Genomic DNA, 54,971 nt, shown 5'->3' on the forward strand with positions numbered 1-54,971 from the left:
GCACCACGGTCCTGCTCACCACGCACTACCTGGAAGAAGCCGAGCGGCTTGCGCACCGCTTGGCGATCATGCACGAGGGGCGGTTCGCGGTCGCCGGGAACCTCGCCGATGTGCTGGAAACCGAGCTTGCCCAGCTGGGCTTCGACCTGGGGGATGGCGTTCGGGTTGCCGAGTTGCCGGCACTGTTCGGTGAGCTGGACGAGCTAGCGCTGGCCGAAGGGCGTGTGCAGATCCGCACCGCGCGGTTGCAGGACGACCTGCAAGCGGTGCTCGGCTGGGCTGCCGCGCGCGGGGTAGCGCTGCGCAGGCTGCGCGCGCACCACGCCTCGCTCGATGACGTGTTCCACCGGGTCGCGGGCGGCGCCCGGGCCGAGATTTCCACGGAGGTGACGGTCCGATGATCGCAGCGGTGCAGTCGATCATGCGCGCCGAGCTGAAACTGCTTGCGCGCAATACCACCGTGGCGCTGACCGCGACCCTGCTGCCACTCGCGTTCGCTGGGGTGATGCTCGCTATGGATCAGGGTGCCGCGCATCCGATTGGCTGGGCTTACCCGATCGCCATGCAGTTGCTGGTCGTTTTCGGTGCCAGCACATATCTCACCTCGACAGCCGCACTGTGCCATCGCCGGGAGGAGTTGTATCTGAAACGGCTGCGCAGTGGCCCAGCCTCGGATGTGACGGTGCTGGTTGGCGTGTTGTCGCCAGTGGTAGTGCTTTCGCTGCTGCAGGCGGGCTTGGTGTTGCTGATTACCGGAACATTCGCCCCTGCGGCGCCGACGAATCCGTTGTTGCTTGTGCTGGTGGTGCTACTGGGCACGGTTATGTGCCTCTCGCTCGGTATGGCGACCAGCGGGTACGCGGCGACCGGCGAGCAGGCGCAGATCGTCACCATGCCGTTCTTCCTGTTGCTGGTTGGCAGTGCGGTCTGGGCTTCGCTGGATATCGCGACCGGCCTGAGCCAGCTACAGATGGTGCTACCGGGTGGGGCGGTCACCGAACTCACCCGGTTGGCCTACGGCGACGGCAGCTTCACGGCGCAGCTGACCGAGGCACTGCCGCCAATCGGCGTGCTGGTCGCCTGGACGATCATGGGCGTGGCGGTAGCGACCAAGGCGTTTCGCTGGGAGCCACGCGGCTAGCCAGCGGGATGGGGCGAGGGTTAGATGCGGCGGAATTCCTCGGCCGCGTCTTCCTCGCCCTGTTGCATGTCTTGCAACGCGGCCGCGAGCTTTTCGATGTAGCTGTCGACCTGCTGGAGCAGCGCGTCGTTATGCCGCTGCAGTTCACCGAGCGACTGCTTGGTGGCCTGCGCGTGCAACACGCTCATCGAATCTTGCGCTGGCGGCGCGGCCAGACCCACGGCTCGCGCCAGCTCACGGCCGTCTGCGAGAATCTCTTCTCGTTCGGTGCGCCATTTGCGCAGCACCGCGTGCAGCTCTGCAAGGTCGGCCGAGGAGCGTCCGGCGTCTGCCGGGACGGCGCCCGGTTCACCCGCCTCGGACATACCGCCTCCCTGGAACCGCCATTCGCACGTGCATCCGTACGTGCAATTGCATCAATCGACTAAGTTAATCCGGTCCGCCGCGATCGGCAACGCTGCGGTACTCACCCGAACGAGTTGCGTTCAGCAATCTGCTTCACTCAGTGCGTGCACAAACATCGTGGTTTGCGTATGACGCATCGGCGGCTCGGGTTAGGCCTGCTTGGTTGTCTCGCCCTGGTCGCCTGCGGCCCGTCGAGCGAGCCGGCCGAGCCGGCTCCGGCAACAACTCAGCCGCCCAGTTCCTCGGCGAAGGCGCCAGAACCGCCGGCCGAACCGGCACCGGCCGCGGATGGGCCGTGCCCGTACCTGAGCGCCGACCAGGCAGCCCAGTTGAACGGTCAGCTTGTCGGCAGTGTGCGGATCTCCGCGGGTAAGCCCCCTGCTTGCTTCTTTTACCGGGAAGACGGTGAACTACAGCTGACCAGCTGGGTATACGAAGGAAGGCAGCGGGTGGCACAGGCGCTGATCGACAAGGTCGTGCCGGTGCGGACCTCCACCCGGGCGAGCGAGCCGCCCGGGTGGGAAGGTGGCTATCTGCAACTCGAGGACGGCGCGCGCTACGCGGTCACCCGCGGTACGACCGCGGTGGTGGTGACCACCAACGAGCAGCAGTCGCTGAAGGCGCGGGAAGCCGCCAAGCAGGTGATCGCGGCCATCGCGGACTAGCGATCAGCCGCCGAGCCGGTCCCGATCGGCGAGCAGCGCGCGAGCCAGCGAGCTGTCGCAGATCAGCACGTCCACCGCGGAGCTGCGCAGCGCGCCGAGTACCCCGCGGGTCTTCTCCGGGCCAGCCGCGATGCCGACAACCATGGGGATCTGCCGCAGATCGGCGAGCGAGATCGCGAGCACCCGGTCCTCCGCCGGCCCGATGATCGCGGACCCGTTCCCGTCGAAGTAGCGCGCGCAGAGGTCGCCAGCCGGTTTGGCCGCTTCGAACTCCGCTCGCTCGTCGGTGCCGAGATTCAGCGTCTCCACGATCGCCGCCGAGGAACCCGTACCGAAGCTGCCGATACCGACCAGCGCCACGCTGACCTCGCGGGCCGACTCGAGCGCGCTGGCGATACTCGGCTCGGCGAGCAGTACGTCCCGCCCCGCGCGGGAGGTGAGCACGGCCGGCGCGTGCAGTCGCTGGAACCGTCCGCCGAGCCGACCGGCCAGATCGCGCACCAGCTCCTCGCCGGTGATCTCGGAGTCCACAGAGGATAGTCCGCCGACCAGTGGTACCACTTCGACATCCAGCCCGCCGGAATCCGGTACATGCTGCACCACGGCCTGCAGGCTGCGCCCCCAGGAAACCCCGATCCGTTGCCCGGACCGCAGGTTCTCCTGCAGCCAGCGTCCGCCGAGATCGCCGACCTTGGGCAGCGGGTGCTCGCTGCCGTGGGCGTCGGCCACCCGGCAGTCGCGTAGCCCGAACACCTCGGAAAGTTCGCGCTCCAGGTCCAACTCACGGCCGCTTGGATCGTTGATCCGGATCTCCACGATGCCACGCTCCCGCGCGGCGGTGAGCATTCTGGACACATTGGACCTGCTCACTGAGAGCGCTTCGGCGATCTCCTGCTGTGACTGGTTTTCCTGGTAGTACAGCCGAGCAGTCCGGACGAGCAGGTCCTGATCACGTGGCGGCGGCATTATGATGCGGCCGGCTCTTCGTGCGTGAGCAGGTCGGACAGTGCGGTCAGGGCATTCTCCGCGCCCTCGCCTTCGGTGCGCAGCACGATCTCCTCGTTGTGGCCAATGGCGAGACCAAGCACGGCTAGGATGCTGGTCGCGTCGACCAGTTCGCCGTCTGGCCGGCCGATGGACACCCCGCAGCCCTGCTGTGCGGCGGATTTCACGAAAACCGCCGCTGGCCGAGCGTGTAGCCCTACCTCGGAGGCAATCTTGACGCGGGCTTCGGGCATCGGGCGGCTCCCTTCAAAACGGACTCTTGCTTCCGGACGAATCGCCATGTTACACACATCACTGGCAAACGTGAAGAGTATACGCACATTAGTGCTTATGCCCGGGTGAGGTTCACCCACTCGCCATTGGCGGCGAGAGAACGGAGTAAAGCATGGACGTGCTGGCCGCATGGCTTCCGGCAGCACAGCCGACGGCACAGGAATCCGGAGCGGACGGCAGCGGCGGGGTGCTTGGCGTCTTCGAGTGGTTGGGTACGCACTTCATCGGGCTTTTCGAAGCCGCGGGTGAGCAGTTCGTTGGCCTCATCACGGGCATTCTGCCGACCTTGGTTGCGCTGCTCACTTTTATGTACGCGCTCACCCAGTTCATCGGTGAGGAGCGGGTGACGCGGGCGATCCGCTGGTCGGCGCGCTGGTGGATCACCAGGTACACGATCATGCCGATGCTCGCGGTGTTGATGCTCACCAACCCGATCGCGTTCTCCTTCGGTCGGTTCCTGCCGGAGCGGTACAAGCCGGCCTTCTATGACTCCGCGGTGTCCTTTGTGCACCCGGTGACGACGTTCTTCCCCTATGCCAACGCGGGCGAGCTGTTCGTCTGGCTCGGCGTGGCGAACGGGGTGCGGGAACTCGGCCAGTCCGAGATTCCGCTCGCGTTGCGGTACTTCCTGGTTGGCATCTTGATCATCTTTATTCGCGGGATCATCACCGAGCGGATCACCGCGTTCATGATCAAGCGCACCGGGCGCACCGAGTTGTTCCAGAACTTTGACAACGAGTTCCGCAACGAATCGACTGCCACGTCGACCGAGGGGAAGTGACGAGATGACTTCACGTGACACGCGCGCGGTCTTCGTCCGCCCCGGTTCCGGTGGTTGGGGTCGTGGCCTGCACATCGAGCCGAGCGAGCAGCGCAGGAAAGTGCTCTCGGTCACCGGCGGTGGAATCCATCCCGTCGCCGAACGGATCGCCGAGCTGACCGGCTGCGAGGCGGTTGACGGCTTCAAGACCAGCGTGCCGGACGAGGAAGTGCTCTGCGCGGTGATCAACTGCGGTGGCACTGCCCGGATCGGCGTCTATCCCCGCAAGCGCATCCCGACGGTGGACGTGTTCGCCGGTGGCCCCGGTGGACCGCTGGCCAAGTTCATCACCGAGGACATCTTCGTGTCCGCGGTCGGCGTAGCCGAGATCGAACCAGCCGAGGCCGGTGAGATCAGCGAGGGAACCGAGGCGCCGGTTGCCGCTTCGGCTGGCGCTGCCACCGGCACGGCGGAAGCCGAAGGTGGCTCGGCGAGCGGCGGTGGAGGCGGTACGGCTACGGCTACCGCGACGGCGCCCGCGGAACCAGAGAACACCGGCTGGTTCCACCGCATCTCCGGCGTCTTCGTGTCCTTCGGAACGGCCGTCGGGTCGTTCGTGAACACGTTCCTGTCCGCCGGGCGGCAGACGGTCGAGCTCACCCTGCACACGATCCTGCCGTTTATGGCCTACGTGAGCCTGCTGCTCGGGTTCGTGCACTACACCGGCGTCGCCGAGGCAATCGGCAGGGTGCTGTCGCCGATCGCCACGAACCCGTTCGGGTTGGTCGCGATTGGACTTGTCACCGCGCTGCCGTTCCTTTCCCCGATCCTCGGGCCGGGCGCGGCGATCGCGCAGGTCATCGGCACGCTGATGGGTAGCCAGATCGCGATCGGCGCCCTGCCGGTGCAGTACGCGCTGCCTACGCTGTTCGCGATCAACGGGCAGGTCGGCTGTGACTTCGTGCCGGTTGGGTTGGCGCTCGGTGAAGCGAAACCGGAAACCGTATCGGTGGGTACCCCGGCCGTGCTGATCAGCCGCATGATCACCTCGCCGCTTGCGGTGATCATCGCCTGGGCCGCCAGCTTCGGGCTTTAGACCAGTCGAAAGGAGTCGGGATAATGACGAGCGTGGGTATTGACGTGTACTACGAGAGCTCAGTGTTGCGGGTCGGCGCGGAAGCCGCGGACATGGTGGAAGGCGGCGTCTGGATCCTGTACGCCGACCCGATCCCGGACGCGCTGGAAGAGGTCAGCATCGTGCACGCGCCGACCGGCGAGCTGACCAGGGAGATGCGGGCCGGCGATCGACTCTGGCTTGGCGAGGACTCGGTTGAACTGACCGCTGTCGGCGAGCGGGCGAACGAGAACCTGCGCACGATCGGGCATGTGGTGATCTACCTCGATCAGGAGGACACTCAGTTGCTGCCGGGCGCCGTGCATGCCAAGGGCAGCCTCCCGGCGCCGGTCGCCGGGACGTCGCTCCGGCTGACCGCGCCATGAGCTGGCAGGCGGTCGTCCTACTGGTCGGCGGGTTCGTGGTGGCCGGCATTTTCAGCTGGCTACAGCACTACGCCTACCAGCGCACGGTGAACCAGGTGGCGACCGAGGAGAACCGCTCCGGCGTGGTGCTCGTCACCGGACGGGGCAAGGGCAAGCTGCGCGGCGCCGTGGTGCTGCTGGTAATCGACCGGCGCGGCAAGGAGGTTCGGCGGGCCCTCGCGATGCGTGGTGCCTCGGTTTTCGCGCGGTTCCAGGAACGTCCGGAGCTGTGCGGCCCGCTTGATGGCTTGGCTGATCGGGAGCAGAGCAAGATGCTGCGCAAGGCGATCGAGGACGCCGTGGCGAACTTCAAACGCGTGACCGCGGGTGCCCGTCCCGCGGTGAAGGCATAACCTGATCGGGTGAGTGAGCGGGGTTCTGGCTTGAGGAGTAGCGACTGATGAGTGAACGGGTGCTGCACGGCATCGGAGTCAGCCCTGGACGGGCGTACGGGCCGGTCGTGCCGCTCGCGACGGGGTCGGTCGCGGAGCCGGGGACCGAGCCGGCCGCCGAACCGGACGCCGAGGTGGCCAGGCTGGCACCCGCCATCGATCGGGTAGTCGCGGAACTGGAGCGCAGGGCCGAAGCCGCCAGCGGGAGCGCCGCCGAGGTGCTCAGCATGACGGCGATGATGGCCGGCGACCCGACGCTGCTCAAGCATGCGACCGAACGGGTGCGGGGTGCGGGGCGCGGCGCCGAGCGCGCCATCTGGGAGGCCGCCGAAGGGTTCGCGGAAAGCCTCAAGGCAAGTGGCGGGTACTTCGCGGAACGCGCGGCGGACCTGTATGACGTGCGTAACCGGGTCGTCGCGGAACTGCGCGGCGTCCCGCAGCCGGGCATCCCGACGCTGACCGAACCGGCCGTACTCACCGCGCACGATCTGGCGCCCGCGGATACCGCGACGCTGGATGCCAGCAAGGTACTCGCGCTGGTCACCGCGGAGGGTGGACCGACAAGCCATACCGCGATTCTGGCGCGCTCGCTTGGCATCCCCGCCGTGGTGGCCTGTGCCGGGATCACCGAGGTCGCCGCCGGTGAGCGGCTGCTCGTCGACGGCGAGACGGGCGAGGCGCGCACCGGGGTAGCGGCCGAAGACGTGCCGAACACCACCCAGCTGTCCACTGTGGAGTTCAGTGGCGCGCTGGTGGGTACCGTCTCGCTCGCCGCGAACGTCGGTGAGCCGACCGGCGCGCGGACCGCGGGCGAGGTGGGCGCACGCAACGTGGGCCTGCTGCGCACCGAGTTCCTTTTCGAGGGCAGGCAGACCGCGCCGACCGAGGACGAGCAGGCGGCGGCCTACGACGAGGTGCTGAGCGTGTTTCCGGACGGCCGGGTGGTGATCCGCACGCTGGACGTCGGTGCGGACAAGCCGCTCGCGTTCGTGCCGCTCGATCCGAGCCCGAACCCCGCGCTCGGCGTGCGTGGCCTGCGGATCGCGCTAGCCGATCCGGAACTGCTCGATGTGCAGCTCGCCGCGATCGCCAGGGTTGCCGCTGGGTATTCCGGTGAACTGTGGACGATGGCGCCAATGGTGGCCACACCCGAGGAAGCGCGCTGGTTCGCGGAACGGGCACGCGGGCATGGGCTGCGCAACGTCGGCGTGATGATCGAGGTGCCCGCGGCAGCGCTGCACGCGGAGCGGATTCTGGCCGAGGTGGACTTCGTGAGCATCGGCACGAACGACCTCGCGCAGTACACCTTCGCGGCGGACCGGCAGAGTGCTGGCGTGGCCGCGCTCAATGATCCGTGGCAGCCCGCGCTGCTCTCGCTGATCAGCACGGTTGGTGCGGCCGGGCGGACCACCGGCAAACCGGTAGGGGTGTGTGGCGAGGCCGCGGCTGATCCACTGCTCGCGGCGGTGCTTGTCGGGCTCGGCGTGACCAGTCTTTCGATGACCCCGCGCGCGCTGCCCGCAGTGGGCGCAAAACTGTCCGAACTGGACGAGCCGGCCTGCGCGCGGATCGCCGCTGCCGCGCTGGCCGCCGGTACCGCGGAAGGCGCGCGCACCGCCGCTCGCGGCGCCTGAGCTCGCTAACCTTAAAGAACGCGGTCACGGAGTGTGCCCGCGTCACGTTTAGCCGTCTCGGACCGCGCTAGTCACCCAGGAGCACGCCGCGCCGCGCGCGGCGTGCTCTCTCGTTATCGCCAAAAAGCCGGCCGCGCGCCACACCTGGCTCTTGTGCCAGCGGTAATCCTCGTGCTACCAAGTAAAGCACTAAGGTGAGTACCGATGCACAGACGTGCGGATGGGATCGGCAGATGGGATACATCGATCGGTTGCGCGGTCGCGAGCACGAGCTCGGCCGTCCGGTGCGGATCGGACTGGTCGGCGCCGGCCAGATGGGGCTGGGTTTTGTCGCGCAGGTCGGCCGGATCGCGGGGATGGAAATCTCGGCGATTGCCGATATCGCACCGGAGCGCGGTGTGCACGCCTACCAGAGCGCGGGCCGGTCCGATGTGCTCAGCGACGCGCCCCGTGCGCAGAGCGCCGCGGCGGTGGAAGCCGGTCGCCCTGTGGTCGTCGCGGATGCGGTTGAGCTGACCAAACTGCCGGTCGACATCATCGTGGACGCGAGCGGCGTGCCCGACGTCGGCGCATCGGTTGCCTTCAACGCGCTGCTCGCCGGTAAGGACGTCGCGCTGCTCACCGTGGAAACCGACGTCACGGTTGGTCTGTTGCTCAGCGCGCTGGCCCGGTCGATGGGGCGGGTGTACACCGTCTGCCGCGGCGACGAGCCGGCGGAATGCCGGGTACTCGTGGACTACGTCAAGGACATCGGCTTCGAGGTGGTCTGCGCGGGCAAGGGCAAGAACAACCCGCTCGACCCCGCGGCCACTCCGGACTCGCTCGCCGAGCGGGCGGCGGCCAAGAAGATGAACCCGAAGATGCTGACCAGCTTCGTGGACGGCTCGAAGACGATGATCGAGATGGCCGCGCTTGCCAACGCCGCCGATCTCAAGGTCGGCAAGCGCGGTATGGCGGGGCCACACTCCACGGTGGAAGATCTGGCGCACGTGTTCCGGCCGGAGCCCGATGGCGGGGTGCTGCCCGGCAAGGGTTTCGTTGACTACTGCACCGGTCCGGTCGCGCCAGGGGTGTTCGTGATCGGCTACTGCGACGACCCGACCGTGGTCGAGGAGATGGCCTACCTGGGTATGGGGGATGGGCCCTACTACTCGTTCTACCGTCCCTACCACCTGGCCAGCGTCGAAGCGCCGCTTTCCGTGGCCGAGGCGGTGCTGGACGGTAACCCGAGCCTGGCGCCCACGGCCTGGAACGCCGAGGTGGTGGCCACCGCGAAGCGCGATCTGCACAAGGGGGAGCGGATCGACGGGATCGGTGGCGAAACGGTGTACGGGACCACGGACAGCGCCCAGGTCGCCAGGGCGGAGGAACTGCTGCCGCTCGGTCTGGTCGCTGGCGGCACCGTGCTGCGTGATGTACCGGCCGGCACCTTGCTTTCCTCGGCGGATGTCCAGGTGGACGAGGGCAGCACCATCGCGACGCTGCGCAGGTTGCAGGACCGCATGCTCGCGGGCGAAGACGTTCTCGGGTAGGAGGAGACAGCCATGGATCTGGTCAAGGACGCGGAAACCGCAACATCCGCGCTGACGACAATGTGGACTATCCGGCGCTTCGAGGAAGCCGTCGACGACCTGTTCGCCCGCGGTCTGATGCACGGCACGATGCACCTGTCCATCGGGCAGGAAGCGGTGCCTACCGGGGCCTGTCTCGCGCTGCGCGAAGGCGACTACATCACCTCCACACATCGCGGGCACGGTCACTGCATCGCCAAGGGGGCGCAGCTGGACCGGATGATGGCCGAGCTGCTTGCCAAGGAGACCGGCTACTGTCGGGGGCGCGGCGGTTCGATGCATATCGCCGATGTGGCCACCGGCAACCTGGGCGCGAACGGGATCGTCGCCGGTGGCGTGCCGATCGCCGCTGGCGCGGGACTCGCCGTGAAGATGCGCGGCCAGTCGCATGCCGTGCTCAGCTTCTTCGGCGACGGCGCGGTGAACGAGGGCGCCTGGCACGAGGGCGTGAACCTGGCCGCGATCTGGGACCTGCCAGTGGTCTTCGTCTGCGAGAACAACAAGTACGGCATGTCCATGTCGGTCAACCGGGCATCCAAAGTGGACAACCTCGCGGACAGGGCAGCGGCCTACGGGATCCCCGGGGTGACCGTGGACGGCAATGACCCGCAGGAAGTGCATGACGCGGTGGACGAGGCGGTGGAGCGTGCCCGCGCGGGTAACGGGCCATCGCTGATCGAAGCGGTCACCTACCGGTGGAAGGGGCACTCGAAGAGCGACAAGAACCTCTACCGCAGCCGCGAGGAGATCGACAGCTGGCGCGAGCAGGACCCGATCACGCGGTTCGAAACCGCGGTGTTGCACCAGCAGACGCTCACCGAAAGCGAGCTGGCCGCTTGCCGGGATGCCGCACGGGACGCGGTACGCGCCGCGATCCGTACCGCGAACGCGGCGCCGGATGCCAGTGCGGACGAACTGCTCAGCGCGGTGTACTCGGGAGGGAAACAGTGACGGCCACAACGGACACCCGCGAGATCACCTACGCGGAAGCCGTCCGCGAAGCGCTCGGCCAGGCCATGGAGTCCGACGACCGGGTCTTTCTGTTCGGCGAGGACGTCGGTACCTACGGTGGTGCCTTCGGTGTCACCGGCGACCTTGTGCACCGCTTCGGCGAGGACCGGGTGCGCGATACGCCGATCAGCGAGCTGGGCATCGTGGGCGCGGCGGTCGGCGCGGCGCTGGCCGGGATGCGGCCGATCGTGGAGATCCAGTTCTCCGACTTCACCGCGCAGGCGATGGACCAGATCGTCAACCAGGCGGCAAAGATCCACTTCATGCTGGGTGGCGCTGCCGAGGTGCCGATGGTGCTGCGTGCCCCTGGTGGCTCCGGAACCGGTGCGGCCGCACAGCATTCGCAGAGCCTCGAGGCATGGTTCGCGCATATCCCCGGGCTCAAGGTGGTGATGCCGGCGACCGTGGCGGATGCCAAGGGGCTGCTGCTCGCCGCGATCGACGATCCGAACCCGGTCGTGGTGCTTGAGCACAAGCTGCTGTACAAGCAGAGTGGTCCGGCGCCGCAGGAGGCGACCCGCACGCCGCTCGGCAAGGCAGCGGTGCGGCGCACCGGCACTGACCTGACCATCGTGGCCACCGGGGTGATGGTCTCGCGCGCGCTGGAAGCCGCCGAGCAGCTTGCCGCTGAAGGGATCACCGCGACGGTCGTCGACCCGCGCACGCTCAAGCCGCTCGACGAGCAGACCATTGTGGACACGGTAACGGCGACCGGCAGGGCGCTACTGGTGCAGGAAGCACCACGCAGCGGCGGTTTTATGTCCGAGGTCTCCGCGATGTTGTGTGATTCGCCCGCCTTCGGCTACCTGCGCGCGCCGGTGCGCCGGCTGTGCGGTCTTGACGTGCCGATCCCGTACGCGCCACAGCTGGAGCGCGCGGCGGTGCCACAGGTGCCGGACATCGTCGCGGAAGCCACGAAACTCGTGCGGGAGTGGTAATGCGCGAACAACCGCTGGTGATGCCCAAGATGTCCATGACCATGGAGGAGGGCACGCTCGTCGTCTGGCACAAGTCGCCGGGCGACGAGATCCGCTCCGGCGATGTGGTCTGCGAAGTGACCACCGACAAGGTGGACATGGAGGTGGAGTCGCCGCTGGCCGGAACGCTGGCGCGGATCGTCGCGCAGCCGGAGGATGTGGTCCCGGTTGGCGAGCCGATCGCGTTTATCGCCAGCGATGCGGACGATCTTCTCGACGGGTTGCTGGACGGCCCTTCGGGAAATGGTTCTGCGGGAAGTGGTTCTTCGGGGGATGGTTCTGCGGGGGACGACCCTGCCAAGTCCGAACCCGCCACGGCCAGCCCGACCCCAGTTTCCGCGAACGATTCGGCAGCGTCGGCGCAGGGGAGCGTCGCGGCCGTGCCCTACGCCCGTACGCGGGCCGCGGAGCTGGGCGTCGAGCTGGCCACGGTCCAGCCGACCGGACCACACGGCACCATTCGGGTGGCCGATGTGGAGGGACAGGCCGGTCAGCCTGCCCCGGCGGTTCAACCGGCACCGGCGCCCGCACCGGCAGTACCCGCGCCTGCGGCGCCGGCGCGCGGCAAACGGGGACCGCGTGCGCTGATCGCCGACCGGATGAGCGCCAGCGCGCAGATCCCGCAGTTCACCGTGTATCGCGAGCTGAACCTGGACACCGCGCGCCGCGCGGGTGCCAGCTGGACCGCCGTGCTCACGCACGCCTTCGCGCATGCGTTGCGGGCCTTCCCCGCGTTGAACGCGGTGTGGACCGGCGACGATGTGCAACGGCTGGACGTGGTCGGGGTCGCGCTTGCGGTGGATACCCCCAAGGGGTTGATCGCCCCAGTGCTGCGCGATCCGGATCTGGTGACGCTGCCGGTACTTGATCGCCAGTTGCGCGAGCTGGTCGGCAGGGCGCGGGACGGCAAGCTCGGCCTCGCCGATCTGGATGGCGCCAGCACTACGGTGTCGAACCTTGGCTCCTGGCAGGTGGAGTCCTTCAACGCACTGCTCACCCCACCGCAGGCGACCGCGCTGTCGCTCGGTGCCGTTGGTCCGCAGGTGGTACCGGTCGAGGACGGTATCGGCGTGCGCACACGCTGTCGCGTTGGGCTTACGCTGGACCACCGGGTTGGTGATGGCGCGGATGGCGCCCGCCTGCTCGCCACCATGCAGCAGTTGCTGGAGCACGGTTAACCGTATTATCGGTGGTGTGGTGCAGCAGGGATCCGTCGCGGCGGGTGTAGTGCTCGCCGGCGGTTCCGGTACCCGCGTCGGCAGCGAACTCAACAAGGTCTACCTACCGTTGGCCGGACGACGGTTGGTTTCCTGGTCGATCGCTGCCTTCGAGCGGGTGCCGGAGATCGGCGTGTTGGTGCTCGTGGTCCGGCCGCAGGACGGCGATCTCGTTGAATGGGTGCTGGACAGGGAGATCATCAGGGAGGACATCGAGGTCGTGCACGGTGGGGACACCCGGCAGACCTCGGAGCTGGCTGCCCTGCGGCACCTTTCCGGACGGATCGACTCCGGAGCGGTGGACACCGTGCTCATTCACGATGCGGCGCGCCCGCTGATCAGCTCGGCCCTGGTGTCCGGCGTGCTGCATGCGGCGCGGGAGCATGGCGGGGCGATTCCCGGGCTGCCGAACGACGAGCTCGGCACGGTGAGCGCGGATGGCGGGGAACTGCTCGGCGCCGCGCCGGACAGCTTGATCAGCGTGCAGACTCCGCAGGGGTTCCGGGCGGAGCCGCTGCTCGCCGCCTACGAGCAGGCGGCACGGTTGGAGTTCAGCGGGACGGACACCGCGTCCTGTATGGAACGGTTCGCCGCGACGCCGGTGCGCTGGGTGCACGGGGAACAGCGCAACTTCAAGATCACGTATCCGCATGATCTTGTGCTCGCCGAGCACATCCTCGCATCGTCGGACTACCAGGTGCGTTAGCGCGGGAGGTATCAGTGGTGGGAACGATCGAGCACGCAACGTTGGTTTGCCAGCGGTGTGGGTTGAGCACCACACACGAGCTCGCCTACGCCGGCCGGTTACTCGTGTCCAGTACCTGTCAGGAGTGCGGCCACACCATCGAGCGGGATGTGCGGGACCAGTACGTGGCCGATCTGCGGCACCGGATGGCAAGTAAGCCACGCCGGATGCTGCGCCGGTTTCGGCGCAGGCCGTGGTCGTATGCCTGGTCGCTACCGAAGGCGGCGGCCGCAAAACCACTAGGCGTGCTACGGGAACTGCGGTTGGTAGCCCGTGCCGCTTCGGATGTGCAGCGCCGCGAGGAACCGAACCGGAAAGACGACGAAGAAAGCTGAGTTGTTGTCGGTGTTCGGGTGTAGCTTCGTTGACTATGACGGAGACCACACTCTTGGCCATTGGCACCAAGAAGGGCTTATGGCTGGCGACGAGTAAAGACGGGCGGCGTAGCTGGGACGTTTCCGGTCCGCACCACCCGATGCACGCGGTGTATGCGGTGGCGATCGATACCCGCCATCCGGGGCCGCGGTTGTTCGTGGACACTTCGAGCGAGTGGTTCGGGCCAAGCCTGCACACCAGTGATGATCTTGGGGCGAGCTGGCAGGAACAGCAGGCGATCAAGTTCCCCGAGGATACCGATGGCGCGTTGACCAGGGTCTGGCAGTTCGCGCCAGGGCCGCCGGACGACCCGGATCTGGTTTACGCGGGTACCGAGCCGTCCGCGGTGTTCAAATCCACCGATGGCGGTAAGTCGTTCGAACTGCTCCGCGGGCTCTGGGATCACCCGCACCGGGAGAACTGGTTCCCCGGTTTCGGCGGCCAGGCGGTGCATACGTTGTTGCCGCATCCGACCGACAAGCAGCGGGTCATGGTGGCGATGTCCACCGGCGGGGTTTATGTCACCGAGGACGGTGGGGAGACCTGGAATCCCAGCAACAAGGGAATCCGGGCGGATTTCATGCCGGAGGACGAGCAGTTCCCGGAGTACGGCCAGTGCGTGCACAAGGTTGCCTGGCACCCGGCCAAACCGGACCGGTTGTTCGCACAGAACCACGGCACGGTCTATCGCAGTGAGGATTCTGGGGCCAGTTGGCAGTCCATTGGTGATGGGTTGCCCACCGAGTTCGGGTTCCCGATCGTGGTGCACCCGCACCGGCCCGAGGTGATCTACTGCTTCCCGGTGTCCACCGAGCTGCGTTGCCCGCCGAACGGGGAATGCGCGGTGTATCGCAGTAGCGATGCGGGCAACACCTGGGAGGCGCTGCGTACCGGGCTGCCGGATGACTTCTGGGCCGCGGTGATGCGGGATGCGATGTGTACCGACGGGGCGAGTCCGGCCGGCGTGTATTTCGGTGCGCGCAACGGTGCGGTGTACGCGAGCGCGGATGACGGGGACAGCTGGCAGCAGATCGCGGCGCATCTGCCCGATGTGCTGTGCGTTCGCGCCGCAGTGGTGTAGGCCATGTGGGTGACAGTGTTGCTCCCGGGACAACTGCGTCCCTCGGCTGGCGGAGAGGCCAGCTTGCGAATGCGGCTCGCCGAGGCGGCGACGCTGGGCGATGTGCTGGACGAGATCGAGGGTCAGTACCCGGAGCTGGGCAAGCGCCTGCGGGACGAGCAGGCGGTACTGCGTCGGTACGTCAACTTCTATGTGGATGGGGAGGAGTGCCGCCGACTGGGCGGAGCCCAGACCCCCTTGGTCGAAGGAGCGGAGGTGCAGATCATCCCATCCGTAGCCGGCGGCTAGCCCGAAGCCAGCGCGCTCAGTAACCGCGTTCTTTAAGGATCTTGCGGTCACTGAGCGCAGCCACGGCGCGCTCGACACAGTTTTCCCAGGATCACGCCGGCCCAGCCAGGGTTGCAACCCCTTGCAACCCTGGCGCATCGGCTCCGCGCGCGGTGCACTGGTATGTGACACGCGGCACATCCAGTGTGGGAGGAGCCGTTCGTGGTGCTTGCCAATGCGGACGCCAAGGCGACGGTCGGGGTGCTGGCCAACCCCGCCTCCGGCCGGGACATCCGCCGCCTGGTCGCCCAGGCATCGGTGTTTCCCACCGCCGAAAAGGCGAACATGGTGCAGCGCATCTGCGGTGCCCTCGGCACACTCGGCATCGCGCGGGTACTGATGTCCACCGACCTCGGCGGTATCTCGGCGGCAGTGCTGCGCGCCACCCGAAACCGTCGGGCGAGTCAATCGCCCTGGCCCGATCTGGAGTTCTGCGAACTCGACAGGTTCACCGAGACCGCCGAGGACACCGTCACCCAGGTTCGGCGGATGATCGACGCCGGCGCGCGAGTGATCATCTGCCTCGGCGGGGACGGCACCGCCCGGGCGGTGGCCAGCGCCTGCGGTGACGTCCCACTGCTGCCCCTGTCCACCGGTACGAACAACGCGTTCCCGCAGCTGCGCGAAGCGACCGTGGCAGGTCTGGCCGCCGGCCTGGTCGCGGCCGGCGTTATCGACCCGGCCACCGCCACCCAACAGACCAGCGTGCTCGAAGTGCGCGCGGGCGATCGAGTCGAACTCGCGCTGGTGGACGTCTGCGTCTCCACCGCCACCCATATCGGCTCGCGTGCCCTCTGGGACCCGGCCGCGCTCACCGAGCTGTACTGCACCTTCGCCGAACCCGATGGCATCGGGCTGTCCAGCGTGCCAGGTCAGCTCTGCCCGAGCCCGCGCACCGAACCGACCGGCGTCGTCCTGCGCCTCTGCGCGCCGGAAGTCGCCCGGCACGTGGTGCACGCACCGATCGCGCCCGGCCTGGTCCTTCCGGTCGGCGTGCGGAGCTGGCGGCCGCTGCGTCCCGGCGAGGAACTACCGGTTTCCGCGGATCACGGCGTTGTCGCGGTGGACGGCGAGCGCGAGATCGAACTACGCCGCGGCGAGCCGGCAACCGTGCGCCTGCGCGCCGACGGACCGCGCTGCGTTGACGTCACCCGCGTACTCGGCATCGCGGCCCGCGAAGGCTGGCTGCGCGATAGCCAACAGCACCAGTAGAGGAGTCAATGATGACCGAAACACTGTCCACACCGGCCGCGGGCGAACTGAACGCCGAAGGGTTACTGGACGCCTACCGCACGATGCGCACCATCAGGGTCTTCGAAGAACGCGTGCACGACGAGTTCGCCACCGGCGAGATCCCCGGGTTCGTGCATCTGTACGCGGGCGAGGAGGCCTCCGCGACCGGGGTATGCAGCCATCTGGACGCAAGGGACTCCATCGCGAGCACCCATCGCGGCCACGGGCACTGCATAGCCAAGGGCGTGGACCCAGTCGAGATGATGGCCGAGATCTACGGCAAGAGAACCGGCTCCTGCCACGGCAAGGGCGGCTCGATGCATATCGCCGACCTGTCCAAGGGCATGCTCGGCGCGAACGGCATCGTCGGTGGTGGCCCGCCGCTGATCTGCGGCACCGCCCTGGCCGCGAAACAACAGAACAACGGCGGCGTAGGCGTGGCGTTCTTTGGCGATGGCGCGAGCAACCAGGGCACCACCCTCGAATCGCTGAACCTCGCCTCGGTGTGGAACCTGCCGGCGATTTTCGTGGCGGAGAACAACGGTTACGCCGAAGCCACCGCGAGCACCTGGTCGGTGGCCGCGGACAACATCGCCGATCGCGCCGCCGGGTTCGGTATGCCGGGCGTGATCGTGGACGGCTTCGACTTCTTCGCGGTGCACGAAGCGGCCGGCGAGGCGATCAGCCGGGCACGGGAAGGCGGCGGCCCCACGCTCATCGAGGTCAAGTTCACCAGGTACTTCGGCCACTTCGAAGGTGATCAGCAGGCCTATCGTGCCGATGAAGTGGCCAATGCGCGGGACAAACTGGACTGCCTGAAGCGGTTCCGCGCCAGGGTGACGGAAAGCGGCCAGCTCGAATCGTCCGCTTTGGACACTGTGGACAGCGAGGTTGCCGCGCTGATCGAGTCCGCGGTGACCGAGGCGAAAGCCGCGCCGAAACCAACCGGCGTTGACCTGGAAACCGACGTCTACGTCTCGTACTGAGGAGGAAAACCATGGCACGCACCATTTCCTACCGGGAAGCCCTGAACGAGGCGTTGCGCCAGGAGATGCACCGGGATTCATCGGTAATCGTGATGGGCGAGGACAACGCCGGTGGCGCCGGCGCGCCAGGCGCGGACGACGCCTGGGGCGGCGTACTCGGCGTAACCAAGGGGCTCTATCACGAGTTTCCCGGCAGGGTGCTGGATACCCCGATCTCCGAATCGGCCTTCGTTGGCGCCGCGATCGGCGCGGCCACCCGTGGTATGCGACCGGTCGCCGAGCTGATGTTCATCGACTTCATGGGCGTCTGCTTCGACCAGATCTTCAACCAGGCAGCCAAGTTCCGGTACATGTTCGGCGGCAAGGCGGTCACCCCGGTGGTGATCCGCACGATGTACGGGGCCGGGCTGCGCGCGGCCGCGCAGCATTCCCAGTCGCTCTATCCGATCTTCACCACCGTTCCCGGGCTGAAGGTTGTGGTGCCGTCCAGCCCGTACGAGGCGAAAGGGTTGCTCGCCCAAGCGATCAGGGACGACGATCCAGTGATCTTCTGCGAGCACAAGGCAATGTATGACGCGGTAGGCGAGGTGCCCGAGGAGAGCTACACCATCCCGTTCGGTGAGGCCAATATCGTCCGGGAAGGCGAGGACGTCACCATCGTCGCCTTTGGTCGGATGGTCTCGGTTGCCGCGCAGGCAGCGGACGAGCTCGCCGCCTCCGGAGTGCAGGCCGATGTGCTCGACCCACGGACAACCAGCCCGCTGGATACCGAGTCGATCCTGGAAAGCGTGGAAAACACCGGCCGCTTGGTGGTCGTGGACGAGGCCACCCCGCGCTGCAACCTCGCCACCGATGTCGCCGCGCTGGTGGCCAAGGAGGCCTTTGGCGCGCTGCGCGCGCCCATCGAGATGGTGACCGCGCCGCATACGCCGGTGCCGTTCTCGGACGCGCTGGAGGACCTGTACATCCCGGACGCCCAGCGGGTCGTGAACGCGACGAAATCCGTTGTCCAGTGGCAGCGCTGAACCGGGGGTAGCGATGACCGACGAACGGATCGAGCGGGTCACCATGCCCAAATGGGGCCTTTCCATGCAGACCGGCAAGCTCACCGAATGGCTCGTCGCCGAAGGTGATGTGATCACCAGCGGGGACGATCTCGCGGAGATCGATACCGACAAGATCGCCGGCACGCTGGAATCGAGCTGGGCGGGCGTGCTGCGCAAGTTTGTCGCGGAAGTCGGCGATGACGTGCCGGTCGGTGGCACGATCGCGGTGATCGCGCCACCCGAAGTGCCCGATGCGGAGATCGACACCCTGGTCGAGCAGGCCAGGGAGGAGATCGCCAGCGGGGCCATCGAAGATGCCGGTGGTCCGGTGGCCGGAAGCGTCGAGGTCGGCGGCCGGAACATCCGGTACACCAGCCTCGGGAGCGTGTCGCCGGCAGAGGCGGATCCGGTGGTGCTGGTGCACGGCTACGGCGGCGACGGCGATTCCTGGCTGTTCGTACAGGAACCGCTGTCCGCCGAGCGCACCGCTTACACCATCGACCTACCAGGGCATGGCGCGTCCACAAAGGAGGTGGGGGACGGTTCGCTGCGGATGCTCGCGGACACCGTGCTCGGCTTCCTGGACGCGCTGGAGCTGGAGAGGGCCCACCTGGTCGGGCATTCCCTTGGTGGCGCGATTGTCACCGCGGTTGCCGCGGCCGCCCCGGAGCGGGTCGCCTCATTGTCGCTGATCGCACCAGCTGGTTTCGGCGACCAGATCAACGCCGACTACCTGCGTGGCTTCGCCTCGGCTGGTTCACGGCGTGAGCTGAAGCCGCACCTGACCGCGCTGTTCGCCGATCCGGCGCAGGCCACCCGCAAACTCGCGGATGACCTGATGAAGTTCAAACGGTTGGACGGGGTGGATAAGGCACTGTCCACATTGTTGGGAACATTGTTGGCGGGTGATGCGCCCGGGATCGACGCGGCCACGTTGCTCGAGCAGGTAACCGCGCCACTCGCGGTCGTCTGGGGCCGGGCCGACCAGGTGTTGCCGGTAGCCAACGCCGAGGCCCTCGCCGGCCGCGTCGAGGTGCGCGTGTTGGAGGCCGCAGGCCATATGGCCCATATGGAACAGCCAGCCGAGGTCGTCGCCGAAGTGCGCAGGGCGATTGGTGGTGGCTGAACATGCGAGCGGTGGTCTATCACGACCGGGAACGGGTCGCGATCGAGGACGTGGCCGAACCGGCGTGCGGGCAAGATCAGGTCAAGATCGCGGTGGCGCACAACGGGATCTGCGGCACGGATCTACATGAGTACTTCGCCGGTCCGATCTTCATCCCCACCGAACCACACGTACTCACCGGGCAACGGTTGCCGATGGTGCTCGGGCACGAGTTCGCCGGCACTGTCACCGAGGTTGGCGCCGATGTGCGGGCGGTCGCGCCGGGGGATCGGGTCGCCGTCGAACCGGTGTATCGCTGCGGCAGCTGCCCGCCCTGCCGGAGCGGTCACTACAACATCTGTCAGCACATCGGCTTCCATGGCCTGATGGCCGCCGGCGGGATGAGCGAGTTCACCGTGGTTCCCGAATACATGGTGCATCCGCTGCCGGAAGGAGTTTCGCTCGAACTGGGTGCGCTCGTCGAACCGATGTCCGTGGCGTACCACGCGGCAAGACTGGGCGAGGTTGGTGCCGGTGATACCGCCGTGGTTTTCGGCGCAGGGCCGATCGGTATCGGCACCTGGTTCGCGCTGCGCGGGCTGGGCGTCGCCGATGTCCTCGTCTTCGAGCCAGCGGCCGAACGGCGCGCCGCGCTCGCCCAGCTCGGCGCGACCGTACTCGATCCGACCGAAGTAGACCCGGGTGCGTACGTGCGGGAACACACTGCCGGCCGGGGCGCGCATGCGGTATACGACGCGGCCGGTGTGCGGGCCAGCGTCGAATCCGGGTTGGACTGTCTGGCCGCCCGCCGGAACCTGGTCGCGGTGGCGATCTACGAGCAGCCGTTCGAGGTGACCCTGCTCAAGCTGGTGATGAACGAATCAGGGGTACGCGGCTCGTTGTGCTACACCTCGGATGACTACCGCGCTGTGCTCGAGCTGATGGCAAGAGGGCACTACGACACGAGTGGCTGGGTGACGCATATCGGGCTGGACAGCGTGGTGTCGGACGGCTTCGAAGCGCTGCACGCGGGGCGGCGGATGAAGGTGCTGGTCGACCCGTGACCAGCTAGTGGCGGCTGGGTTGGTGCACGCTGACGGCGTAGCCGCCACCGTCGTATGGCGCACCGTCCCAGGTGCCGAAGCGCTCGCTCAGCCGCAGGCCGGCGGCCGCGCACCAGCGGTCGTAATCGGCGAGGGTAGTGCTCGCGCTGGACAGCGGTAGATGGGCCGCGTCCAGTCCGAACCCGGCGATCAGCAGGCCGTCCGGGCGCAGCATGCTCGCGAGGTTGCGCACCACCGCTGGCTCGGTGCCGGCCGCGACCAGCGGGATGATGTTGCCCGCCGCCACCACGATGTCGAAGCCCTCGGCGCGGTCGATCCGGTCGAGGCTGAGTTCGGCAAGGTCGACCGCGAACCAGGGCAACTCCGGCGCTTCGCGCCGGGCGACGGCAAGCATCGAAGGGTCGATATCCACCCCGACACAGTCGTAGCCCTGCGCGGCTAGCCAGATCGCCACCCGGCCGGTGCCGCAACCGGCGTCCAGCACGCTCGCGCCCGGTTCACGCAGTGCCGCGCAGAACCGTGCCTCGCCGTGCACATCCTTACCTGATTCGGCGAGCTCCGCGAACCGCGCCGCGTACTGCTCACCGGATCGCCCGCCAGTTAGCTCCGCCCACCTGCTCATTGCCGCCAGCATAACCAACGGTTAGCCCGCGAAACGCGAGCTGAATACGACGGTCAGCCCGCGAAACGCGGTTGGCGGTATCGCTCGAGGTGTGTCGCACGGCACACTCGAGGTGATGCGCCAGCATCTCGAGGCAGCGGTGCCGGTGGGGGAAGACCCCCGCCAGCACGCGCGCGCCCTGGCGCGGATGCACGAGGCCGCGGTGCGCGGAACCCGGCCACTGCCCGGCCGGCCGCGCCCGGTGATTGGCGCGTCCTGGTCCCGTATGCGCAGCCTGGGCGTGGATCCGGAACACGGCGCGGGCAACAGCCTGCTCGAACCCGCGCGGTTGGAGCAGCGCCGGCAGGCGAGTGGGCTCGCCGATGCGCTGCCGACCCTGCGCGACGGCCTGCTCGGGGTGGCCGAGGACGCCGCGCAGATCATGGTCGTTGTGGACGCCGAAGGCACGGTGCTCTGGCGGGACGGCAGCATTCCAGTGCGCCAGCGGGCCGATTCGCTCGGCTTCGTGGAGGGCATGTCCTGGCAGGAGCGCACCGTAGGGACGAACGCGATCGGTACCGCGCTGGTCGCGCGCAAACCGCTCCAGGTGTACTCCGCCGAACACTACGTACGCTCCCACCACGCCTGGACCTGCGCGGCGGCTCCGCTGCACGATCCGCGGGACGGCAAGCTGCTCGGCGTCGTCGATCTTTCCGGTCCGGCCGCCACGGTGCACGCGAGCACGCTCGCCCTGGTGGTCACGGTAGCCAGGCTCGCCGAAGCGCAGCTGCGCAATGCGCACTTCGCGAAGCTGTCCCGGCTGCGGTCGGTCGCGGTTCCACTGCTTTCCAGGGTGGCCGGGCCCGCGGTGGTGATCGACCCGCATGGCTGGACCGCCGCGACCTCGGAGATGCCGCAGCTCGATCGGCTGCTGCTACCGGATCGCTTCGCCGCCGGTCAGCAATGGCTACCCGCCTACGGCGCGTGCACGGTCGAGCCGCTGCCGGGCGGCTGGCTGCTCCGCCCGGCAACGGGTGCCCTGGAAGCCGGCGTCGCGGAGCATGCCAGCACCACGGCCGAGCTGGACGTCCGGCAGTCGCACAGCTGGTCGTTGACGGTGACCTCAGCCAGTGGCACCTGGACCCACGCGTTGAGCCCCCGGCACGCCGAGATCCTGTACGTGCTCGCCCGTCATCGGCAGGGGCGCAGTGCCGCGCAACTATCCGCCGACCTGTTCGGCACACCGGAGCGGGCCGTCACGGTGCGTGCCGAGCTTTCCCGGCTACGGCGACACCTTGGCGGGCTGATCGTCGGCCGGCCATACCGATTCGCCGACGAGGTCGAAATCCGGGTGCGGCAACCGGCAGATGGCAGCCGGCTGCTGCCGTTCTCCCTCGCTCCCGCCGTACGCGCCCGCTGAGGGTTTACCCATTGGGTGCCCGCCCCTGCCGGATCGGCGCGGGGGCGGGCACCCAGCGAGGGTGAGCTACTTCTGCTCGCCGCTCGTCGGCTTCGCGCTGGACTGCTTGTCGCTGGACTGGCCGTTCGCGGCGTGCTTTGCCGCCTCCGCCGGCTTGGCCTGCGGCGACTCCGTGTCCTTGGCCTGCGGCGTCTCCTTGGCCGGCGCGGCGGCATCAGCCGGCTTACGCGGCGGCAGAGGTTCCGGCATGGCCGGCTCCTGGCGCTTGTTCAGCGCGTACGCCGCGCCAGCGACGACCGCGCCGATCCCGATGACCCACGGCCACCGGCGGCGCTTCTTGCCGTCCTTGTTCTTCTTCTCCGCCTTCAGCTCCTTGGCGAACTCCTTGGCAGCGAGCTTCGCCTCCTTCTTGGACTGCTTGGCGAGCTTCTTGCCGCCAGCGACGGCCTTCTCGGCCTTGCGTGCCGGTTTGCTCTTTTTGGCCGCTTTACGGGCCTTCTTAGCGGTCTGGGTCATATCGTTCTGCGCCTTCTTGGCTCGTTTTGCCAGTTTCTTGCGGGCCCGTCGGGAGGTCTTGCCGACTTCTTTCCGGACGATATCGGCGCCCTCGCTTAACGCCTCGACCAGCTGGCCCTGCTCGATACCACGCTCGGCGAGTTTGTGTTCCGCGGCGTCGACCGCGCGGGAAGTTGCCACCGCACCTGCCTTTCCTGCCCGCCGCATGGCATCAAAGCCGGTGTCGACGGCAGTTCTGCCCGCTTCCTTGAGCGAGTGGGCTTGCGCCATCTCCTTGGCCCGAGTCATGGGCTTCACCTCGTTCACGTCCTTACCGCGCCGAGGGGTGGTCGGTCGACTCCGCCAACCCCGATCTGCGGTTACCCCAACCGGCGCATTCTGGGTTGTTCACGCCCGTGGCATGGCTACAAGCCGCAGACGATCACCTTCTATCTTGCCCCTTACTAGTCAATATTGCCGAAGATGGCACGATGTCGGGGTGACGGAAAGCAACGGATCCCTCGTCGGGGCTAAAGTGACCGCAACTTTGCACACTTCGCAAGGTGACATTCGGCTGAATCTTTTTCCGGACTACGCACCGAAGACCGTGGCGAACTTTGTTGGCCTCGCCCAGGGTACGAAGGAATACACCAAGCCGAACGCGCGTGGAGAGAATTCCGGACCGTTCTATGACGGCGTCATCTTTCACCGGGTGATCGATGGCTTCATGATCCAAACAGGTGACCCGACCGGCACCGGACGTGGCGGTCCCGGGTACAGCTTTGGCGACGAGTTTCACCCGGAATTGCAGTTCAGTAGGCCGTACCTGCTGGCGATGGCGAACGCGGGCCCGAACACCAACGGCTCGCAGTTCTTCGTCACCGTCTCCACGCCGAGCCACCTGAACTTTCAGCACACCATCTTCGGCGAGGTCGCAGACCAGGAATCGCGGGATGTGGTTGACTCGATCGCGCACACCGCGACCGGACCTGGCGACAAGCCGATTTCGGACATCACCATCGATCGCATCATCGTGAGCGCGTCGGAATCCGAGGCTCCCGCTGGGGAAAGCTGAGCTCGAGAAAGTAGCTAGTTGACGCAACCAACCGAACCCCCGCCCGGGTCAGCCGATCCAGCCGGGGCGTCGGGCGGCCTGCCCGGCTGCTCCTGGCATCCGGATCGGGCCACCGGGCTGGCCTGTACCCGATGTGGGCGTCCGGCCTGCCCGGAATGCCTCCGGGAAGCCTCGGTTGGTTACCACTGCGTGGACTGTGTACAAACCGCGCAGCGCAGTCAACGCCAGGCCACCACGGTGGCCGGTGCCGCCGTGCAAACCCGGCCGATCGTCGTGCCCATCCTGATCGCGGTGAACCTCGCGATATTCGCGATCACCGCGGCGCAGGCCGGCGATCTGCTGAACAACTTCCGCTCGTCGCTGTTCGCCCAGTGGCAGCTCTGGCCGCCCGTGGTGGCCAGCGGCGAGTGGTGGCGGATGTTGACCTCGGGCTTCCTGCACTACGGCCCGCTGCATCTGGCGATGAACATGCTCGCGCTCTGGATTCTCGGGCGCGACCTGGAAGTTCTGCTCGGCAAACTGCGGTTTTGCGCGCTCTACGCGCTCTCCCTGCTCGGTGGCGGTGTTGCCGTGTACCTGTTCGGGGATATGAGCACCGCGGTGGCCGGTGCCTCTGGCGCGGTCTTCGGCCTGATGGGTGGGCTGGTGGTCGCGATCTGGCGGCTGAAGCTGAACGGCACGCAGCTTTACGTATTGCTCGCGGTCAACCTGATCATCAGCTTTTCGATCCCGGGTATTTCCATGCTCGGGCACATTGGCGGGCTCGTGATCGGCGCGCTGTGCGCGGGCGGCATGCTGTTCGCGCCACGGGCACGCCGGTCGCAGGTGCAGTGGGCCACCGTTGGCCTGCTGCTGGTACTGCTCGTCGCGCTGTTCATTACCCGGGACGCCATGCTCGGCGAGTACATCTGCCCGGAGGACGGCTACTGCTACCAGCCGTCAGGCTTCGGCGTGTAGTTCCTCGAGCGCCTCGGCGACCTCGCGTGGATCGGCCCCGAGGTCCAGCCAGCCGAGGACGAAGATGGCCGGATCGTGCTCGTCCAGCTGGTCCGGGTCGCCGTGTTCCTCGATCTCCAGCATGGCGAGATCCCTGCCGAGGCGTTTGCTGATCACCAGCTCGACGCGGACCTGTCGCCAGTCCCAGCTGCGTACCCCACTGAGGCTGCGCACCCGCACGCCGGTTCGGTCGGCGGCCAACCGTGGCCGCAGGAAGGTGCCGAACGCGGCATAACCGGCAAGCGCCAGCGCCGCGATCGACACGAGTACCCGCTCGGCAGGGTCCTCGCGAAAAATCACCCACACCACGAGGGCGACTACGGCTGCCCAACAGATGACGATCAGCGGCCGCGGCGGTCCCCAGCTGAGTGACTTATCCACAGCCCCAGTATCCACGGGCGTGATGTGCCTGCTGGCCACGCCCGGTGATCGCGTTCTTTGGGGATCTTGCGGTCGCTGGCGCACGAGTTTTCTGCATCTTGCTGCTCGGGAGCAAGTTATCCACAGGGTTGTCCACCGCTGTCCCCAAGCGTTTCCCCAGTTGTCCCAAGGCGCGGCCGAACTGTCCCAAGGTTGTCACCGGGTTATCCACAGGAGTTATCCACAGTTCTGAATGAATTACAGCTATGTAATTCACACGCTCGAAGGACGCCCGTTTAGCCCTTGCGCACTCGGGGTAGTTGGCACCCTGGATCCAGATATAAACCAGCCCCCAGACATAAAAAGGCCCGGACACCGCGAGTGGGCGTCCGGGCCGTAGGGCGTCGGCTGGTCAGCGCCAGCGCATGGTCATCAGTAGTCCGGAGATCATCAGCGCGAAACCGACCGCGAAGTTCCAGTTGCCGAGGTTGGCCATGAACTGCAGTTCGGTTCCCGCGAGGTAGTTCACGACCAGCCAGGCGAGACCAAGCAACATCAGCCCGAACATCACGCCCTTGTAGATCGGATGCGATGGTCCTGGCTGGCGAATCTTCACCGGCGTTCGACGGTCACCCGGTGGTGTGTATGTCGTCTTCTTCCGGACCTTGGATTTGGGCATGTCGGTCCTTGTCTGTCCTTCGCGGTCTTATGCTTCGCCGGTACGTGGCCTGCCGCGCGACGGGTGACCCGCGCAGCGCAACCGGCTCCTTATTGACACGTTAACTTAAGTGACAAGACGGGTGAGTCAGTAGTACAGGTTGACTCTGCAAGCTCGAAGGGAAACCCGTGAGCACACCGACTGTGGCTAGTGACCCGCCCCCTGAGCAGCCACCGGCCAAGAAACCGGGAGTAGGCGTCAAGATCGCCCGAGGGGTCGGCGAGGTGCTGGTCACCCTGGGCATCGTGATCCTGCTGTTCGTGTTCTACGTGCTTTACGTGACGAACTGGATGTCCGCGGGAAAGCAAGCGGAGGCCACTGACAAGCTGGACGACAAGTGGCGCAACGAGCGCGCGCTGAACCCCGAACCACTCGCCGGGGAGTCCTTTGCTCGCTTGTATATCCCCTCGTTCGGCGTCGACTACAAGTACGCGATCCAGGAAGGGACCGGCACCGAATCGTTGGATCTCGGCCCTGGCCACTACACCGGAACCGCCATGCCGGGCGAGCCGGGCAATTTCGCGATCGCCGGACATCGGGACGGTAAAGGAGCGCCGTTCAACGATCTCGATCTGCTCGAGTCCTGCGATTCGATCATCGCGGAGACGGCGGACAGTTTCTACGTCTACCGCGTACTTCCGAAAAAGGAAGAGGTCGGTCACTGGGCCAATGGGCCCGGCAAGCGCCCGCTCTGCGGCAAAGTGCAGCCGTTGCGCGCGCCCGATGCGCCGGATGGCGGGCTCTACGGCGACACCTACGGGCAGGAGATCGTCGACCCCTCGCAGGGCGAGGTGATCAACCCGATCCCGAACCGCCCGGAAGACGCGGCGCCGCCCGCGCAGCAAGCGGCCCTGCTGACCCTGACCACCTGCCATCCGCGGTTCTCCGACCGGGAGCGGTTGATCATCCACGCGGTGCTGGTCAAGCAGTACGCGAAGGCGGAAGGCAAATCGGGTGAGCTGCCCAAGGAAATGACCGAGGCTCAGGGCTGAGGGGAGTTACGGACGTATGTACGCATGGATCTGGCGGCACCTTCCCGGGCCACTCGCGGTGCGCGTGCTGACCGCCATCGTGTTGATCGCCGGGGTGATCGCCCTGCTGATGTTCGTGATCTTCCCCGCGATCGAGCCTTCGCTGCCGTTCAACCAGGTCACTACCGAGTAGTCCGGACCGGGTATACTGCCCGGTATGTGGCATCGCTATTGGTTTACGCTGCCGGCCCTGGTGCGGCCGGGCGGCGATGCGATGCGCTGACCCATTAACCCGCCAGAGCCGGCCGAACACAGTCTCGGCTTACTCGCTGATCGACGAAGCGAGCCGGCTCGGCGATGCGGATCGGGTGCGGCTCGCGGAAATGGATGCCCGTGTCCGCCAGTCAAACCGCCAATGCTGACAGCCCCGCTACCTCGGCGAGCCAGTCGCTGCGCGATCGCCGGATCGCTTCGCGTCGCCCGCTCGTGCCGCCGGAGCTGTTGCGCGAGGAGCTGCCGATCGACTCCTCGGCCGCGGCGACCGTCGTTCGTGGTCGTACCGATGCCGCCCAGATCGTGTCCGGAGTAGACGATCGACTGTTGGCCGTGGTCGGCCCGTGCTCGGTGCACGACGAGGATGCCGCGTTCGAGTACGCCACCCGGCTTGCCCCGCTTGCCGCCGAGCTGGCGGATGAGGTTTGCGTCGTCATGCGGGTGTACTTCGAGAAGCCGCGAACCACGCTCGGCTGGAAAGGACTGATCAACGACCCGGGGTTGGACGGCAGCTACCGGGTGAACGAAGGGCTGCGTACCGCGCGCAGCCTGTTGCTGGACATCGTGTCGCTCGGCCTGCCGGTTGGCTGCGAGTTCCTCGACCCGATTACCCCACAGTTCATCGATGACGTGGTGAGCTGGGGTTCGATCGGGGCGCGTACCGCGCACAGCCAGGTGCACAGGCAGCTGTCCAGCGGGCTGTCCATGCCGATCGGGATCAAGAACGCGCCGGACGGCAATGTGCAGGCTGCGGTGGACGCGGTACGCGCTTCCGCGGCGAGCCATGTGTTCACCGGGGTCGGCGACGATGGGCTCGCGGCGATCTTCACCACCAGCGGTAACCCGGACTGTCATGTGGTGTTGCGCGGCAGCTCGGCCGGGCCGAACTACGACGCGGCCACCGTGGCCGATACCGCGCGCCGGTTGACCGAGGCCGGCCACCCGCGTGGCGTGCTGATCGATGCGAGCCATGGCAACAGCGGAAAGGATCACCGCAAGCAGCCGGTCGTGGTCGGCGATCTCGCCGCGCGGGTGGCTGCCGGCGAGCGGGCGATCGCTGGGGTGATGCTGGAGAGCTTCCTCGTCGAGGGCCGGCAGGATCTCGTGTTCGGCCAGCGGCAGGCGCTCACCAGGGGGCAGAGCATCACCGACGCCTGTGTGGACTGGGCCTCGACCGAGAAGCTGTTGCGTCAGCTGGCCGAAGCGGTGCGCGCACGGAAGGCCAGCACCACCCCGTAACCGCGTTCCGCGGAAAACGCCGGCGAGCGCCCGCGTCCGGTGACCGCGTCCGCTACGGATCTTGCGGTCACTGGGCGGGCCGCGTAGCCGGTTGACCGTCTGACGGCTCCTCGATAAATTGATAGATCATACCTATGATGTATGGAGCCTGATGAGTCTGAATCCCGATCTTGCCGTGCGTGGTGAGGTGGTCGAGCTGCTGCGCTACTACGACGCCGCGCCTGGCCGGCGTTCGCTGGTTGCCCGGATCGAGGGGCACCGATCCCTCGGCGCCCTCGATCTGCCTGCTCGCGCATACCTCGGCCGTCGCGGACGAGGAGGCGCGGGCCGAATACGGCGCGCGGTACTTACTCGACAACTACCGCGACGAAGTCCTCGCCGACGTGGTGCTCACCGAGGGCGGTGGTTGGCCGCTCAGTGCCGGCCCCGCACCCAACTGTCCTGGGCGACCGCGGAGAAAGGCACCAGCTGGCTGCGTATCTCGGTTCACGGTACGGCCGGCCATGCCGCCAATCCCTCCAATATGGACAATGCACTGGTGACCGCTGCCGAAGTGATCACCCGGCTGGCCACTCAGCAGGGCGAACCGGTGCCTGCTGAGCAGCTGACCGTGACGCCGACCGGAGTACGTGGCGGGATCGCGATCAACTCGATCCCGGAACTCGTCGAGATCGATGTGGACGCACGGACGTTGCCTGGCCAGGGGCGCGCCGAGGTGGTTGACGAACTGCGCACCGCGCTCGGTGACCTGCTCGACGTCGTCGAGCTGGACTGGCTACACGAACTGTATACCGCCTCGGCGCCGTCGAGTACGCGGCTACTGGACTCCGTACGGCGGATTGCCGATGACCTGGTGCCGGGCACCGAACTGGTGCCCAGCCTGGTCGTCGGATCTACCGACGCGGAGTACTTTCGCCAAGCCGGCGCGCGTGCCTACGGCTTCGCGATGACCTCCGACTACGCCTCCCCTGGTGAGTTCGCCGGGATGTTTCACGGCGCCAACGAGCGCATCGACGTACGCAGTCTGGAACTGTCCACGCGCCTCTGGGAACAGCTCGCGCGCACCTTCTAGTCCATAAAGGATCATGAGATGACCACTACAGTGGATACCGGACAGCTGGCCTTCCCCGCTACCGAGTATGCCGAGCGGATCAGCCGGGTCCAGTATAGCGCGGAGAAGCGGGCACTGGACGCACTTGTCATCACCGACCCAAAGAACATCTGCTACCTCACCGGTTACGATGCCTATTCCTACTATGTCCCGCAGGCGCTGGTGGTTCCGGTAGGCGCGACGCCAGAGTTCTTGGTACTACGGCAGATCGATGTACCGGCCGCGCGCTGGACAACCCATCTGGCTACCGACCAGATCGTGGGCTATGGCGACGAGTACGTTACCGGCACGCTGCATCCGATGGGGTTGGTTGCCGAGCTGGTCGGCGCCAGCGGCTGGGGACGTGGGCGGATTGGCGTGGAGTTCGACGGATCCTCGTTCAGTCCGAAAGGGATGCATGCGCTCGAGCAGGGGTTGCCGAACGCCAAGCTGGTCGACCTCGATCGCCTGGTCGAATGGGTCCGCACGGTCAAATCGGACCGGGAGATCCAGACGATGCGTGAAGCCGCGTTGCTCAGTGACCACGCGATGCGCACCGCCTTCCAGCGGATCGCGCCAGGGGTGCGCGAATCTGAAGTCGCCGCCGATACGCATGCCGCTATGGTGTCCGGAGTGGACGGAATTTATGGAACCGCGCCCTTCCCGCTGTTCCTGGCTTCCGGCGAACGTACCAACAATCCGCATCTGCGCTGGACGGACGCGACGTTTCGTGCCGGCCAGCCGACGATGATCGAACTGGGCGGTCACCGGTTCAACTACGCGGCTGGGCTGTCCCGCACGGTGTTTCTGGGTGAACCGCCGCCGGCCTATCGTGCCTTCGAGCAGGCCGTGCGCGAGGGCCTTGCCGCGGCGAGCGAAGTGTTGATCGCGGGTAATACCGCCGCGCGGGTCGAGCAGGTGTGGCGCGAGGTGATCGCGGCGCACGGCTACGCGAAGAACAGCAGGATCGGCTACTCGATCGGGATCTCGTTCCCGGACACCGGTTGGGTGGAGCGCACGGTGAGCCTGGCGCCGGATGATCACAGCGTGCTCCGGCCGAATATGACGATCCACCTGATGCTTGCCGTCTGGCTCGACCTGATCGGCTACTCGCTCAGTGAAACCTTCGTGGTGCGCGATGGCGCACCGGAAGGGCTTTCCGCGCTGCCGCGCGAGTTGCTGGTGAAGTAGTTGGCGAACCGCGTCGGCCGAGCCGGGGGCCTATACTCGCCGGCGTGATCGATACTCCAGATTTCCGGCGGGACCCGAACCTGAAGCTGAGCGATCAGGTGGTTTCCTTGCTGGAAGGCGAGATCGTGGACGGCACGTACCAGCCAGGTCAGCGACTGCCGACCGAAGTGGAGCTTTGCGAGCAGTTCGGGGTTTCCCGCAGTGTCGTGCGGGATGCGCTGCGCACGCTCGAGTCAATGGGGTTGGTACATGTCAAGCGGCGGCACGGGATCGTGGTCGCTGAGCCAAGCGGCGCGCACCTTACGCATGCGCTGACCTTGCGGTTGCAGTGGTCCGAGATGACCATGGGCGACATCTTGGAAGCGCGGCGCGGGCTCGAGCAGGCGCTTGCCGCCGAGGCCGCGTGTCGTGGCACCGCGGCGGACTGGGCGCGGCTGCGGGCGGTCGTCGATCGGTTTCGTGCCCAGGTGCTCGCCGGCGAGCGGCAGGCCGCCTACGCGTCGCATTTGGAGTTTCACCTGTCGATCATGCGCGCTTTGCGCCTGCCGGCACTCGAGTTGATGCTCCAGCCGTTGCAGGAGATCATCGTGGTCAGTTCCATCCCGGTTGATCCGGCCGTCGCGGAAGCCTGGGATGTGGATTGCCATGCGGCGATCGTGGACGCGTTGGAGACCGGCTCGGATTCGGCGGCGCGGGATGCGGTACGCAACCACTTCCAGCAGTCCGCGCGGCACGCGGATACCGAGTTCCAGAACCTGCTGTTCCGCGATGTTCGGAAACTCCCCGCGTACCAGGAGCTGGCGAGCCACATCTTCACCTACCGAGACGACCACTCCCCGTAACCGCGTTCTTTAAGGTTAGCGATGCTTGTGCTGGACATTCTGGATATGTAAGGTCCGGGATATGCGGATGAGTGAAGGTGTGGAGTGGGCCATGCACACCTGCCTGAATCTGGCCTGGGTGGGCGCCGACCAAGCGGTACCCGCGGCCAGGCTCGCCGCGTTCTTCGAGTTGCCGGCCGCCTACCTGAACAAGCAGCTGCAGGCGCTGGTCCGGGCAGGCATCGTGCGCTCGGTGTCCGGGCCGCGCGGTGGCTTCCGGCTGGCGCGGGCCCCGGACGAGATCACGCCGATGGATATCGTCGCGGCGATCGAAGGCACCGAGGAGGCCTTTCGCTGCACGCAGATCGTCGCGCGGTCGCCGAGAGGCGATCCGACGGTGGATTACCGGAAGGGCTGCGCGGTCGCACGCACCATGCGCAAAGCCGACCTTGCTTGGCGTGCCGAGCTGGCCGCTCGCTCACTGGCCGACATCCAGGCCGACGTGGAACGCCACACCCCCACTATCGGTCAGGACATTCGCGGCTGGTTCGCGGCTTAGCACGCCCTCGGTGCTGATCGGCGGACTTGTCGACGCTTAATTCTGGATATTCAAGAGTGAGAATAAGGAGAAAATATGGAACCGCGGATGAACGTCATCAAGGCATACCCTGCCGGCTACCAGGGCATGCTCGGACTCGGCAAGGCCGTTGCGGACAGTGAACTGCCCACGACGACGCTCGAGCTGATCAAGCTCCGCGCGAGCCAGATCAACGGCTGCGGGCTCTGTGTGGATATGCACGCCTACGACGCGAAGCAGCAGGGCGAGACCGACGAGCGGCTCTGGTCGGTCGCCGCGTGGCGGGAGGCGCCATATTTCACCGATGCGGAACGGGCCGCGCTCGCGCTCACCGAGGCGGCGACTCGGCTGAGCGAGCGGCCGGAGGGCGTGCCGGACGACGTCTGGCAGGACGCGGCCAAGCACTTCCCCGAGGACCAGCTTGCCGCGCTGGTCTACGCGATCGCCATGATCAACGCGTGGAACCGGATCAACGTCACGATCCGGCAGGTGGCCGGCGCCTACCGGCGCTGATCCCGGCTGGCTACCCCCAGTGGCCGCAAGCTCCCTAAAGATTGCGGTCACCGAGGGTGTCGCCAGACTAGAAGTTGATCATGTGACCGGCCAGGCCGTGTACGGCCTCCTTGACCGCTTCGCTGAGCGTCGGATGCGCGTGCACATTGCGGGAAACCTCGTGCACGGTCAGATCCCACTGCTGCGCCAGCGTCAACTCCGGTAGCAGCTCGGTGACATCCGGCCCGATCATATGCGCGCCAAGCAGCTCACCGTGCTTACCATCGCTGAGCACCTTCACGAAGCCAGTGGAATCGCCCAGCCCATGGGCCTTCCCGTTCGCCATGAACGGGAACTTCGCCACCTGCACATCGAAGCCGCGCTCCCGCGCCTGCTCCTCGGTCCAGCCAAAGCTCGCGATCTGCGGCTGGCAGTACGTCGCGCGCGGGATCATCGGGAAGTCCAGCTCCATGGTCTCCGCCCCGGCGATCGTCTCCGCCGCGATGATGCCCATCGACTCCGCCGCATGCGCCAGCATCAACTTCGCCGTGACATCCCCGATCGCGAAGATATGCGGCACATTCGTCCGCCCCCGAGTGTCCACATCGATCGCACCGCGGTCGGTAACCGCTACCCCGGTGTTCGCCAGCCCGTAGCCGTCCACCCTCGGCTGGAAACCGATGGCCTGTAACACCTTGTCCGCCCGTAGTGTCTGCTGCTCGCCGTTCGCCGACACCGTCACCGCAACATCGGTCCCAGTGTCCGTAATGGACTCAACGCGAGTCGAAGTGAGTACCTTCACACCCAGGCGCTTGTACTGCTTCGCAAGCTCCTTCGACACCTCGGCGTCCTCGGTCGGCACCATCCGGTCAAGGAACTCGACGATCGTCACGTCCACGCCGTAGTTCTTGAGCACGTACGCGAACTCCACGCCGATCGCGCCCGCGCCGGCGATAATGACGCTGTTCGGCAGTTCGGCATCGAGGATCTGCTCCTCGTAAGTCACCACCCGCTCGGAAAGTTGCGTTCCCGGCAGCAGCTTCGTGGTTGCGCCCGCGGCGATGATGCAGTTGTCGAACGTAACGGTCTGGCCGTTCACCTCAATGCTGTTTGGCCCGGTGAACGTGCCCCGCCCGTCGAATTCGGTGATCTTGTTCTTCTTCATCAGGAAGTGCACACCCTTGACGCGCCCGTCCGCGACATCCCTGCTGCGCTTATGCGCCACGCCGTAGTCGAAGTCGACCGAACCCTGCACGGATATCCCGAACGTACTTGCCTGATGGGTGAACAGATGTGCGAGTTCGGCGTTGCGCAGCAGCGCCTTCGACGGGATACAGCCAACATTCAGGCAAACCCCGCCCCAGTAGCGCTCCTCGATGATCGCGGTGTTGAACCCGAGCTGAGCTGAGCGGATCGCAGCCACGTATCCGCCGGGGCCCGCGCCGAGGACGACGACATCAAAGTGTGTGCTCATACCCGCACACTATCCCGAGGAACCGACCACCCGGCACCAGGCAAGTAGGTTGCGGTGAGCCCCGGGCCCCGACAAAACACCGGGGCCCACCGCTATTCAGGGTGGCTATATGGTGCGCGCTAACACGACTCGCGCGCGACGGTGAGCAGCTCCGCGCGGTCAACCACCTTAACCCGTTCCCGGTTCGTCCGCTCACCAAGTGCCATCTCGTGTGCATTAATTCTGCGCCAACCTGGCCAGTCCGTATAGGAAATACCGCGTTGCGAAAGGAATTCCTCGATTGCCGCCGGGTCTCTGTTCGGCGCCCTTGCCAGCAGCGGCTCGTCCGCGAGCAGGCTCTGTACCGTTTCAAGAGCATCACCCTTGGTGTGGCCGATCAAACCGACCGGACCGCGTTTGATCCAACCCGTGGTGTACATCCCAGGGATCTGTTCCCCGTCGAGATCGAGGATTCGCCCAGCCTGGTTCGGAATCGTGCCGGTGCGATGATCGAAAGGTAGGTCCGCGGCATGCGAACTGAGATAGCCAACCGCGCGATACACCTGGCCAACCGGCCAATCCCGCAACTCGCCGGTGCCCCGGACGGTCCCGTCGCCGGTGAGTTCGGTGCGTTCGGTGCGCAGTCCACTCACCCGGTCCGTGCCGAGCACCGCAACCGGAGCCTGCAAGAAGTGCAGATGCAGCTTGTACGGTCGATCGCCCGGTTCGCGAATTGCCCACTCCTGCAAGGTTTTCACCACGAGTTCGGTCTGCCGGTGCGCGCGAATCTCGGCGAGGCTGCCGGCGTCGAACTCGATATCCGCCGGGTCGACCACCACTTCGACGTTCGGTGAGTGGTCCAGCTCGCGCAGTTCCAGCGGGGTGAACTTGGCCTGCGCCGGTCCACGTCGTCCGAACACGTGCACATCGGTGACCGCGCTACTCGCCAGGCCGCGGTAGACGTTCGGCGGGATCTCCGTGCTGCTCAACTCATCCGCCGTTTTCGCGAGCATCCTGGCGACATCCAGTGCGACATTGCCGGCGCCGAGCACGGCGACCTGGGTGGCATCCAATGGCCAGGTGCGCGGCACATCCGGGTGCCCGTCGTACCAGGACACGAAGTCCGCCGCGCCGAAGCTGCCAGGTAACTCGATACCCGGGATGTCCAGTGCGCGATCCTGGTCCGCGCCGGTCGACAGTACGACCGCGTCGTAGTACGCGCGCAGCTCGTCCAGTTTGATATCCGTGCCGTAGGCCACGTTGCCGAACAGGCGCAGCTGCCCGCGCGCCATGATCTGCTCGAGCGCCTGCACGATCCCCTTGATCCGCGGATGGTCCGGCGCGACTCCGTAGCGGACCAACCCGAATGGCGCTGGTAGCCGTTCGAACAGGTCCACCTGGGCGTCCGGCCGCGATTTCACCAGGTTGTCCGCAGTGTAAATGCCGGCAGGCCCGGCCCCGATGATCGCCACTCGCAACGGATGCGCCATGCGTTTCAGTCCCTTTCTATCAACGCGACTCTTAGGTAAGGCTAGCCTAATTTACGCTGTGGAAGCGAGCCCCGTAGGCTGGTCGGCATGCGAGTGCTGGTGATCGACAACTACGACAGCTTCGTCTACAACCTCGTCCAGTACCTTGCGCAGCTCGGCGCCGAATGCACCGTGCGGCGCAATGACGAGGTTTCCCTGGACGAGCTGTCCGCCGTGGACGGCGTGCTGGTCTCACCGGGCCCTGGCACGCCGGAACGCGCCGGGTTGACCATGGACGCGGTTCGCCGCTGCGCCGCCGAGCGGATACCTATGCTCGGTGTTTGCCTTGGGCACCAGGCAATCGGGGCGGTATGGGGCGCGACCGTGGATCGTGCGCCCGAACTCCTGCACGGGAAGACGAGTGAGGTGCAGCACTCCTCGGTAGGCGTGCTTGCTGGGCTGCCGCAGCCGTTCACCGCGACCAGGTACCACTCGCTGACCGTGCTGCCGGAGACGATCCCCGACGAGTTCGAGGTCACCGCGCGTACCGCATCCGGCATCGTGATGGCCATGCGGCACAGGGAACTGCCAATGGAAGGTGTGCAGTTCCACCCGGAGTCGGTGCTCACCGAAGGTGGCCACCGGATGCTGGCGAACTGGCTGGCGGCCTGTGGTTACCCCGTCGCGGATGAACTCGTTACCGAGCTAGAAGACGGGATGCGCGCGTTGACGCGTCAGGCGTAGCGCCCGGCGGTCCCGCCGAACGAAGGGACAGCGGATGGCACAGCGGGAATGGACGGCCGCGGATATCCCCGATCAGACCGGCCGGTACGCCGTGGTTACCGGCGCGAACTCCGGTCTCGGTCTGGTCACCGCACGCGAGCTGGCCAGGGCCGGCGCCACGGTGGTGCTTGCCTGCCGGGACACGCAGAAGGGCGAGCAGGCCGCCGAACTGATCACCAAGCAGATACCGAACGCGAAACTGGCGGTGCGCGCGCTCGATCTCGCGGACCTCGCCTCGGTACAGGATTTCGCTGAGGGCTACGCCGCCGAGTACGAGCGGCTGGACCTGCTGATCAACAATGCCGGGGTGATGGCGCTGCCGCGCCGGCTCACCGCGGACGGTTTCGAGATGCAGTTCGGCACCAACCATCTCGGGCATTTCGCGCTCACCGGCCGGCTGCTTGGTCCGCTGCGGGCGGCGGAAACGCCGGCGCGGGTGGTCACCGTATCCAGCACGCTGCACCAGATCGGCCGGATCAACTTCGGTGATCTACACGGCGCGCGCCGCTACCAGAAATGGCTGGCGTACGGCCAATCGAAACTCGCCAACCTGCTGTTTGCCTTCGAACTACAGCGCAAATTCGAGGACGCGGGCGCACCGCAGCGTAGCTTCGCGGCACATCCCGGGTACGCCTCGACCAACCTGCAGACCACTGGCCCGCAGATGTCCGGCAGCGCGCTGAACGAGCAGGTGATGCGGCTGGCCAACCAGGTGTTCGCGCAGGATGCCGCGCATGGCGCGCTGCCCAGTCTGTACGGGGCAACCAAGGAAGACCTGGCCGGCGGCAGCTACCTCGGCCCCGGCGGGTTGTTCGGCACGCGCGGCTACCCGCGCGTGGTCGGCTGCAGTCGCGCCGCACGGGATCGTACCGCCGCCGCGCGACTCTGGGAGGTCAGCGAACAGCTCACCGGAGTGCGCTACACGCTGTAACCGCGTTCTTTAAGGTTAGCGCTGTCAGTTGTTCGGGCGGGACGGTATTCCGGTCATCTGTTTGGACACGGTGACCCGAACCGTCTGGTTCTTCTGGATATCGCTGCCCGCACTCGGCTGCTGGCTGATGATCTTGTCTGGATCATCGGGGAACGGCTCTTCCCGTTCCTGCACGTCCAGCGTGCCGTTCCAGCCAGCCGAGCGAAGCTTGCCTTCCGCCTGCTGCGGGGTCATCCCCTCCAGCGCGGGCATCGAGATCGTCTTCAGTTTGGCGTTGGACACCTCGAGCTTGATCGTCGCGCCCGGCTTCTCCTGCGCGCCGTTCGGTTGCTGGCGCACTACGATGCCCTTGTCCTCCGCCGAGTCAACCTCGGACACCTCGGTCTGGAAACCGGCGTCGGACAACACCGCCTCGGCTTCCTGCCGGGTGCTGCCCTCGACGTTCGGCACATCGATCAGCTCTTGTTCCTTGCCGAGCACCAAGGTCACCGTGCTGCCCTTGTCCAGGCTCGCGCCGATCTGCGGATCCGTCCGGACCACCTTGCCGATCAGGTTACCGTCGGCGGTCTCCTCCTCTTCGGTATCCGGATTCGCCCGCAGTCCAGCTTCTTGGAGGGTCGCCTTTGCCTCATCCTCGCTCTGCCCGGACAGATCCGGCACCTGGGTCTGTTCCGGCGCGGTGCCCACCCGCATCAGCACCTCGTCGGCCTTGTTCGCCTCGGTGCCTGCCTCTGGCCGGGTGCTGAGCACCTTGTCGATCTGATCCTCGGTACACGGCCGCTCGCCGTTCTCGTCCGGCTGACACGGCACCTGCTCGATCGTCGACTTCTGGAAACCGGACTGTTTCAACGTTTCTCGTGCGGCCTGCACGGTCTGGTTCTGTACGTCCGGCACCTTGGCCAGATTGTCGTCCTGCTGCTGCGCGAACAACCCGCTCCACCACAGGATCACGCCAAGCAGCGCAACCCCGAGCAGCGCAAGGAGCATGACCAGCCAGCCCTTGCGGCGCTTCTTACGCTCCGGATCGTCCTCGTCGTAGTCGTCGTACTCGTCGTAGTCACCCGGATCGGCCGAACCGATCACCTGGGTGCGGTCCTCGTCGGTCATCACCATCGGCGCGTGCACCGGTTGACCGGAAAGGGCACGCACGATGTCCGCGCGCATCTCCGCCGACGACTGGTAGCGGTTCGCCGCGCCCTTGGTCAGTGCCTTCAGCACGATCGCGTCCAGCTCCGGCGGAACATCCGGATTCACCGCCGACGGCGGCTTCGGGTCCTCCCGGACATGCTGGTACGCCACCGCGACGGGCGAATCGCCGGTGAACGGCGGCTCGCCGGTAAGCAGCTCGAACAGCACACAGCCGGCCGCGTACACATCCGAACGGGCGTCCACTTTCTCGCCGCGCGCCTGCTCCGGCGAAAGGTACTGCGCGGTGCCGATCACCGCGGCCGTCTGGGTCACCGAAGCCTGGCCATCGTGCAGCGCCCTGGCGATGCCGAAGTCCATCACCTTGACCGCGCCGGTCCGGCTGATCATCACGTTCGCCGGTTTGACGTCCCTGTGCACGATCCCGTGCCGGTGGCTGAAGTCCAGCGCGGCACAGGTATCCGCCATGACTTCCATTGCCCGCGTGGCGGAAAGTGGCCCCTCGGTCTTCACGATGTCGCGCAGCGTGCGGCCGTCCACGTACTCCATCACGATGTACGGCAGCGGCCCGTTCTCGGTCTGCGTTTCGCCGGTGTCGAACACCGCGACGATCGCCGGATGGTTCAGCGCGGCAGCGTTCTGCGCTTCGCGCCGGAATCGCTCCTGAAACTGCGGGTCGCGGGCGAGATCCGCGCGCAGCACCTTCACCGCTACCTCGCGGCCGAGCCGGACATCTCGGCCGTGGTAGACCTCGGACATACCGCCGTAGCCGATGGTCTCGGCCAGTTCGTAGCGGTTCGAGAGCAATCTCGGTGAACTCATCGGGGGTCTATTCCATTCGGCTCGCTTGGGCCATGGCAATCCAGCCCATCATGCCCGGCAGGTCTCGTGACTAGGGTCACCATCCGGCGCCCTTCTGCTGGCATTCGATCGTGACCGGCGTGTCTTCGGGCAGCGCGCCAGCCGGTTGCACGTCGGTGACCACGCATTCGCCCTCTTCCTCCGGCTCGTCGCCTTGTTCGGTGCGCACTTCCGGGTCAAGCCCCACGTCCTCGAGCAGATCCTCTACTTGGTCCGCGGGCATGCCTCGATATTGAGACGGCTCTATGGTCGTGACGGTTGTCCCGTCGGATTCTGTCGGCAATTCGCCGGTGTTTTCACCCACGTCGGTTCCGCCGGGGCCCCGCTGGTCGGCCGGTTCCTCCGCAGACTGGGTCTGGTGTTGCTCGTCGACCGGTTGCGTGGGCGGTGTCCGAATATCCGGACGGGTTAGGGCGATAAGCGCGACGATACCGATCGCGAGCAGGGCCACCACCACGACCGCGAGCAGTATCCACCAGCCAGGTTTGCGGTTGGCGCGCGGTTGCTGCTGCGGCATCGGCCCGGACATCGGTAGCGCGGAGGTATGCGGCGGCGTGCCGTGCGGCACCGCGTTGACTGGGGCCACCGGGCCGACTGGAGCCACCGGGCCAGCTGGGGCCACCGGGCCAGCCTGGGTCGGTGGGTAGCCATTCGGCGCGTGCTGGCCGGCCAGCTGCCCGGCGAGCGCGGCTGGTGCCGGCAGCGGATAACCGGCGCGCACGGTGGCGACCGCGGTGGCGAACTCGCCACCGGTCGAGTACCGCTGCCGGGGATCCTTGACCAGCGTTGCCTCGATAACCGCGCGTACCGCGGGTGGCACATCTGGTGGCAGCGGCGGCGGGGTGTCCCTGATGTGCATCATCGCCACCGTCACCGCGTTCTCCGAGCGGAACGGTCGCTGCCCGGCAAGGCATTCATAGCCGCAGACCGCGAGCGAGTACACATCGCTCGCCGGCTCCGCCTCCTGCCCGAGGGCCTGCTCGGGGGCGATGTAGTGCGCGGTACCCATCACCATGCCGGACCGGGTCACCGGCGCGGCGTCCGCCGCCTTGGCGATGCCGAAGTCGGTGAGCTTCACTACCCCCGCGGCGGTGACCATGATGTTGCCCGGTTTGACGTCCCGGTGCACTAGTCCGCGCTCGTGGGCGGCCTGCAAAGCCTTGCCGGCCTGCTCGAGGACGTCCATAGTGCGCTCGGCGCTGATCCGGTGCTCGGTGGCCAGTATGCCGGCCAGCGGCTCGCCCTCCACCAGTTCCATCACCAGGTACGCGGTGTCCTGCGGGCCGTCCGGGACGGCGGCCGTTTCGCCGTAGTCATGCACCGCCGCGATTCCCGGATGGTTCAGCGCCGCGGTCGTCCGCGCTTCGGTGCGGAACCGGTGTAGGAACTCCGCGTCGCCGGAAAGCTCCGCCTTGAGCACCTTGACCGCCACCCGGCGATCCAGCCGAGTGTCCGCGGCCTCCCACACCTCGCCCATACCGCCAACCGCGATCCGGCGGGCCAGACGGTAGCGCTCGGCGATCAACTGGCCAGAGGTCAGCACGGCTAGCTACCCCCGGGCAGCGCGGCGTCAATCGTCGCGCGGCCGATGCCCGCGGCGACCTTGCCGCCGGTGGCGACGAGCCCGAAGTCACCACCGCTTTCCACGATCACCGCGACGGCGACCTGCGGGTCGTCTGCCGGCGCGAAGGCCACGTACCAGGCGTGTGGCGGGGTGTTCTTTGGATCGTTGCCGTGCTCTGCGGTGCCCGTCTTGGACGCGATCGTCAGGTCGCTGCGCTGGCCTTCGCCGGAGGTGTTCTCCTCGGAGTCGATCATCATGTCGGTCAATGCCGAAGCATTCGCCCCGGACATTGCCGTGTCGTAGGTTTCCGGCGAGAAGTCCTGAATGGTGGTCAGATCGGGCGCTTGCACTTCCTTGACCAGCTGCGGAGTCATCACCGTACCGCCATTCGCGATCCCGGCGGCGACCATCGCGTCCTGTAGCGGGGTCAGCCGAACGTCACGCTGGCCGATGCCCGTCTGGTAAAGCGAGGCCTCATCCGCGATATCGCCGAGGGTGGAACCGGAAACCCGCATCGGAACATTCAGTTCCTCGCCGCCGATGCCGAACTTCGCCGCCTGCTCGAGCATCCCCTCCCGGCCAACTTTGCCGGCCAACTCGGCGAAGGCGGTGTTACAGGAAAGGGCGAGCGCGGTGGTCAGATCCACCGAGTCGCCACCCGAACCACAGTGCGAACCGCCGTAGTTCTCCAGCGTGGTGCCACCACCCGAGGGCAGGTCGATTTGCGAGGCCGCGGTCAGCCGCTCATCGGCGATGCCCTGTTCCATCGCGGCCGCGGCGGTGATCAGCTTGAAGGTCGAACCCGGCGGGTAGGTCTGGTTGATCGCCCGGTTCAGCATCGGCTGGTTCGGATCGTTGTTGTACTGCGTCCACGCCTCTTCCTGGCCCGCGCTGTCGTGCTGGGCGAGCTTGTTCGGGTCATAGGACGGCGTGCTGACCATGCCGAGAATCTCGCCGGTATCCGGTTTCAGCGCCACCACGGAACCCTTGTAGCCGCGGGAGGTCATCTCGTCGTAGGCGGTCTGCTGTACCCGGGGGTTGATGGTCAACTGGACGTTGCCGCCGCGCGGGTCCCTACCGGTGATCACATCGGAGAGCCGGCGGACTAGCAGGCGCGGATCCGAACCGTTCAGCACCTCGTCCTCGGCGCGCTCCAAGCCACCCGCGCCGTAACGCACCGAGTAGTAGCCGGTGACGGGCGCGTAAGCAGGGCCGTTGACGTACTGCCTGAGGTACTGCAACCGCGAATCCGTCGGTTTCACGTTAGCCAGTACCTCGCCGTTGAACTGCGAGACCAGCTTGCCCCGTTCGCGGGAGTACTCGTCGAGCAGCACGCGCTGGTTGCGCGGGTCCGCGCGGTAGCCGTCCGCCTTGACCACCTGGATATAGGTGGCATTGGCGATGAGTAACGCGACCATCGCGAGCATCGCGAGTCCGACACGGCGTAGTGGGGTGTTCATTGTGGCCGCTCCACCATGACCGTATGCGCCTCAGCGATGGGTGCTTGCTGAGGCTGCGGGCGGGCTTTCTGCTGAGGCCTGCGCGCCGCGTCGGAGATCCGGAGCAGCAACGCGACAAGGATGTAGTTGGCCATCACCGACGAGCCACCCGCGGAAAGGAACGGCGCGGTGAGTCCGGTCAGTGGGATCAGGGTGGTGACACCACCGACGACCACGAAAACCTGCAGGACCAGCGCGAAGGACAAGCCGGCACCAAGCAGTTTACCGAAGGTGTCCCGGACGGCCAGTGCGCTGCGCATACCGCGCATGGCGAGCAGCATGTAGATCATCAGGACGCCGGCGAGCCCGATGAAGCCGAGCTCCTCGCCGATCACCGCGGTGATGAAGTCGCTGTTCGCCTGGTTCAGCAGCATTTCCGGCCGGCCGGCGCCAAGACCGGTGCCGCCAACCCCGCCGGTGCCGAAGGCGAACAGCGATTGCGCGATCTGGAAGCCGCCGGTGTCGTAGTCGGCGAACGGGTCGAGCCAGGCATGCACCCTGGACTGCACATGCGCGAACATGTTGTACGCAAGCAGCGCGCCACCGACGAACAGCGATAGCCCGACCACTACCCAGGCAATGCGCTCGGTGGCCATGTACAGCATCACCAGCACGATGCCGAAGAACAGCAGCGAGTTACCGAGATCCTTCTCCAGCACCAGCACGCCGACCGAAACCGCCCATGCGGCAAGCACCGGGCCGAGGTCCCGTGCGCGCGGCAGCTCCATGCCGAGGAACTTGCGCCCGGCACTGGTGAACAGGTCCCGCTTGGAAACCAGGAACCCGGCGAAGAAGATCATCAGCAGGATCTTCGCGAACTCGCCGGGCTGGATGCTCAGCGGTCCGAGGCGAATCCACACCTTCGAGCCGTTCACCTCGGAGATCGCCGCGGGCAACGCGCCGGGCAAGGCGAGCGCGATCAGCCCGACCAGCCCGAATGTGTAGGCGTAGCGGGAAAGCGTGCGGTGGTCCTTCACCCAGTACATCGCGGCAAGGAACAACACCAGTGCGATGGCTACCCAGGCCAGCTGGCGTGGCGCGGCATCGGCCCAGGGTGTGTCGCTGCCGGCGAACTTCTCCGTTTGGGCCAGGTCGATCCGGTAGATCACCACCAGGCCGAGCCCGTTCAACAGCGCCACGCAGGGCAGGATCAGTGGGTCCGCATAGGGCGCCCAGCGCCGTACCGCGAGGTGCGCGATGGCGAACGAGGCGAGAAAGGCCAAGCCGTACCAGACGATCCGCAAGGACAGCTGCTTTTCCTGGTTCGCCTCGACAAGTACGAAGGCGCCCGTCACCAGTACCGCGGCGAAGCCGAGGAGAAACAGCTCGGTGCCGCGCCTGGTGGATATCGTGCGACCAGGATCAGTTTGCGCGACCGCCGGCTGACCGGAACTGGCTGCGGCACCACCGCCGGCTGCCGGGCCCGTCATTAGCGACCACCCGCGTCGCGCGGTGGGCGGCAATCAACCCCCGGCCGCTGCTCCTGCTCTGGCGGCTGTGCGGTCGACCCGTTGTCGTTTCCGCCGTTCCCGCCATTCCCACCGTCGCCTGGCCGGTTCGGCTGGTTCGGGTCGTTCGGCCGGTTCTGCTCGTTCGGTTGATTGGGCTCTTCCTGCTCCGCGCAGATCGGCAGTTGGTGCTCCCGCATCCTGGCCAGGAAGTTCTCGGCGTCCTCGAGGTTGTCCTGTGGTTGCCCGGCGCGGACCGTCTGGCGCGCGCTCTGGTCGAGGTCGTCCACGTACACCGGTTCGCAGTTCGCGTCGCCATCCGCGCAGGAAGCCTGGACCTGCTCGTTCAGCTCGAGACCGAGCACGCTGCCCCGCACGCCCTGGAAGATCGCGATCTCGCCGCGCTCGTCCTCGCCGACGTAGTACTGGCTCATCACGAAATACCTGGTGGCGAGCACGCCAGCAGCGGCAAGGATGAGCAGTACGAGGATGGCGGCCAGCCAGCGCACCCGCTTGCGGCGCTTGGCCTTCGGGTGTTCTTCCTCGGGTAGCTGCAGCGGCGTGGTCGGCATCGGCTGCGGTGGCGGCGAGGTCAGCGCGGCCGCCCTGGACGCGGCGGTATCCGCCTGGGGCGCGGGATCGTCCTGACCGTTGCCCGCGGCGCCGCCGACGATGGGCGCATCCTCGCCGAAGTCCACGTCCACCACATCGGCGATGATCACCGTGACGTTGTCCGGCCCGCCGCCCTTGAGCGCCAGCTCGATCATCCGATCGGCGCAGGCCTGCGGGTCGGTGATGTTCAATGCCTCGGTCAGCGTCTCGTGGCTGACCACTCCGGAAAGCCCATCGGAGCAAAGCAGGTAGCGGTCGCCGGCGCGGGCCTCGCGCACCGTGAGGTTCGGTTCAACCTCGTCCTGGCCGGTCAGCGCGCGCAGCAACAGCGAGCGCTGCGGGTGGTTGGCCGCCTCGTCCTCGGTGATCCGACCCTCGTCGATCAGCGACTGGACGAAGGTGTCGTCATGCGTGATCTGGGTGACCTGGCCGTTGCGGCGCTGATAGGCGCGGGAGTCACCGATATGCACCAGTCCGAGGCGGGTACCGGCGAAAAGCACCGCGGTCAGCGTGGTGCCCATCCCGTCCAGATCCGGGTCGCTGGCGACCAGCTCGGAGATCGAGCCGTTCCCCGCGATCGTGGCGTCGCGGAGTTGGGCGAGCAGATCGTCATCCGGATCGTCGTCATCGAGCGGCGCGAGCGCGGCGATGACTACCTTGCTGGCCACCTCGCCAGCTGCATGGCCGCCCATCCCGTCAGCGAGGGCGAGCAGACGTGGGCCGGCGTATACCGAGTCCTGGTTGTTGGACCGAACCAGGCCGCGGTCACTGCGGGCGGCGTAGCGAAGGACGAGGGTCATGTGCGCAGCTCGATCACCGTTTTGCCGATACGGATCGGGGCACCAAGCGGTACCCGCATAGGTGCCGTGACTTTAGCCCGATCCAGGTACGTACCGTTGGTGGAACCCAAATCTTCCAGGTACCAATCGTGTCCGCGAAGCGAGAGCCGCGCGTGTCGGGTGGATGCGTAGTCATCGTCGAGCACCAGAGTGGAGTCATCCGCCCTGCCGATCAGGATGGGCCGACCGTCCAGCGAGATCCGGGTTCCCGCCAGCGCGCCGTGCGTCACCACCATCTGCCTCGGCGATTTGCTCCCCTTTGGTTTCTTCGGTTCGGACCGGCGGAAGCCCGGCACATTCACCTTGATACCGGATGCCGCGTAGATGTCCGAGCGGATTACCCGCAGTGCGAACAGCACGAATAACCAGAGCAGGGCGAGAAACCCTGCTCTGGTTAGCTGCACGACCAGCTCTGGCACCTGTAGTGTCCGCTCCCGCCTCGTCCATGACTTGCGCGTATCGCTGACTACATATGATCTAACGCTCTGCTGGACAGCGGTTACGCGGGGGCCGGAAACTTCTTCCAGCCCCGGTATCAGCGCCCTTCTCGGCGGCTAATCTCCCTGGGTTAGCCCTGGGTTCGGAAGACGAGGGAGGAGTGGCCAACGCGGATGACGTCGCCATCCGCGAGCTGCCAGTTCTGCACCGGGGTGCCGTTCACGGTGGTCCCGTTGGTCGACCCGATATCGGCGAGCGTGGCGCTCTGCCCGTCCCAAGTGATCTCCAGGTGTCGCCGGGAGACACCGGTGTCCGGCAGCCGGAAGTCCGCGTCCTGCCCACGGCCGACCACGTTGCCGCCCTGCTTCAGCGAGTAGGTGCGGTTCGAACCGTCGTCCAGCTGCAGGCTGGCGGCCAGCTGGCGGGGACCGCCCTGCATCGCCGGCGGCGCGTAGCCCTGCTGCGGATCACCCGGGTAACCACCCTGCTGGGGGTACCCGCCGGGGGGCGAAGGCGGAGCCTGCTGCGGCTGGCCGCCATACGGGTCGTAACCGGGTTGCCCGCCATAGCCCTGTTGCGGCTGGCCGCCGTACTGGTCGTAGCCGGGCTGCCCGCCGTACGGGTCGTAACCGGGCTGCCCGCCGTAGCCGGGGTCGTAGCCCTGCTGGGGCTGGCCGCCGTAGGGGTCGTAGCCAGGTTGCCCGCCGTAGCCGGGGTCGTAGCCCTGTTGCGGCTGGCCGCCGTACTGGTCGTAGCCGGGCTGCCCGCCGTACGGGTCGTAACCCTGCTGGCCGTAGCCCTGGTCGTAGCCTTGCTGGCCGTAGCCCTGGTCATAGCCCGGCTGTCCGCCATAGGGGTCGTATCCGGGCTGCCCTTGTCCGTAACCGTATTGCCCCTGCCCGTAGGGGTCCTGCTGGCCGTAGCCGGGAGGCTGGCTCATGGGTGGGTCTCCTGCGTTGCGACTATGTGTTGCCCGCCCGCTCTCCTCGTTGCTCGCTGGCTGCGAACTGCGAGGCCGTACGTCGGGGTCTACGGCCGAGCGGGTTCGAAATTGTCCGGTGTGCAGCGCCTCGGAGCGCTCTAACGAGACTACGACGTCACCATAAGTGTCCCAGCCCTGCTCGGCGAGGTGGTCCGAGATGACGTTTTCGAGGTGTTTGCAGACGCTGGCTTCGTCACCGGCTAGCTGTGAGTGATCCTTCGCACCCAGTATTACCGTGTAGTGGTTGGGTGCCAGCAGCCGGCCACCGGCCAGCTCGCGCACATTACCCTCGGTTTCTCGCTGGAGCGCCTGCGCGACTTCCTCTGGCACTACCTTGCCACCGAAGATCCGCGCGAAGGTATTGCCGATGATGCCCTCCAGGCGCCGGTCAAAGCGTTGTACCCGGCCCATGGCCACCACCTCCCTTCGCGACGGTTGTCCTTGGTCTTCGATCGTATCTGCGGTTTGCGACTTCGACACGGGGGCGGGCAAACCAGTTCCAAACAGGGTGCTAAGCTGCCCAAGGTCGTTCAGCGTAGATCGACAACGTCATTCAGGGCGAGTGGCGGAATGGCAGACGCGCACGGTTCAGGTCCGTGTGTCCGAAAGGACGTGAGGGTTCAACTCCCTCCTCGCCCACCCATGTCGGGATGGCTCCCTCCCTTTTTTGGAGGGAGTTCGATTTTTTTGAAGGCCCTCCGGGCCTATGGCCTCCTCGCCCCCGTGGTTGCGTTCTTCGTGGTTGGTTTGTGTAGTGGGGCGGCCTCCTGGTGCTTGCGCTTCCGCGTGGTTGGTTTGGTCGGGTTGGGGCCTCCTCGCCCCGATAAACCCGCAAGATCCCTAAAGAATGTGGTCACGGGGGTTAGCGGCGGATGCCTACTAGGACCGACCAGCCGAACGCGCCGCGTTCGGTGGTGAGGTAGTTCTCGCGCATCTGCCGGCACAGCCGAAGGATCTCGTCCCGCTCCGGGTGCTCGGGATACTCCGCTGCCCACGCGAAGGCGTTCTGCCAGTGCAGCGACTCGTACCGATCCCAACCAGCCAGCGTGGCGGTGACCAACCCGATCAGCTCGAACCCGGCATCGTCGAACGAACGAGTCAACTCGGGCAATGTGGGCAACTCGGTAAGCGAAGGCGGCAACTCGCCTGCCGCGAACCCGCCGGGCACCGTATGCACATCGCCGATCGCCACCCGGCCACCCACACGGGTGGCCTTGCCCATCCAGTCCAGTGCCGGTCGGCACCCACTGAAGGCGAAGCTGGCGCCGAGACAGGTCGCCACGTCAAAGTCATGCGGCGGCGCGAACTCCGCGGCCGGGCCGAGCACCGTGGTTACCCGCTCAGCCAATCCCGACCGCTCGGCGTGCTCTCGCGCCGCGCTCGCGTAATCCGGGTTGATCTCCAGCCCGGTGACCTGGGCGCCCCGCGCGGCAAGCTCGACGGCCCACCGCCCCCTGCCGGACCCGATATCCAGCACCCGGGTGCCTTCCGTGACGTTCAGGTAGTCCGCAACCAGCCGGGCCTGCGCAGGTTCGAGCGGGTTCTGGATCTCATGACTGCGCTCGATTACCGAGAAATAGGTGGACGTGGGCTCCAACATGGCCGCGAAGCGTAGCTGTCGAGATTAGCCGGCTCGACCGAATTACTTCCGCTTGATCGCGAAGAGATCCCTGGCACGCTGGTTGGTTTGCAGCGTGCCCGATGCCACCGATTTACGTACACCCTTGGTAAGCGTCTCGCGCAGCTGCTGATTGGACTCGAGAACCCTGATCGGCACGCTCGCCGTACGTTTCGTGGAGGAATCCTGCATCCGCACGCTCTTCTTGCGCACGATCAACTCGGTCAGCTCGGTGGTATCCACCCAGTAGAAGCCCCGGCGAAACCAGTCCTTGCCGGCGGCATAGCTGTTCTGCCAGTAGCCAAGCGCCACCACCGCGATTGCGAGCGCGGCAATCAGGAACCGCGCCCAACCCATCGAGCTGAGCACGCCGCCAACGGCCAACGTCACGAACAAGGCGAAGATCAACAACAGCGTGCCGACAAGGGAACGCAGTACATAACTGGGCGTCTGCTGTACGACGATCGCCGGCTCTCGTCCCGCTGGTGGTTTCGGTGGCACGGTACGACCCTAACGGTCTGGTAGACCTGTCGTGTTACTGGCGACGGCGGCCGACCGGCGAATGGCACGCTGGTCCGAACGGCCGAATTTTACCGACTCGGCACACGTCGCCACTGGCCAGCGGGCAGGCTGCTCGTTAACCGGCTGGCCAGACCTCGGGTGAGCAGAATCGGCTCGGTGAACTGACGAACGGGAAGTTTGATGCTGCGCACGACCTACGACCTGCCCGCATGGGTACTCAGTACCTGCCTACGTTGGCAGGGCCTCGGCGAGGGACATCCGACGTTCGCCGAAGTGGCGGCCTGGCACGGCGACGATACGGCTGGGGCCAGGGACGCGGCAGCGCGCGAGGCGCTGGCCACAATGGACCTTTTTTCTGGGGACCTTCTTTCCGGGGGCCTTTCTTCCGGCACTGGAATGGCTCCAGATTTCCAGAATGCGTTGCTGGTACTCGCCAGCCCGACCGTGGAACTGTCCTTTTGGGCCAATGATCAGGAAGGGCCATATCAGGTCTTGGTCGCCTCGGCCGGCGCCGATGCCGTACAGCTGACCAGAATCGCCGAGCAGGTTCGGCTGCGCCCGGTTCACCCGGAATCGCTCGCCGAGGAACTGCTCGCGGCGCTGCCCGAGGCCACGCCGGCACGGGCGCAGGCCATCAACGCACGGGTCAGCGCTTATCAGAACCTGCTCACGCCCGATACCGAAGGCGCGCTGGCCAGCAGTGGTGGACCAGAAGCACAGCGATTGCAGACGGTGCTTCAACTGCCGCGGTTACACGCCGCCGAGTTGCATGTGGCCGCGCGGGATCGCGCCGGCGAACGGCGCCGCGCGGGGCCGCTGATCCTGTTGGACACCGAGCAGGGGCGGTGGCTGATCGCGCGCAAGTCCACCGGCGCGGCCGGCGAGGAATGGATCAGCGCGGCACCCGGCGGTGACCGGAGAATTCGCGCGAGCGTGGCCGAACTGCTTACCAGCGTCCGCTAACTTCCCACCGCGATCAACGGTAGAGACAGCGATCCTTCGCCGTGCGAATAAGATTCGCAATCTTCTGCCGGTCGGGCCCAGCCGGGTTCAGCAGTTCGGTATTCGCTTGGTCGATCGCCGCGGCGAACGGCTGATACGAACCGTCCTGCGTGGCCGCCGCGTTCCCCGCCGCCCGCACCGCCGCCCACCGGTGGGCGGTCAGCTCGTCGCCCTCCTGCCCGGGCGGGCCGAGCATGTCGACCTTGATCCGGGCCACGACTTCGCAGGCGAGCTGGCCATCCGCGTTCGCGCCATTGTTCGTTTTCAGCTGCCAAGTCCAGAATGTGGCGCCTACGCCAATGAGCAAGCCAACAACAATCCCCAGCAGGAAGCCCCGCCCCGCTCGTCCCAGCCTCCGTTTGGCTGGCGCGTTGTCCGCGACGAGCGCGCCCATGATGCCTCCCAGTCGAATCCAATCCCGCGATGATCTGCGCCGCGGTGGAGGGTACGAACAATACGACGCGCGCAGTGGCCCGACGCACGGCCCATTGTCCGCGATTGCTGCTCATCCGTGATCACCGCGTGATGCCACCCGTTCGGATGGTCACGCAAACCTGTCCAGCCGGTTACCGATTCGATACGCTGAGTTTGGTCGCGGAGCGGGCTCTCACCCACTCGGCAGCATGGTCGGGCTGAACCCTGACTACCGCTCGTCGACCGGTCACCGACCGTTGAGCGCCGCCGATCGCAGCGGCCCCCGTTAACCGCAGACCAGGTATGCGCCTACCTGGTACCCATGTTTCCGGACCCGCCAACCGGGTTTCTGCAGTTGACGGCGTGTTCGGCGAACGGCCGAGCGAGGGAGGCGAACAGGGTGACCGGGACTCCAGGGCGCATCGCGGAAACAGCGAAGACGTCAGCGTCACAAGACGTCAAGGCCCTGCCGACCCGAGTTGTTCCGCCCATTGAACTCCCGGCGAGCGCCGCCGACCTGGCCAGAGAGGCCGCGGCCCAGTTTGGTTGGCAAGGGACCGTGCTCCCCGAAATGAAGTTGCTCGGACGCCGCGTGACGGTTGTCGCCGAACTTCGCCCCGATGTGCACGCCGAACGGATCTGCTTCGGCGTCGCACCGGTGACGGACCGCGCGACGGTGTCCACCTGGACCTGGCCGGAATTCACCGACAGCGCGCCATCCCCGGCGGTGGAAATCCGCGGCGTGCTGTCGGTGGCCAGGCACTGGCGTACCGGCTTGGCTTCGGTGGTGCCGTTCGCCCGCTACGGCGACACCGCGATGGTGCTGCCGGCCGAGGTCGCGTTCACCGACGACTACGTGACCAACTGCCTGCCGAGGGCCCGCACCTACGGCGTGGCGATCGGAACGGCGGAGGAAGGCGCCCGTGTGGAGACCGATCTGGCCGGTCGGTCGGAGCGGTTGCTCCTCGATGAGGACGCGGTTTCCCGGTGGGTCAACGAGCTGGTCTACGAACAACTGCTTGCGACGGTGGAGTGACCGGCACCTAGGCTGGTGCCATGCGAGTGGTGATAGCTGGTGGGCACGGCAAGATCGCGCTGCGATTGATCCCCCTGCTCGTCGAACGCGGTGATCAGGTAGTCGGCATCATCCGAAACCCCGCGCATGGCGCGGAACTACAGGCGCTCGGTGCCGAGCCAGCGGTACTCGATCTGGAGAACTCCGACGGCGATGCGCTTGCCGAGGTGCTACATGGTGCCGATGTCGCGGTATTCGCCGCGGGTGCCGGTCCGGGTAGCGGCGCTGCCAGGAAAACCACGGTGGACCTGGGTGCGGCCGTACTGCTCGCGGAAACCGCGGAGCGGGTTGGTGTTCGGCGGCATGTGCAGATCAGCGCGATGGGGCTGGACCGCGCGGATCAGCCAGGCATGGACGAGGTATTCGCGGTATACCTGCGGGCCAAGGATGCGGCCGAACAGGACCTGCGCGAACGCGATCTGGATTGGACGATTCTGCGCCCAGGCCAGCTCACCGACGAGGCTGGTACCGGACTGATCGCGCTTTCCGGACGCAGCGAATACACCACGATCACCCGCGAAGACGTGGCCGGAGTGGTGGCGGCCCTGCTCGATACGCCGGCCAGTATCGGCCGGACCCTTGAACTGGTGCAGGGTGCTACGCCAATCCAGGCGGCGGTCGCGGCGCTCAGCGACGGATGAACACGATGGTGCGCAGCAGCACGAAGCGCACCGTACCGCCGGTGAAACTGGCGATCGCCAGCGTGATCGTTTCCAGCGTCGAGTCCGCGTTCGGAATCAGCGCGTACAACAGCAGCAGCGTGAGCGAACCGTAGCTGGCGTAGAACAGGAACGTCAGCACGGTCTGCACATGCCGGCGCACCGGCGGGCTGACCGCCTCGACGAAGGTGATCTTCCGGTGGAATTCGGTGTTCGCGATCGTGGTGACCGCGATCGCGAACAGATTCGCCAGATGAGATCCGAACGGGTTTCGCAACAGCAGGAAAAGGCCGAGCTGTGCGCCCGTGGTCAGTACCCCGGCCGTCAGATACCAGCTCGCGTGCCGGGTGAACGCCTTGCTGGGAAGCCGCAAGGGAACCGGGCCGAGCTTTCGGGTAGCTGTTGGGGCCGACATGAGATCACGCTACCGACATTTCACAAACTTGTGAAGTTAAAGAAGTGTATAGAAATGTCGGAACTGTATACGTTACGTGTCCAGAATTCGCCGTAAGTAGCCACTCTGGAACACCCCTTGCGGGTCGACCTCGGCCCGCAGTCGCCCGAAGTCGTCGAATCGCGGATAACGCGTGCGCAGCTCCGCCGCATCCAGGGTATGCAGCTTCCCCCAATGTGGCCGCCCATTCACATTGCTGACGATTGACTCGAACAAGGCGAAGTATGCCCGATAAGGCATTCCAGCGAACTGGTGCACCGCGATGTACGCGGAGTCTCGCTGGTAGGCGGTGGACAGCCAGGCATCATCGGCGGCGGCAACCCGCACCTCGACAGGGAACATCACTGGATCGGCCAACCTGGGCACCATGGCACGCAACTCGCTGAGCACCTCGGGCAGTGCCGCGCGTGGCACCGCGTACTCCGACTCCACAAAGCGGACCGTGCGGGGTGTGCTGAACACCCGGTGCGCCACGTCCCGGTACGCGCGGCTGGACAGTGCGTTCGAGGACAGCCGGTTCAGCGGTTTAACCAGTGGCGGAGCCAACCTGCCCAGCCGGCACAGCGTGCCGAACACGCCATTTTCGACCACTCGGTACTCGAAGAACTGTCGCGCGGCGGAAAGCGGCGCCGGTTCGGCCCCGGCTGGCGCCCGGTTGTTCCGCTTGACCAGCGCGCGGCGTCCATAAGGGAACCAGTAGAACTCGAAATGATCGTTGGCCTCGGCCTGTTCGGTGAAGTTGGCCAGCACCTCCTCGATGGGCTCGCTGCGTTCCTCGGCGTCAAGCAGGAAGGCCGGTTCGCAGCGCAGCGTGACGGTATGCAGGACACCGAGCGCGCCAAGGCCGACCTTGGCCGCGGCGAACAGCTCCGGCTGGTGTTCGGCGGAGCAGCTGGTCACCGTGCCGTCCGCGAGCACGAGTTCCAGCGCGTGTACCTGGCTGGCCAGCCCGCCGAACCGGGCGCCGGTGCCATGGGTCCCGGTGGAGATGGCGCCCGCGATGGTCTGCGCGTCGATATCGCCGAGATTGCTCATCGCCAGGCCAAGCCCGTCGAGCAGGGTGTTCAGCTGCCGTAGCGGGGTGCCCGCGCGCACGGTGACCAGCCCGGTGGTGGTGTCCGCCGCGACGATGCCGGTCAGCTCGGAGAGCTCGACCGCGACCGCATCGGTTGCCGCTACCGGCGTGAAGGAATGCCCGCTACCGCGTACCCGCAGCTGCGAGCCGGCCTCGGCGGTGCTGGTGACGACCGCGCGAAGCTCGTCGAGGTCGCGCGGGCAGGCAAGGCTGCGCGGAGTCGCGGCGACAGTGCCTGCCCAGTTGGTCCACGAAGTCGTGTGTTTCATAAGTGAATCTTCTTCACCTTGCATCGGAAAGTAGCCTACCGTACAGGGGTGACCACATTCGCTGAGCAGGCGCTCGCCGACCGCGCGCGCTATGCCGAGGCAACCGCTGGACTACCCACCCCGTTGGCCATTGTGGACCTGGATGCCTTCGACCAGAACGCGGCGGAACTCGGCACGCGGGCCGGTGGGGTGCCGATCCGGATCGCCACGAAATCCGTGCGCTGCCGTGAGCTACTGCGTAGGGCGCTGGCAAGGCCGGGGTTCGCCGGTCTGATGTGCTACTCACTTGCCGAGGCGTTGTGGCTGCATGCCTCGGGGCTCAGCGACGATCTACTTGTCGCCTATCCCACGGTTGACCCGGTGGCGCTGCGCCAACTCGCGGCCAATGCGAAGGCCCGCGCGGCGATCACCGTCGTTGTCGACTCGCCGGCCCAGCTCGACCTGATGGACAGGGTGCTCGGGCAAGGACACCCGGAGATCCGGGTATGCGTCGAATTCGACACTTCCTGGCGGCCGTTGCCCGGGCTGCATATCGGCACGCTGCGCGCGCCGCTGCGCTCGGTCCGGCAGGTCACCGGGCTGGTGCGGGAACTGCTCGCGCGCCAGGGCTTCCGCCCGGTCGGCCTGCTTGGCTACGAAGGGCATATCGCGGGGCTCGCGGACGCGCCGGACAATCGCGTTTTCGGCGCGGTGTTGCGCGAGGTGCAGCGGCGCTCCGCCCGCGAGCTCGCCGGACGGCGCGCGGCGATCGTCGACGCGGTGCGGGCATTGACGCCGCTGGAGTTCGTCAACGGTGGCGGTACCGGCAGCGTCGAGTCGACTGGTGCGGAGCGGGCGGTTACCGAGATCGGTGCGGGTTCGGGGCTGCTCGGCCCCACGCTTTTCGATCACTACACCAGATTCCGGCCGCGGCCAGCCGCACTGTTCGGGCTGTCCGTGGTGCGCAAACCCGACACGCGGGTGGCGACGCTGTTCGCCGGCGGCTAT

At 66.6% G+C, this 54,971-nt stretch carries 59 protein-coding genes and 1 tRNA gene (2 of these 60 cut by a window edge); 39 read left to right on the forward strand and 21 right to left on the reverse strand.

The features are described from left to right. A protein-coding gene (locus EV191_RS10570; RefSeq protein ID WP_132876804.1) for an ABC transporter ATP-binding protein crosses the window boundary here: on the forward strand, window positions 1-401 show its end. Its footprint begins 541 nt before the window's first position; the window shows 401 of its 942 coding nt (coding positions 542-942); its start codon lies beyond the left edge, outside the window; the stop codon is at window positions 399-401. Then, window positions 398-1,141: an ABC transporter permease gene (locus EV191_RS10575; RefSeq protein ID WP_132876805.1), complete on the forward strand. Its 744-nt coding sequence runs from the start codon at window positions 398-400 to the stop codon at window positions 1,139-1,141. The genes EV191_RS10570 and EV191_RS10575 overlap by 4 nt, the downstream gene beginning before the upstream one ends. A 20-nt stretch (window positions 1,142-1,161) precedes the next feature. On the opposite strand, the gene EV191_RS10580 is transcribed toward EV191_RS10575, so the two are convergent. Continuing rightward, window positions 1,162-1,506 (reverse strand): hypothetical protein, encoded by a 345-nt coding sequence (locus tag EV191_RS10580; protein WP_132876806.1) that lies wholly within the window; start codon window positions 1,504-1,506, stop codon window positions 1,162-1,164. A 168-nt stretch (window positions 1,507-1,674) separates the two neighbouring features. On the opposite strand from EV191_RS10580, the gene EV191_RS10585 reads away from it, so the two are divergent. Continuing rightward, entirely contained in the window at window positions 1,675-2,211 is a 537-nt protein-coding gene (locus EV191_RS10585; RefSeq protein WP_132876807.1) for a DUF2020 domain-containing protein, read from the forward strand. Window positions 2,212-2,214: 3 nt separating this feature from the next. Here the strand turns inward: EV191_RS10585 and EV191_RS10590 are convergent, their stop codons facing one another. Further along, on the reverse strand, window positions 2,215-3,177 hold the full coding sequence (locus EV191_RS10590) for a sugar-binding transcriptional regulator (protein WP_132876808.1): 963 nt from the start codon (window positions 3,175-3,177) through the stop codon (window positions 2,215-2,217). After that, window positions 3,177-3,449: an HPr family phosphocarrier protein gene (locus EV191_RS10595; protein ID WP_132876809.1), complete on the reverse strand. Its 273-nt coding sequence runs from the start codon at window positions 3,447-3,449 to the stop codon at window positions 3,177-3,179. Before EV191_RS10595 ends, EV191_RS10590 begins: the two co-directional genes overlap by 1 nt. A gap of 152 nt (window positions 3,450-3,601) precedes the next feature. On the opposite strand from EV191_RS10595, the gene srlA reads away from it, so the two are divergent. From srlA to EV191_RS10685, 18 genes are all read left to right on the forward strand, one after another. Next, window positions 3,602-4,270 carry a PTS glucitol/sorbitol transporter subunit IIC gene (gene srlA / locus EV191_RS10600; protein ID WP_132876810.1) on the forward strand — a complete coding sequence of 223 codons (669 nt, stop codon included), beginning with the start codon at window positions 3,602-3,604 and terminating at the stop codon, window positions 4,268-4,270. Window positions 4,271-4,274: 4 nt separating this feature from the next. Further along, a complete protein-coding gene (gene srlE / locus EV191_RS10605; RefSeq protein WP_132876811.1) occupies window positions 4,275-5,345 on the forward strand; it encodes a PTS glucitol/sorbitol transporter subunit IIB in 1,071 nt (356 codons plus the stop codon). Between the two features lie 23 nt (window positions 5,346-5,368). Further along, window positions 5,369-5,749 (forward strand): PTS glucitol/sorbitol transporter subunit IIA, encoded by a 381-nt coding sequence (locus EV191_RS10610; protein ID WP_243658877.1) that lies wholly within the window; start codon window positions 5,369-5,371, stop codon window positions 5,747-5,749. Beyond that, entirely contained in the window at window positions 5,746-6,141 is a 396-nt protein-coding gene (locus EV191_RS10615; protein WP_132876812.1) for a transcriptional regulator GutM, read from the forward strand. The genes EV191_RS10610 and EV191_RS10615 overlap by 4 nt, the downstream gene beginning before the upstream one ends. Window positions 6,142-6,188: 47 nt before the next feature. Then, the gene (gene ptsP, locus EV191_RS10620; RefSeq protein WP_132876813.1) at window positions 6,189-7,814 is read left to right on the forward strand and encodes a phosphoenolpyruvate--protein phosphotransferase; all 1,626 of its coding nucleotides are present in this window, start codon (window positions 6,189-6,191) and stop codon (window positions 7,812-7,814) included. Between the two features lie 233 nt (window positions 7,815-8,047). Next, window positions 8,048-9,346, forward strand: coding sequence for an NAD(P)H-dependent oxidoreductase (locus EV191_RS10625; protein WP_132876814.1), 1,299 nt, complete (start codon window positions 8,048-8,050; stop codon window positions 9,344-9,346). Between the two features lie 12 nt (window positions 9,347-9,358). Continuing rightward, entirely contained in the window at window positions 9,359-10,336 is a 978-nt protein-coding gene (locus EV191_RS10630) for a thiamine pyrophosphate-dependent dehydrogenase E1 component subunit alpha (RefSeq protein WP_132876815.1), read from the forward strand. Further along, entirely contained in the window at window positions 10,333-11,334 is a 1,002-nt protein-coding gene (locus EV191_RS10635) for an alpha-ketoacid dehydrogenase subunit beta (RefSeq protein ID WP_132876816.1), read from the forward strand. Before EV191_RS10630 ends, EV191_RS10635 begins: the two co-directional genes overlap by 4 nt. After that, complete coding sequence (locus EV191_RS10640) at window positions 11,334-12,551, forward strand: dihydrolipoamide acetyltransferase family protein (RefSeq protein ID WP_132876817.1); 1,218 nt, start codon at window positions 11,334-11,336, stop codon at window positions 12,549-12,551. Before EV191_RS10635 ends, EV191_RS10640 begins: the two co-directional genes overlap by 1 nt. 4 nt (window positions 12,552-12,555) lie before the next feature. After that, window positions 12,556-13,296, forward strand: coding sequence for an IspD/TarI family cytidylyltransferase (locus EV191_RS10645; protein WP_424565452.1), 741 nt, complete (start codon window positions 12,556-12,558; stop codon window positions 13,294-13,296). Between the two features lie 62 nt (window positions 13,297-13,358). Further along, window positions 13,359-13,670, forward strand: a complete 312-nt coding sequence (locus EV191_RS10650) for a hypothetical protein (RefSeq protein WP_243658879.1) — start codon at window positions 13,359-13,361, stop codon at window positions 13,668-13,670. 35 nt (window positions 13,671-13,705) lie between these two features. Then, window positions 13,706-14,791 (forward strand): WD40/YVTN/BNR-like repeat-containing protein, encoded by a 1,086-nt coding sequence (locus EV191_RS10655; protein ID WP_132876819.1) that lies wholly within the window; start codon window positions 13,706-13,708, stop codon window positions 14,789-14,791. A gap of 3 nt (window positions 14,792-14,794) precedes the next feature. After that, window positions 14,795-15,079, forward strand: coding sequence for a MoaD/ThiS family protein (locus EV191_RS10660; RefSeq protein ID WP_132876820.1), 285 nt, complete (start codon window positions 14,795-14,797; stop codon window positions 15,077-15,079). 201 nt (window positions 15,080-15,280) lie between these two features. Next, a complete protein-coding gene (locus EV191_RS10665; protein WP_243658880.1) occupies window positions 15,281-16,330 on the forward strand; it encodes an ATP-NAD kinase family protein in 1,050 nt (349 codons plus the stop codon). A gap of 11 nt (window positions 16,331-16,341) precedes the next feature. Then, the gene (locus tag EV191_RS10670) at window positions 16,342-17,337 is read left to right on the forward strand and encodes a thiamine pyrophosphate-dependent dehydrogenase E1 component subunit alpha (protein ID WP_132876821.1); all 996 of its coding nucleotides are present in this window, start codon (window positions 16,342-16,344) and stop codon (window positions 17,335-17,337) included. 11 nt (window positions 17,338-17,348) lie between these two features. Then, on the forward strand, window positions 17,349-18,362 hold the full coding sequence (locus tag EV191_RS10675) for an alpha-ketoacid dehydrogenase subunit beta (protein WP_132876822.1): 1,014 nt from the start codon (window positions 17,349-17,351) through the stop codon (window positions 18,360-18,362). A gap of 13 nt (window positions 18,363-18,375) precedes the next feature. Next, window positions 18,376-19,509, forward strand: coding sequence for an acetoin dehydrogenase dihydrolipoyllysine-residue acetyltransferase subunit (locus EV191_RS10680; protein WP_132876823.1), 1,134 nt, complete (start codon window positions 18,376-18,378; stop codon window positions 19,507-19,509). A gap of 2 nt (window positions 19,510-19,511) precedes the next feature. Beyond that, entirely contained in the window at window positions 19,512-20,552 is a 1,041-nt protein-coding gene (locus EV191_RS10685; protein WP_132876824.1) for a 2,3-butanediol dehydrogenase, read from the forward strand. 4 nt (window positions 20,553-20,556) lie between these two features. Here the strand turns inward: EV191_RS10685 and EV191_RS10690 are convergent, their stop codons facing one another. Continuing rightward, window positions 20,557-21,174, reverse strand: a complete 618-nt coding sequence (locus EV191_RS10690) for a class I SAM-dependent methyltransferase (protein WP_132876825.1) — start codon at window positions 21,172-21,174, stop codon at window positions 20,557-20,559. Between the two features lie 115 nt (window positions 21,175-21,289). On the opposite strand from EV191_RS10690, the gene EV191_RS10695 reads away from it, so the two are divergent. Then, complete coding sequence (locus tag EV191_RS10695; protein ID WP_243658881.1) at window positions 21,290-22,573, forward strand: helix-turn-helix domain-containing protein; 1,284 nt, start codon at window positions 21,290-21,292, stop codon at window positions 22,571-22,573. A gap of 66 nt (window positions 22,574-22,639) precedes the next feature. On the opposite strand, the gene EV191_RS10700 is transcribed toward EV191_RS10695, so the two are convergent. After that, complete coding sequence (locus tag EV191_RS10700; RefSeq protein ID WP_132876826.1) at window positions 22,640-23,377, reverse strand: hypothetical protein; 738 nt, start codon at window positions 23,375-23,377, stop codon at window positions 22,640-22,642. A gap of 190 nt (window positions 23,378-23,567) precedes the next feature. Here EV191_RS10700 and EV191_RS10705 point away from each other — a divergent pair, with 190 nt between their 5' ends. Next, window positions 23,568-24,143: a peptidylprolyl isomerase gene (locus tag EV191_RS10705; protein ID WP_243658915.1), complete on the forward strand. Its 576-nt coding sequence runs from the start codon at window positions 23,568-23,570 to the stop codon at window positions 24,141-24,143. Window positions 24,144-24,161: 18 nt separating this feature from the next. Then, on the forward strand, window positions 24,162-25,100 hold the full coding sequence (locus EV191_RS10710) for a rhomboid family intramembrane serine protease (protein ID WP_132876828.1): 939 nt from the start codon (window positions 24,162-24,164) through the stop codon (window positions 25,098-25,100). Here the strand turns inward: EV191_RS10710 and EV191_RS10715 are convergent. Next, window positions 25,083-25,520, reverse strand: coding sequence for a PH domain-containing protein (locus tag EV191_RS10715; RefSeq protein WP_165912908.1), 438 nt, complete (start codon window positions 25,518-25,520; stop codon window positions 25,083-25,085). The two genes, EV191_RS10710 and EV191_RS10715, sit on opposite strands and share 18 nt — an antisense overlap. Window positions 25,521-25,911: 391 nt before the next feature. Further along, window positions 25,912-26,178 (reverse strand): cell division protein CrgA, encoded by a 267-nt coding sequence (crgA, locus tag EV191_RS10720; protein WP_132876830.1) that lies wholly within the window; start codon window positions 26,176-26,178, stop codon window positions 25,912-25,914. Window positions 26,179-26,345: 167 nt separating this feature from the next. On the opposite strand from crgA, the gene EV191_RS10725 reads away from it, so the two are divergent. The 8 genes from EV191_RS10725 to EV191_RS10755 all read left to right on the forward strand — a co-directional run bounded on the left by EV191_RS10725 (window position 26,346) and on the right by EV191_RS10755 (window position 32,892). Continuing rightward, window positions 26,346-27,209, forward strand: a complete 864-nt coding sequence (locus EV191_RS10725; RefSeq protein ID WP_243658882.1) for a class E sortase — start codon at window positions 26,346-26,348, stop codon at window positions 27,207-27,209. A 16-nt stretch (window positions 27,210-27,225) separates the two neighbouring features. After that, window positions 27,226-27,381, forward strand: a complete 156-nt coding sequence (locus EV191_RS30070) for a hypothetical protein (protein WP_165912909.1) — start codon at window positions 27,226-27,228, stop codon at window positions 27,379-27,381. A gap of 194 nt (window positions 27,382-27,575) precedes the next feature. Continuing rightward, complete coding sequence (locus EV191_RS10730; protein WP_132876831.1) at window positions 27,576-28,700, forward strand: 3-deoxy-7-phosphoheptulonate synthase; 1,125 nt, start codon at window positions 27,576-27,578, stop codon at window positions 28,698-28,700. Between the two features lie 151 nt (window positions 28,701-28,851). Beyond that, a complete protein-coding gene (locus EV191_RS10735) occupies window positions 28,852-29,772 on the forward strand; it encodes a M20/M25/M40 family metallo-hydrolase (RefSeq protein WP_132876832.1) in 921 nt (306 codons plus the stop codon). An 18-nt stretch (window positions 29,773-29,790) separates the two neighbouring features. Next, window positions 29,791-30,981, forward strand: coding sequence for a M24 family metallopeptidase (locus tag EV191_RS10740; protein ID WP_132876833.1), 1,191 nt, complete (start codon window positions 29,791-29,793; stop codon window positions 30,979-30,981). Between the two features lie 44 nt (window positions 30,982-31,025). Next, entirely contained in the window at window positions 31,026-31,823 is a 798-nt protein-coding gene (locus EV191_RS10745) for a FadR/GntR family transcriptional regulator (protein ID WP_132876834.1), read from the forward strand. Window positions 31,824-31,890: 67 nt separating this feature from the next. After that, window positions 31,891-32,361, forward strand: coding sequence for an RrF2 family transcriptional regulator (locus EV191_RS10750; protein ID WP_341539604.1), 471 nt, complete (start codon window positions 31,891-31,893; stop codon window positions 32,359-32,361). A 75-nt stretch (window positions 32,362-32,436) separates the two neighbouring features. Then, entirely contained in the window at window positions 32,437-32,892 is a 456-nt protein-coding gene (locus tag EV191_RS10755) for a carboxymuconolactone decarboxylase family protein (RefSeq protein ID WP_132876836.1), read from the forward strand. Window positions 32,893-32,959: 67 nt separating this feature from the next. Here EV191_RS10755 and lpdA read toward each other — a convergent pair whose 3' ends face one another. Both lpdA and EV191_RS10765 read right to left on the reverse strand, forming a co-directional pair. Beyond that, window positions 32,960-34,345, reverse strand: a complete 1,386-nt coding sequence (gene lpdA, locus EV191_RS10760) for a dihydrolipoyl dehydrogenase (protein WP_132876837.1) — start codon at window positions 34,343-34,345, stop codon at window positions 32,960-32,962. A 119-nt stretch (window positions 34,346-34,464) separates the two neighbouring features. After that, complete coding sequence (locus tag EV191_RS10765; RefSeq protein ID WP_132877129.1) at window positions 34,465-35,787, reverse strand: FAD-dependent oxidoreductase; 1,323 nt, start codon at window positions 35,785-35,787, stop codon at window positions 34,465-34,467. Window positions 35,788-35,901: 114 nt separating this feature from the next. On the opposite strand from EV191_RS10765, the gene EV191_RS10770 reads away from it, so the two are divergent. Beyond that, the gene (locus tag EV191_RS10770; protein ID WP_132876838.1) at window positions 35,902-36,537 is read left to right on the forward strand and encodes an aminodeoxychorismate/anthranilate synthase component II; all 636 of its coding nucleotides are present in this window, start codon (window positions 35,902-35,904) and stop codon (window positions 36,535-36,537) included. 34 nt (window positions 36,538-36,571) lie between these two features. Continuing rightward, a complete protein-coding gene (locus tag EV191_RS10775) occupies window positions 36,572-37,507 on the forward strand; it encodes an oxidoreductase (RefSeq protein WP_132876839.1) in 936 nt (311 codons plus the stop codon). A 24-nt stretch (window positions 37,508-37,531) separates the two neighbouring features. On the opposite strand, the gene pknB is transcribed toward EV191_RS10775, so the two are convergent. The 7 genes from pknB to EV191_RS10810 form a co-directional block, all read right to left on the reverse strand. Beyond that, complete coding sequence (gene pknB / locus EV191_RS10780) at window positions 37,532-39,475, reverse strand: Stk1 family PASTA domain-containing Ser/Thr kinase (RefSeq protein WP_132876840.1); 1,944 nt, start codon at window positions 39,473-39,475, stop codon at window positions 37,532-37,534. Between the two features lie 76 nt (window positions 39,476-39,551). Beyond that, window positions 39,552-41,057, reverse strand: a complete 1,506-nt coding sequence (locus EV191_RS10785) for a serine/threonine-protein kinase (RefSeq protein WP_132876841.1) — start codon at window positions 41,055-41,057, stop codon at window positions 39,552-39,554. 2 nt (window positions 41,058-41,059) lie between these two features. Beyond that, entirely contained in the window at window positions 41,060-42,538 is a 1,479-nt protein-coding gene (locus EV191_RS10790; RefSeq protein WP_132876842.1) for a peptidoglycan D,D-transpeptidase FtsI family protein, read from the reverse strand. Further along, entirely contained in the window at window positions 42,535-44,007 is a 1,473-nt protein-coding gene (locus EV191_RS10795; RefSeq protein WP_132876843.1) for an FtsW/RodA/SpoVE family cell cycle protein, read from the reverse strand. The genes EV191_RS10790 and EV191_RS10795 overlap by 4 nt, the downstream gene beginning before the upstream one ends. Next, window positions 44,007-45,437: a PP2C family protein-serine/threonine phosphatase gene (locus EV191_RS10800; RefSeq protein ID WP_132876844.1), complete on the reverse strand. Its 1,431-nt coding sequence runs from the start codon at window positions 45,435-45,437 to the stop codon at window positions 44,007-44,009. The genes EV191_RS10795 and EV191_RS10800 overlap by 1 nt, the downstream gene beginning before the upstream one ends. Continuing rightward, window positions 45,434-45,895 (reverse strand): FHA domain-containing protein FhaB/FipA, encoded by a 462-nt coding sequence (locus EV191_RS10805; protein WP_132876845.1) that lies wholly within the window; start codon window positions 45,893-45,895, stop codon window positions 45,434-45,436. Before EV191_RS10805 ends, EV191_RS10800 begins: the two co-directional genes overlap by 4 nt. Before the next feature lie 149 nt (window positions 45,896-46,044). Beyond that, window positions 46,045-47,307, reverse strand: a complete 1,263-nt coding sequence (locus tag EV191_RS10810) for a DUF3662 and FHA domain-containing protein (protein ID WP_132876846.1) — start codon at window positions 47,305-47,307, stop codon at window positions 46,045-46,047. A 145-nt stretch (window positions 47,308-47,452) separates the two neighbouring features. Here EV191_RS10810 and EV191_RS10815 point away from each other — a divergent pair. Beyond that, window positions 47,453-47,535 (forward strand) — tRNA-Leu (locus EV191_RS10815). A gap of 223 nt (window positions 47,536-47,758) precedes the next feature. On the opposite strand, the gene EV191_RS10820 is transcribed toward EV191_RS10815, so the two are convergent. Next, window positions 47,759-48,496: an SAM-dependent methyltransferase gene (locus EV191_RS10820; protein ID WP_132876847.1), complete on the reverse strand. Its 738-nt coding sequence runs from the start codon at window positions 48,494-48,496 to the stop codon at window positions 47,759-47,761. Between the two features lie 42 nt (window positions 48,497-48,538). After that, window positions 48,539-49,015 (reverse strand): hypothetical protein, encoded by a 477-nt coding sequence (locus EV191_RS10825; protein ID WP_132876848.1) that lies wholly within the window; start codon window positions 49,013-49,015, stop codon window positions 48,539-48,541. A 201-nt stretch (window positions 49,016-49,216) separates the two neighbouring features. On the opposite strand from EV191_RS10825, the gene EV191_RS10830 reads away from it, so the two are divergent. Beyond that, on the forward strand, window positions 49,217-49,999 hold the full coding sequence (locus tag EV191_RS10830; RefSeq protein ID WP_132876849.1) for an ESX secretion-associated protein EspG: 783 nt from the start codon (window positions 49,217-49,219) through the stop codon (window positions 49,997-49,999). 13 nt (window positions 50,000-50,012) lie between these two features. Here the strand turns inward: EV191_RS10830 and EV191_RS10835 are convergent, their stop codons facing one another. Continuing rightward, window positions 50,013-50,432 (reverse strand): hypothetical protein, encoded by a 420-nt coding sequence (locus tag EV191_RS10835; RefSeq protein ID WP_132876850.1) that lies wholly within the window; start codon window positions 50,430-50,432, stop codon window positions 50,013-50,015. Window positions 50,433-50,873: 441 nt separating this feature from the next. Here EV191_RS10835 and EV191_RS10840 point away from each other — a divergent pair, with 441 nt between their 5' ends. Continuing rightward, window positions 50,874-51,488: a hypothetical protein gene (locus EV191_RS10840; protein ID WP_132877130.1), complete on the forward strand. Its 615-nt coding sequence runs from the start codon at window positions 50,874-50,876 to the stop codon at window positions 51,486-51,488. A 20-nt stretch (window positions 51,489-51,508) separates the two neighbouring features. Beyond that, window positions 51,509-52,168, forward strand: a complete 660-nt coding sequence (locus tag EV191_RS10845) for an SDR family oxidoreductase (protein WP_132876851.1) — start codon at window positions 51,509-51,511, stop codon at window positions 52,166-52,168. Here EV191_RS10845 and EV191_RS10850 read toward each other — a convergent pair. Then, entirely contained in the window at window positions 52,155-52,601 is a 447-nt protein-coding gene (locus EV191_RS10850; protein ID WP_132876852.1) for a GtrA family protein, read from the reverse strand. The two genes, EV191_RS10845 and EV191_RS10850, sit on opposite strands and share 14 nt — an antisense overlap. Before the next feature lie 72 nt (window positions 52,602-52,673). Further along, entirely contained in the window at window positions 52,674-53,984 is a 1,311-nt protein-coding gene (locus EV191_RS10855) for a D-arabinono-1,4-lactone oxidase (RefSeq protein ID WP_132876853.1), read from the reverse strand. A 48-nt stretch (window positions 53,985-54,032) separates the two neighbouring features. Between EV191_RS10855 and EV191_RS10860 the strand changes: the two genes are divergently transcribed. Further along, a protein-coding gene (locus EV191_RS10860; protein WP_132876854.1) for an amino acid deaminase/aldolase crosses the window boundary here: on the forward strand, window positions 54,033-54,971 show its 5' portion. The gene runs 270 nt beyond the window's last position; the window shows 939 of its 1,209 coding nt (coding positions 1-939); the start codon lies at window positions 54,033-54,035; the stop codon falls past the right edge of the window.

Origin of the sequence: Tamaricihabitans halophyticus, assembly GCF_004340875.1 — a bacterium.
Taxonomy (GTDB): domain Bacteria; phylum Actinomycetota; class Actinomycetes; order Mycobacteriales; family Pseudonocardiaceae; genus Tamaricihabitans; species Tamaricihabitans halophyticus.

Bases quoted from the DNA above. Each gene is read 5' to 3' on its own strand.
- EV191_RS10795 (WP_132876843.1), bottom strand. From the start codon at position 44,007: ATGACGGGCCCGGCAGCCGGCGGTGGTGCCGCAGCCAGTTCCGGTCAG.
- EV191_RS10615 (WP_132876812.1), top strand. From the start codon at position 5,746: ATGAGCTGGCAGGCGGTCGTCCTACTGGTCGGCGGGTTCGTGGTGGCC.
- EV191_RS10775 (WP_132876839.1), top strand. From the start codon at position 36,572: ATGGCACAGCGGGAATGGACGGCCGCGGATATCCCCGATCAGACCGGC.
- EV191_RS10830 (WP_132876849.1), top strand. From the start codon at position 49,217: ATGCTGCGCACGACCTACGACCTGCCCGCATGGGTACTCAGTACCTGC.
- EV191_RS10855 (WP_132876853.1), bottom strand. From the start codon at position 53,984: ATGAAACACACGACTTCGTGGACCAACTGGGCAGGCACTGTCGCCGCG.
- EV191_RS10630 (WP_132876815.1), top strand. From the start codon at position 9,359: ATGGATCTGGTCAAGGACGCGGAAACCGCAACATCCGCGCTGACGACA.
- EV191_RS10800 (WP_132876844.1), bottom strand. From the start codon at position 45,437: ATGACCCTCGTCCTTCGCTACGCCGCCCGCAGTGACCGCGGCCTGGTT.
- EV191_RS10640 (WP_132876817.1), top strand. From the start codon at position 11,334: ATGCGCGAACAACCGCTGGTGATGCCCAAGATGTCCATGACCATGGAG.
- ptsP (WP_132876813.1), top strand. From the start codon at position 6,189: ATGAGTGAACGGGTGCTGCACGGCATCGGAGTCAGCCCTGGACGGGCG.
- EV191_RS10735 (WP_132876832.1), top strand. From the start codon at position 28,852: ATGAGTCTGAATCCCGATCTTGCCGTGCGTGGTGAGGTGGTCGAGCTG.
- EV191_RS10755 (WP_132876836.1), top strand. From the start codon at position 32,437: ATGGAACCGCGGATGAACGTCATCAAGGCATACCCTGCCGGCTACCAG.
- srlE (WP_132876811.1), top strand. From the start codon at position 4,275: ATGACTTCACGTGACACGCGCGCGGTCTTCGTCCGCCCCGGTTCCGGT.
- EV191_RS10850 (WP_132876852.1), bottom strand. From the start codon at position 52,601: ATGTCGGCCCCAACAGCTACCCGAAAGCTCGGCCCGGTTCCCTTGCGG.
- crgA (WP_132876830.1), bottom strand. From the start codon at position 26,178: ATGCCCAAATCCAAGGTCCGGAAGAAGACGACATACACACCACCGGGT.
- srlA (WP_132876810.1), top strand. From the start codon at position 3,602: ATGGACGTGCTGGCCGCATGGCTTCCGGCAGCACAGCCGACGGCACAG.
- EV191_RS10700 (WP_132876826.1), bottom strand. From the start codon at position 23,377: ATGACTCGGGCCAAGGAGATGGCGCAAGCCCACTCGCTCAAGGAAGCG.
- EV191_RS10585 (WP_132876807.1), top strand. From the start codon at position 1,675: ATGACGCATCGGCGGCTCGGGTTAGGCCTGCTTGGTTGTCTCGCCCTG.
- EV191_RS10770 (WP_132876838.1), top strand. From the start codon at position 35,902: ATGCGAGTGCTGGTGATCGACAACTACGACAGCTTCGTCTACAACCTC.
- lpdA (WP_132876837.1), bottom strand. From the start codon at position 34,345: ATGAGCACACACTTTGATGTCGTCGTCCTCGGCGCGGGCCCCGGCGGA.
- EV191_RS10590 (WP_132876808.1), bottom strand. From the start codon at position 3,177: ATGCCGCCGCCACGTGATCAGGACCTGCTCGTCCGGACTGCTCGGCTG.
- EV191_RS10595 (WP_132876809.1), bottom strand. From the start codon at position 3,449: ATGCCCGAAGCCCGCGTCAAGATTGCCTCCGAGGTAGGGCTACACGCT.
- EV191_RS30070 (WP_165912909.1), top strand. From the start codon at position 27,226: ATGTACGCATGGATCTGGCGGCACCTTCCCGGGCCACTCGCGGTGCGC.
- EV191_RS10810 (WP_132876846.1), bottom strand. From the start codon at position 47,307: ATGGGCCGGGTACAACGCTTTGACCGGCGCCTGGAGGGCATCATCGGC.
- EV191_RS10625 (WP_132876814.1), top strand. From the start codon at position 8,048: ATGGGATACATCGATCGGTTGCGCGGTCGCGAGCACGAGCTCGGCCGT.
- EV191_RS10580 (WP_132876806.1), bottom strand. From the start codon at position 1,506: ATGTCCGAGGCGGGTGAACCGGGCGCCGTCCCGGCAGACGCCGGACGC.
- EV191_RS10610 (WP_243658877.1), top strand. From the start codon at position 5,369: ATGACGAGCGTGGGTATTGACGTGTACTACGAGAGCTCAGTGTTGCGG.
- EV191_RS10655 (WP_132876819.1), top strand. From the start codon at position 13,706: ATGACGGAGACCACACTCTTGGCCATTGGCACCAAGAAGGGCTTATGG.
- EV191_RS10820 (WP_132876847.1), bottom strand. From the start codon at position 48,496: ATGTTGGAGCCCACGTCCACCTATTTCTCGGTAATCGAGCGCAGTCAT.
- EV191_RS10740 (WP_132876833.1), top strand. From the start codon at position 29,791: ATGACCACTACAGTGGATACCGGACAGCTGGCCTTCCCCGCTACCGAG.
- EV191_RS10730 (WP_132876831.1), top strand. From the start codon at position 27,576: ATGCCCGTGTCCGCCAGTCAAACCGCCAATGCTGACAGCCCCGCTACC.
- EV191_RS10575 (WP_132876805.1), top strand. From the start codon at position 398: ATGATCGCAGCGGTGCAGTCGATCATGCGCGCCGAGCTGAAACTGCTT.
- EV191_RS10750 (WP_341539604.1), top strand. From the start codon at position 31,891: ATGAGTGAAGGTGTGGAGTGGGCCATGCACACCTGCCTGAATCTGGCC.
- EV191_RS10790 (WP_132876842.1), bottom strand. From the start codon at position 42,538: ATGAACACCCCACTACGCCGTGTCGGACTCGCGATGCTCGCGATGGTC.
- EV191_RS10695 (WP_243658881.1), top strand. From the start codon at position 21,290: ATGCGCCAGCATCTCGAGGCAGCGGTGCCGGTGGGGGAAGACCCCCGC.
- pknB (WP_132876840.1), bottom strand. From the start codon at position 39,475: ATGAGTTCACCGAGATTGCTCTCGAACCGCTACGAACTGGCCGAGACC.
- EV191_RS10660 (WP_132876820.1), top strand. From the start codon at position 14,795: ATGTGGGTGACAGTGTTGCTCCCGGGACAACTGCGTCCCTCGGCTGGC.
- EV191_RS10835 (WP_132876850.1), bottom strand. From the start codon at position 50,432: ATGGGCGCGCTCGTCGCGGACAACGCGCCAGCCAAACGGAGGCTGGGA.
- EV191_RS10690 (WP_132876825.1), bottom strand. From the start codon at position 21,174: ATGAGCAGGTGGGCGGAGCTAACTGGCGGGCGATCCGGTGAGCAGTAC.
- EV191_RS10675 (WP_132876822.1), top strand. From the start codon at position 17,349: ATGGCACGCACCATTTCCTACCGGGAAGCCCTGAACGAGGCGTTGCGC.
- EV191_RS10685 (WP_132876824.1), top strand. From the start codon at position 19,512: ATGCGAGCGGTGGTCTATCACGACCGGGAACGGGTCGCGATCGAGGAC.
- EV191_RS10680 (WP_132876823.1), top strand. From the start codon at position 18,376: ATGACCGACGAACGGATCGAGCGGGTCACCATGCCCAAATGGGGCCTT.
- EV191_RS10670 (WP_132876821.1), top strand. From the start codon at position 16,342: ATGACCGAAACACTGTCCACACCGGCCGCGGGCGAACTGAACGCCGAA.
- EV191_RS10845 (WP_132876851.1), top strand. From the start codon at position 51,509: ATGCGAGTGGTGATAGCTGGTGGGCACGGCAAGATCGCGCTGCGATTG.